We start from the raw sequence: 57671 nt of genomic DNA, 5'->3' as shown, positions 1-57671 counted from the left end.
CCCGCGGACTGGATCAATTCCGAGCCGCTCTCGGTTAGTGACCTCAAGGGTAAGGTAGTGCTTGTCGATGTTTGGACGTTTGCTTGCTGGAATTGTTATCGCTCCTTTCCATGGCTCAATACACTTGAGGAAACCTTTGCGTCTGATCCGTTTATCGTTATCGGCGTGCACAGTCCAGAATTCGAGTATGAGAAAGAGCGCGCAAACATCGAAATCAAAGTTGAGGAGTTTAAGCTTAAACACCCCATCATGATCGATAACGATTTTTCGTATTGGAAGGCCCTAGGGAATAAGTATTGGCCGTCGTTTTATCTGATCGACAAACAGGGCAAAGCACGCGGTTATTGGATTGGCGAAACTCACCAAGGTGATAAGCGAGCCGTGGCGATCGAAAAGGCCATCCGCGGGTTATTGGCAGAGTAGGGCGTAGCCTGCGACGACCCAATGTGGTGTGCGGCCGGGGGCGTAGAATGTGGATTGCGAGTCGACTGAGACTGATCGATCGCGTGGTTAGTTACCGTGCAGCACACCGTTATACGGCGTGCATGACCGATTCATCGCCACTCGCGACTTGGTTGTGACCGTTGTTCTGCGCTTCGCGTAACGCGTTTTCAGCGATACCGATGGCTATCTGCGGTTTGTGCAGTCGTACCGGAGGCAACGAGGCAAGCCCGACACTGACCGTAATACGATCGGCGATTTCTGACTGCGGAAACGGAATGGCTTCAGCGTAAATCGACTTGCGCATTTTTTCGGCAAATCGTGCGGCCGTGTCGTTGTTAGCGCCTGGCAAAAGCACCGCAAACTTAAATTCACCAATGCGAGCCACCAGGTCACCGGCTCGCCGAAAGGATTCGGAGATTGATGACGCGATTCGCTGCAACGCGAATTCCGATTTCTCTTCGCCGCTGATATCGCGAAAGTCCACAAAACTATCCACTTCCACGAGCAATAAGCTGATGTCTTTGTGCTCGCGGACGCAGCGCTTAATCTCGTCGGTCAGGCTGATATCAAACTGTTGACGGTTGGCGACGCCTGTCAGCCCGTCAACACGCGCCACCTTCTCCACCTGAGCGCGTAGCGCAGCCAGCATATTCGACACCTCCCGTCGGCGCTGGTCGTTCGCCACCGACTCGGCCTTGGCCATATTGAGGTTTTCGGTTAGCTCAGCGCGAATGGCCTGGAGTTGCGCCACGGTTTTTTCGCTCGCGGCCAGACGGGTAGACATGTCGTTGTGCTGATCCTGGCTGGTCCTAAGACGGCCATTGGCGACCAACCAACCCACGAGCGCAACAGCAGCCAAAATAAAGCCGGGGGCGGCGTAGGTGAGCAACGTGGGATCAGCGGCTGATGCCGCCGGTGACACGGCAACGGCCAAAACGAGCACGGCAGGTCGGAGGAAGGAAGCGATCACAGTTGTACGTCCGAAGCGAAAATCGAGTAGACTCATACCATAATCTGAAAACCCTCTATAAACAGAGACCTGGTTCAAGGTTTTTGCGCAATTGACGTACATTTCTGAGCCGTGGCAAGCGGCAGAAAGCCCATCGCCGAGCTCGTTCTGATCACAAGGTATATCGATGTATCAGATTCCTAATGACCTGCTTTTTCGACTGATTGACCGGCATGGCCCCACGATCATTCAGCAGGGCAAGCGTGGTGTCGAGAAGGAATCGCTACGCGTTGATGCGCTCTCGGGCGCGCTCTCTCAAACGCCGCACCCGACGGCGTTGGGCGCGGCGCTGACGCACCCCTTTATAACGACCGACTATGCCGAGAGCCTGCTTGAGTTTGTGACGCCGGCCGTGCCCACTAACGAGGAGGCAATTCGCTTTCTGTACGATCTGCATCGCTACACCTACCGTCATATACCGGGTGAAACGCTTTGGCCGTGCAGCATGCCTTGCGGGTTTTCGCGTCACAGCGATGTGCCGCTGGCGCGCTACGGGGACTCGAACGTGGGCCGCATGAAGACCATTTATCGTCGTGGGTTAGGGCACCGCTATGGACGAATTATGCAAACCATTTCCGGTGTGCATTTTAACTACTCGCTGCCTAAACCCGTTTGGGATGCGCTCTGTCCGCTAGTGGGCAGCGATATTTGCTCGAGCCAGACATCACAGAATTTTCAGTCGGCGGGCTACTTTGCGTTGATTCGGAATTTCCGACGCTTATCGTGGTTGATATTGTACTTGTTTGGCAGCTCACCAGCAGTCTGCAAGTCATTTTTTCAAGGTGCGGAAACCGGGCTGGCGGACTTTCCAGGCAACACGGCGGCCGGAGAGTACGCGACGTCGCTGCGCATGAGCGATATCGGGTACAACAACCATGCCCAGGCTAGTCTGAATATCTCCGTGAACAGTCTTGATGAATACGTGGCCGGATTGACCCGCGCCATTTCCACACCCTATCCCGATTACGAGCAACGAGGATTGTTTGATGGTGATAAGCGCATTCAGCTTTCGACCAACATCCTGCAGATTGCCAACGAATATTACAGCGTTGTGAGGCCTAAGCGCGTGGCCAAAAGTGGTGAAGAACCCACCGCTGCCTTGCGCCGGCGTGGTGTGGAGTATGTGGAGATTCGGGCGTTGGATCTCGATCCATTCAGTGCGGTGGGAGTTAATCAGATCGAGCTCGATTTTGTCGAGTGCCTATTGTTGCACTGTGTGTTTACGAGTAGTCCGGCGATCAGTGCCTCGGAGCAGGTCGATATCGCCAACAATGACAACGCGGTGGCCGCTTACGGTCGCAAACCAGGGCTCGAATTGTGTCGTGACGGCCGCAACATCGCACTGTCAGACTGGGCCAGCCAAGTATGTGATCAGCTCGTCACGTTGGCTCGAATTCTTGACGAAGGGTCTGCCGATAATCGCTATGCAAAAGCCGTTCGCCATCAGCAAGCGGTAATCGAGGACGTCAGAATGGCTCCGTCAGCCCGCGTGCTCGAGGCACTCAGTAAGGGTTCGTTGACGTATAACGAATTTGGTTTGGCGCGGGCTCAGATGGTCGCTAAGGAATTTGAAGAGGCCGAGTTCACCCACCCCGAAACGGCTGAGAATTTAGCGGAATTGGCACGCGAATCCCTCGCCAAGGCCGAAGAAGTGCGAGCGGCAGACACCCTGTCATTCGATGACTATCTGGCCGACTATTTCACCCGCGGCCTTATGTAATCTATCTGGTTGATTCGCTCGGCTTGAGTGGCGGTGTTAAGCACGCCGGGCCATCATTCCTGTGTGTCGAATGCGCGGTGCAGGTCGGCCGGTCTGACCACGGCGGTGCCGATATTATTTGACATAAATCGGCCGAATGATTCCAAACCCTTGTCGGCCGTTTGAGAACCCGATCACGCCGAAAAAGCCCATGCGCTGGTACTTTTTACTGCCTAGATTGATTTGGTTCGCATACGAATGACAACGACCAACAGCGCCCCCATACTTTTTGTGATCGAGCAGGAGAGTTTTCTTGCCCGGATCATTTGCCGTGGCCTGAAGCGCGCTGGTTTTGAAGTACACCATTTTGCTTTACCCGAACGCGCGCTCGAGCAAATAAAAGAGCAGGCGCCTGACTATGTCCTCGTCAGCACGGATTTGTATCCGATGAGCGGCGAAGAGTTTTGTCGACGACTTCAGACTGAGCATTCTGATCGGGTATTTCCGGTGCTCGTTATGACCGATTCCGCGCAGGATATGTACACACGCTGGAGTCATTGGTTTGCCAATTTTCGTATGGTCGATAAACCGATCAGTCTACGCGCAATTATTGAGTACATTGAAAAAAATCAGGAACAGGCGGCCTGATGACGTTAACCAAGAAGCAGCGTCAGTTTGGTCAGGCGCTCCGCGCCATCGACTACTCAAAATATGGGTGGCTGGTGCGTGCAGGACTAAAAGGCGCGCTGGCTGTCGTGGTGTGCGACCTGGAGGGCAACCGCGTTTGGGCTCTGGCACAAAATTCTCAAAACGCGTATGCACCGGCGCTGACAGCGCTCAATCACGCTATTCCGGACTGGACACAAACGGGTCGTGGCATTCGCCGCTGCACTGTCTCGGACGACACATCGGCCTACATCACGAGTATATGCGACGCTGCCAAGACGCCGATGGCCGGTTTGTTCGTATTGGTTGAAAACAGTAACCAGGATCTGGATTACAACTCACTGTCGACTTCGATTCATCGCATCACGAATGTGTTATCGGTTGATGTTGCGAAGCAAAACGAGCTCGACACAATGGGTGACGAGCTGCTTCAGCGCTATGAAGAACTCAACCTCATCTACAATACGCAAGACAACGTGAAGTACTTTGATGAAGGGCAGGATGCCATGCGCAATTTGGTCAGACGAACGACCGAATACTCCGAAGCTTCATTGGGTATGGTAGTAATGGCCGAACGCAAGGTCGTGATCTCCCACGTTTATCGAAGCAGTGAGCTGGATTACGAACAGGTTCTTGCTGTAGCTAAAACGGAGGTATACGACCAGGTCTCCTATCGCAAAACCCCAATGATCCATAACGGCGGCGTTGAATTTCGCCATGTTTTTGGCGGCCTTGATTGCAAAATGTTGGTGGCGCCGATCTTCGACGAGAACAATGAAACCATCGGCATTATTTTGCTGGCCAATCCGCTTGAATCCGAAGACTTCACAGGCAGCGACAACAAACTCATTGGGCTGATGGCGCACAAAGCGTCCCGAATTATCCAGGTTAATTACGACACACTGACCGGCATGATGACGCGCAACGGGTTCGAATACCATCTCGAAACGGCGCTCTATGTCGTTCGCTACAAGCAACGCGAGCACTGCGTACTCAATATCAATGTTGATCGACTACACGCCGTGAATGATTCCAGTGGCCACCAGGCGGGTGACGAACTCATCAAACGTGTGGCGAGCGTAGTCCGCGACCATCTCGGCGACGACGACGTGGTGGCCCGGCTAGGCGGCGGCGAGTTTGGCGCGTTGTTGGCCGATCGCGATATGGATGAGAGCATGGAGATTGCCGAAACGATTCGCCGCGAAGTGGCGGCCATCGAATTCAGCTGGGACAACAAGCGGTATCCGGTCACCGTGAGTATTGGTCTGGCACCGATGGAAGTGGATACAAAGAACATTATTAGCGTGTTGAGCTTTGCCGAACTGGCGTGTTCAGCCGCCAAAGATCTTGGTCGGGACCGACTGCAGGTGTATCAGGATGACAACACGATGCTCATTAAGCGTCAGGCGCAGATTCACTGGCTGGCGCGCTTGCACACAGCGCTGCGCGAAGATCAGTTCCAGTTGTTCGGTCAGCCGATTCACGCGATTGGTCAAGACAAGGGCAAAAAGCACACCGAGATTCTCATCCGGCTAGCCGATGAGGAAGAAGGGTTATTGAGTCCGGCTGAGTTTGTCGGCGCCGCTGAGCGCTATAACCTCATGCCAGCTATTGATCGTTGGGTGGTACGCAACACACTGAAAACGCTGATGTCCAATTTGCCTTCGCGACTGCTTAACGAAAGCACCTGGGCGATCAATCTGTCCGGTCAGACTATCAGCGATGGCAACTTTGTGAAGTTTATCGAAGAGGAGGTCGCTCGAACCGGGATTGACCCCAAATGTATTTGCTTTGAGATTACCGAGACTGCGGCGGTGACGAATATTCGTAAGGTCACAACCTTTATGGAGCAACTAAAGTACCAAGGCTTCCGTTTCTCGCTGGATGATTTTGGTACAGGGTTGAGTTCGTTTGCCTACCTCAAGACGTTGCCGGTCGACTATCTTAAGATCGACGGTGCGTTTGTGAAGGAAATTGAGAGCGATCGCGTGTCGGCATCGATGGTGAGTGCTATTCACCAAATTGGCAAAGAGATGGGACTGCACACGATCGCTGAGTTTGTCGAAAACGAAGCCATCGTTGAGAAACTCGAAGAAATTGGCGTGAACTACGCTCAGGGCTTTCATCTTGGGAAACCGGCTCCGCTAATGGAACAGCTGGCGACATTCACAGAGGGTCTTGCTCATCAACATCGGCATCAGGAGGGCGATACGGGCGAAAGCACGGTCGTACATCTCCAGGTGAGCAGTTAGCCGCGATACACCGAATAGCCGCTCTTCGGCTTCGTCCTCCATCATCCTTGGATTAGATCGGCGCAGGCTCAGCCGTTAAACGCAAAAAAAAAACCCCACCAGGCGTGGGGTTTGATTTGTTGCTTTTTTTCGCTTATTCGGTATTCACCGTTCCAATACGACAATACCGCGGACTATTGTTTTCGATGGACAACTTGCAATTTCCGGGCCAATACCTAAATCACTGCTATTTAACGCGTTTCGGCCTTTCATTCCGTCAACTGTAGGGCGTGAGTGTAAAGATTGTCGACGCACGTTATGTTGATTACACGATCGTCCTCCGTGGTTTTACCTCCGAGCAGTGTGCTGAATTGTGCGGCTATTCACGGACGGTTCATGAACAAACACGTACTCTGAACACATGACAGCACGATACTACGCTTCCTTTACAGTGGCACCGAACCCCACCAATCTCGCTGACGAACAGGGTCGCGTGGTAGAGGTGGATGAAAAATTTGGCGAGCTGCTCGACTTTGACGACGTCGCTGAAATTATCGCTGACAATCTCAACTTAAAGTCACAAACCGTTACTGTTTATCACTGGTCGCGCATCCACTAAGCGTTCGACGATCGGATCCGGTTTTTGGTCTGTCGGTGGTTCAGGAAAGTGCGCGATCGTGGCTCAATATGAGTGAAAATCGCTCATGATCACCCGGCTAGGCAGCCAATGTGAGTGTCGCCGGCTCGGTTGTCATCTTGGCACTTGCACCGCGGTCCGATTCGGCTACCATGCTCGTTCTTTTTCGCCTGCCTAGGCACTTTTTCTAATCCGTCGACTCGAACCAGCATGCCTCACGCTATCCTCCAGACGTTTTCTTTCCGATTTGCCGCGCCACGTGGGTCACTGTGGCGTGTTGCAGTGGCGGTGAGCGTATTCATCGCTTGGCCGATGAGTCACGCCCAGAAGCTCGAGGAAATTCAAGTGACGGCCACGCGTGGCGTGAGCGTTACGGGCGATGTTGTCAACGCCGTGAGCGTGGTTGACGATGCTCGCTTGGAAGAATTGCAGCCGGCCTTGATTACCGACGCACTGCAGGGCGCGCCGGGTGTATTTGTCCAGCAAACCACGCCCGGTCAGGGCACGGCGATTGTTCGTGGACTGAAGGGTTCGGAGATTTTGCATTTGGTTGACGGTATGCGGCTCAATAATGCGCTGTTCCGTAACGCACCGAATCAATATCTCGCGCTGGTTGATCCCTTTATCATCGGGCGCTCGGAAGTCGTTAGAGGGCCGCTATCATCGCTTTACGGGTCGGACGCAATGGGCGGTGTTGTGCAGCTTTTTTCGTCGCGGCCGGAATACGGTGGGGACGAGTGGTCGTTTGACTACCGCACGCGACTCACCTACGACAGTGCCAACCTGGGACGCTCCTTCAATGCGGGTGTCACCGGCGGTTACGACGGGCTGTCAGCCGGGGCCGCGATAACCTATCAAGCCTTTGACGATGTGCGGGCAGCCGAACGGCGCGAGCAGGTGCCAACCGCGTTTGATACGCGTGCGGCCTCGGCGTTCGTGCGAATGACCGACCGAGCCGAGCGCGAGTGGGATCTGTCTGTGCAATATCTTGAACAGGACAACACGCCTCGCTATGACGAGCTGGTGCCTGGTTTCGGGCAGACCGAAGCGGCATCGGAGGTTTTCCTGTTTTCCCCGAACGCCCGGTTGTTTGTACACGGTGTGCATCGTTCCGAAGGCCATGCGCCATGGTTAGACCAGTTTGAGGCACACATTGGTTTCCAGCAGATGACCGATGGCCGCCGCACCCGCGATTTGGGCTCGGACAGGCTGCGTGTGGAAGACAATCGCAGCGATTTGTATGGCCTCACACTTCAAGGCGTGGCACAGCCGATGGGGCGTCATCAGTTTAGCTATGGGCTCGATTTCTACTACGACGAAGTGTCGAGTACTCGCGTACAAACGACGGTCTCGACCGGCGACGAGGAAGTCATTCGAGCCCGTTTCCCAGATGGTTCGACCATGCGCAATATTGACGCCTATGTGCATGACAGTATTTTGATGAGTGATCGGGTCTTGCTGGACGCCGGCTTGCGGCTTAGCAACGCCAACGTCGAATTAACCGCCACCGATATCGGACCGGCAGCAACCGTTTCGAATACCGACGTTTCCGGGAGTTTCGGTTTTCGTTATGAATGGACCGATTCGCTGACGGGAATCGCTAACCTCGCACGTGGTTTTCGCGCGCCCAATATTTTTGATCTGGGCACGCTCGGCGCACGGCCGGGGAATCGGTTTAACATCGCCAATCCGTCGCTTGGACCGGAAACGGTATTGACGGGGGAGTTGGGTATACGAATTAAAACGGGTGGTTGGGACGTTGAGGCGGTTCTGTGGGGCAGTGATTACCAGGACAAAATAGTCTCAGTGTTCACGGGCACCGTTGACGCCAACGGGCGCGATATCGTGCAAAGTCAAAACGCGAGTACGGTACAACTGGTCGGCGGCGAAGTCGCGGTTCGCTACGCGATGGATGCCCATGATTTGAGTCTCACCGTCGCCCATACACGCGGTGAAACCGAAACGGAGGATGGGGAAGTGGAGCCATCAGACCGAATACCTCCTCTCAACGGTCGGGCTGCTTGGCGTTTCACTCAAGACAACTGGTGGACGACGGCGGAACTGATGTTTGCGGCAGAACAGAATCGGTTGAACTCCCGAGACGTTCGCGATCCGCGCATAAATCCGGAAGGAACCCCCGCGTGGGGCAGTTTGAACGTCGGATTTGGCTATTCGATGAACAAAAACTGGCAGGTTATTACGCGGTTTGAAAATATTTTGGATCGAGACTATCGCCGTCATGGGTCAGGTGTTGATGCGCCGGGTCGAAGCGTGCGCGTTTCGGTCGAAGGAAGCTTCTAAGTCGTTTAAAAACAAACAAAAATGAAACGGCGACTCGATACTCCGCGGCCGCATGCGAGCGAGTCGTGGTGGTGGGCAGAAGATTGGCGTGAACGCGTCGATTTCATATATGAAAAATTTGTCTAGACAAGTCACCCGTTGGACCCCTTCTCTGTTGCGTTACAGCAATCTTGGCATAATGTTCTTAAAGACAGAAAATAATAATCTAATCATATAGATACGTACTTTCTATCGCTGAGCAAAGTGAGTGAAGATTATGTCAACGTCGCTTTCTTTTTAGGCACGTCTAGGGGCATACTCGGGCGATCGACGGGAAGCTGTTTACAAGAAGAATTTTTGGCCCCGCCGTTACATCACTCTACATCACATTGCTAACTCTTTTATCAGGGGGAAACATGCATAACTCTGCGACTTTTAAACCGTCTGCTCAGACGTGGGTCAAGGGTCTGTTTGTAGTCCTGCTTGGTTTAGCACCCATGGTGTCGGCCGTTGCTGCCGAACTCTATGGCATGGCGCCTGCTCGCATCGAGCAGAACCGCGGTGTTGACCAGACAGTTAACTATGCAGGTCTTGGCAAATACGGCGTTTGGGACGACCGCAACTACGAACTGACGTCCGATGATCTCAAGTACTTGTCTCCGAACGAGCACGAAGTGTCGGCGCTGATTCCGGCGTTTTTCCGTGTTGAACTACGTAAAGCCTGGCCGCATCTGCAGACTAAAGGCTCTGCTCAATACCCGCGTGCCGCTTGGCCGATGTTCCGCAAAAAGTATGGCGGCATCATGCGCGACGGCAAGTTGCATGGCCCGGACTTTAACCAGAACCGCGTTGTACCGGTTAATGGCGAACTGCGTATCAGTCAGATTCGCGCTGCTAACGAGCCGACCATTGAAATCAACCGTGCTCAGCCTCAGTACGCGATTGCCGGTGCCAACAATGGCGGCGGACAGGAGATGTACTACTCGCACGATGGCGGCGACACCTGGACCGTGCAAGGCGTACTGCCGAACACGTGCTGTGACCCGACAGTGGATTGGTCCTCTGACGGTAACATCGGTTACACCGCTGCGCTGAGCGGCCCAATCGGTGTTTCGTTCTGGCGCACAGATGACTTTGGTGTGACTTGGACCAACCGTGTTGACCTTACTGCAAGCGGTAGTGACAAAGAGTGGATTCATGTTGATAAGTCGCCCTCGTCACCCTACCAGGACAATGTGTACGTGACGTACCATAATGGTAACGTCATGCAGTTTGCCCGTACGGAAGACTTGGGTCTGACCTTTGATATCACCTCGTTCAATGGTGCACCGACCGGTATCGGTAGTGATATCACCACCACATCAAATGGTGACGTATACTACGTTTGGGGTTCGACCGGCACCTCCACGATTCAGTTGCTCAAATCAACCGATGGCGGTGATACCTTTGCGGCACCTCAAACCATCACCGCGACCAACGGCAACTTCGACTTTCCGATTCCCGCGATGGAATCGCGTCGTGCATGGATTTATGCGACAGCAGACGCGGATACGTCTGGCGGTCCGCTGGACGGCAGCGTCTATGTGGCGTTCACCGACACCACAGGTCCTGAGAGTCCTACGGCTGCTCTGAACCACACGCAGGTTAAGTTGTACTACTCACGTGACGGCGGCGCGACCTGGAACTTCACCATTCCGCACGCCACCGCTGATGCAAACGACGTTGATCGTTTCAACCAGTGGATGACCGTTGACGAGCAGGGCAATGTGCACGTGGTGTTCTACGACACTCGCAATTCGGTCAACCGCACCGGTGTCGACCTCTACTACAACATTTCGACCGACGGTGGTCTGACCTGGGATACGCCAACTCGTGTCTCGGGCGAAACCTCGATTAACGTCACAACCGGTCAGGAATGGGGCGACTACAACGGTGTGTCGGTCGTCGGTGACAAGGTCATTCCAATCTGGTCTGACAACCGACCCACCGATGGTGGTACCGCTAGCCAGATCGATACGTTTGTGGCGGATGTGCTAAACGTCGGTGCTGGACCTAACTTCCAGCTTACTGCCGACAGCTCAACGTTTGAGGTCTGCGTACCCGATACGGTTGGTGTGAACCTCAATGTGGGTTCCATTTCAGGCTTCTCAGACGATGTCACGTTGTCGTCCTCTGCACCGGCTGGTTTTGGTGTCACGTTCGGCACCAACCCGGTTTCGCCAGGTGGCAGCTCAAGTGCCACGATTTCGGTTGGTGGCACAGTGACGGGCGGCGACTACAATGTTGACCTCATCGGTTCGGCAACGGGCGTCGATGATCGAGTCGTCGGCGTCAGTATTGCTGCGGCTGACGCAGTACCGGGTAGCGCGACGTTGGTCTCTCCGGCCAATGGTGAGGGCAGCCAGGCATTGATGCCGACGCTGACCTGGAACGATGCCTCACAGGCCGCCAGCTATCAGGTTCAGATCGCGACCGATCCGGGTTTCACCAATTTGGTTGACCTGGGCGTAACGGACACCACGAGCTATACGCTGGCCGCGACGCTGGAGACGAGCACCACTTACTATTGGCGTGTTCGTGCCATCAACATCTGTGGCGACGGCGCGTACAGTGCCGCCAACTCGTTCGAAACCGGTACGCTGATCTGTACGTCACCCAACGTGGCGATTCCGGATAACAGCGCCGCTGGCGTGGACAGCTCGCTGACCGTTCCTTCGGGCGGTGCTTTGACCGACCTCAACGTCAGCCTGATGGCAACCCACACTTACGTGGGTGACCTGATCTTCACGCTGACACACGATGACACCGGCACGAGCGTGATCATGGTGGACCGACCCGGTGTACCCGCATCTGGCTTTGGTTGTGGCAACAACAACGTTGACGCGACCATTGACGATGAGAGCGGCACGCCGGTTGAGACCACGTGTCTGACCGATCCGGCTCTGGCCGGCGTGTTGAGCCCCAATAACCCGCTGTCTGCCTTTGACGGTGAAGACCTGTCGGGTTCTTGGACGTTGAATGTCAGTGATAACGCTGGAATTGATACAGGAACCATGGACACATGGTGCTTGATCCCAGCCATCGAAGATGTGGCGGTGGACACGGACGGTGACGGCGTTTCAGACGACGTCGATAACTGTTCACTGGTCTCTAACCCAGATCAGCGTGATACCAACGGCGACGGCTTCGGCAACATTTGCGACCCTGATCTGGACAACAACGGTGTCGTAAACTTCCTGGACGTTAATGCTTGGACGCCCACATTCAACACCTCATGTGGTGATGTGGATGAGGACTTCAACGGAGACGGCGTGTGTAACTTCGCCGACTACGTGCTGTTCTCGCAGTTCTTCCTGCAGCCACCGGGACCGGGCGCGACGGAATAAGTCGCTACCGATACCTGCTAAGGTAGAGAAAAGCCCCGCATTATGCGGGGCTTTTTTTATGGGTCCGACTGGCGCCTTGGTCCAATATGCCGACGGTCTGATCGCGCTTCTAGATTGAGTGCGTGTCCGTGCCAGTGATGTCGATGGGGTGGGAATGCCTTCAACTGCCTTGGCCTTTGCTGTCCTTAGGCTTGGGGAATTCCGTTCATGGCACACGCGTTGATGTCTGAGTCTTCGAACGGGGCGCGTCGAGGGCAGGTTGGATCGCGAGTTGACCACGTTTGAATCACCACGTCACGCGCGTATTACTCACCGTGTTGATCCATCGAAGGCACCCAGTGCGGTGTATAGTAAAAAGATGGTTTGGCGTTTTGTTGGTGAAGCGTTTCGTCAATGGGTCCAAAACCGGCAAAAAAAAACCGCAGCCCGTAGGCTGCGGTTAGTCGAACGGTTACTCGCCGCCTGGATTAGCGCTTGCGTCGACGCAGAGCCAGGGGTACTAGGCCCAGAAAGAGTGGAGAGAGTGCGCCACCACCAGCACTGTCGGCGCTCTTAGCGGTTTCGGTCGCTTTGTCGCCACCGCATTTGCCTTCGCCGCATTTGCCTTCGCCTTCAGCTTTGTCGCCGCCGCATTTGCCTTCGCCGCACTTGCCTTCGCCTTCAGCTTTGTCGCCGCCGCATTTGCCTTCGCCACACTTGCCTTCGCCTTCAGCTTTGTCGCCGCCGCACTTGCCTTCGCCACACTTGCCTTCGCCTTCAGCTTTGTCGCCGCCACATTTGCCTTCGCCGCACTTGCCTTCGCCTTCAGCTTTGTCGCCGCCGCATTTGCCTTCGCCACACTTGCCTTCGCCTTCGGCTTTGTCGCCGCCGCATTTGCCTTCGCCGCACTTGCCTTCGCCTTCAGACTTTTCGCCGCCGCATTTGCCTTCGCCACATTTACCTTCACCTGGCGCGGCAGTCATGTAGCCGCTGGAGAGCGCTGACATGCTGAAGGGGCTCACGTCTGCCTGTGCCGGTGTTGACGCGGCAAATGAAACAGCCAGCGCCGCACCAACCGCGGCAGCAATGGGAGATTTGGATTTAACTTCGTTCATCGATATTTCCTTTCACATGTCGATTAATGGCGCTGCTGTGCATCATCGGCAACAGTCAACGTGCGTGTGCTCCAGTAGACCCAGTGGTCGCTGAGATTATTTCAGCTGAGCCCATAATGCCCTGAATTTGCGTCACGCCGAATAGTTTCAGAAGATATTAATAGGCGATCGAATGTGTAATTTTGGTATCGTGTACCCTCGATACGGTCAATTCATCGATAAACGTAAACCCATGTTAAACAGACTGCTTTCCACCAGCGTGCGCACGGCGCGACGCATCGCCATCGGCGTGATCGGCGCGACTGTGTGCCTAATCGGTGTGATCATGCTGGTTACTCCGGGGCCCGCGTTTGTGGTGATACCGGCAGGACTGGCCATTTTGAGTATTGAGTTTGCGTTTGCTCGTCGGTGGCTGACCTTGCTGCGCCGCCGCATTAGCGACACCATGCAAAATCAGCGCATTAAGAGTCGCTGATCGTCATGATTTTGCCAGCGTCACTTGTCGAGTCGCTTTACACGACGGCATTGTGCAGGCCAAATGCGGTGCTAAAAACTGCGTTAACTGATCGAAAAATAAACTATTTTTTCGATCCGGCACGGTCCTTGCTTTTATCAAGGAGAGATAGAGTTACGTAAGTAAGACGCTCTCACTCGAACGATACCAATGAGCCTGACACGGTCGATGGGGTTAGAAGGACGCGAAGACGGCGAAAGAGAGCGAAAACGGCACACACAACAACCACAATATGTGCGGGAAAAAGGCCAAATCGAGTTTGGCCTTTTTTTGTGGGTCACGATTTATTATTGGAGACTGACGAAAAAGCGATCACCGCGCGGCATAAAAAACCCTTTCGCATCGCGCAATGACAGCACAACCGTTGAGGATCGGCCGATAATGTTGTTGCGAGGCACGACGCCCCACACCCGTGAGTCGCTGCTCTGATCGCGGTTATCACCCAACATAAGATAGTGACCTTCAGGCACGGTGGCGGAAAACGAACGCAACTCCCGGTTCACATTTCGTCTTGAGTGCACCATCATGGCGTGGGGTTTGCCGGGCAGCCCCTCTTCCAAATGACGGAATCCAAGCGACAGATCGAGCAACGTGGATTCGGTTTCTTCAAGCGAGATGCCCGTGTAATCCACCTGTTCATCGTTGATGGTGAGTACGTTGTCGCGCAGTTCGACGCGATCGCCGGGTAGACCGATCAGACGTTTTACCATACGCGTTCGATTCTTATCCGGCGAGAAAAACACCACGATATCGCCGCGCTGTGGGTCCGATCGTTTTTTTAATACGATCGACGTGTACGGCACCTTAACGTCATAAGCGAGTTTGTTGACCCATATTCGATCGCCTTCGATGAGGTTCGGGCGCATGGAGCCCGACGGCACGTGATTCCAGTCGGCAATGGCCATGCGGAAGAAAATCATGATCGCCAAAAACAGAAAAAAACCGCGCCATTCCTGCCAAAAACGCTGCCCCGCCGACAGCTTGATCTCATCGATTTGTGTTGCGTCGTTCATGAAACTCCCTGGGTGCGGAAACCGAGTCGCCGGCGCCTATTTGTGCTTCTACGCCGAGGCGTCTATGTTTTGAGGCGACACTCGTTGTTCGTGCTGGGTCAGCGCAAGTCCACCCGATGCTCAAGCATTTGCCTGAGGGATTGGGCAGGACACGCCAGTGCCGCCGATGCCGCAATAGCCATTCGGGTTTTTTGCCAAATACTGCTGGTGATAATCCTCGGCATAGTAAAAAGGGGTCAGCGCCTCAACCGAAGTCGTGATGTGGCTGAGTTGGGCCTGGTTTAGCTCGCGCTGGTAGGCGGCAATCGCGCTCTGTGCCTGTTCCTTCTGATCTGAGCTGGCGTACTGTATAACAGATCGATACTGGGTTCCAAGATCGTTGCCTTGCCGCATGCCTTGGGTTGGGTCGTGCGATTCGAGAAACACCTTAAGCAAATCCAGGTAACGAATTCGGGCCGGGTCGAACACCACTAAAACCACTTCGGCGTGGCCGGTGCGCCCGCTGCACACCTCTTCATAGGTTGGGTTGGGTGTGTAACCGCCGGCATACCCCACGGCGGTGGTGACCACGCCGTCGAGTGCCCAGAAAAGACGTTCGGCACCCCAGAAGCAGCCGAGACCGAAAACGGCGGTTTCCATCTTCTCGTCGAAGGGCGGCATGAGCGGCTGGTCGTTGACAAAATGCCGATTGGTGACGGCCAATGGCGTGTCTCGGCCGGGTAGGGCGGCGTCTTTGCTTACCATAATGGATGTGGACATGGCTCTCGATTCCTTTGGACTATCAACTAAGTGGGGTCGTGCGGCGCCTCTTCAAGCCTGTTCATGTTCGACCACGAAAATTGGGATTCGCTCCCCCTAATCGATGCCCATGGCCGGTCTGCACCAGCCGACAAAAAGGGGACAATTGCCACGCCGGCGATTACACTCATGCCATGGCCGTCGATTCTGCCAATCCCGATCAGTATACCGAAAGGGCATCCCGTCTATTAGCGAATAATTACGGGCCGGCCCCACTGACGTTTGTCGGTGCCGATGGCAGTCGGCTGATTGACGCCGACGGTACGCGCTACCTCGATTTTGGTTCCGGCATCAGCGTTACCTCATTCGGTCATGGACACACCGCTGTTCGTCAGGCGGTGGAACGGCAACTTGAGGGCGTTTGGCACACGAGCAATCTGTTCTACACGCAACCGGTCATCGATTTGGCCGATGCGCTCATCGACTCTTGTTTCGCCCACCGAGTGTTCTTCGCCAACTCGGGTGCAGAAGCCAATGAGGCGGCGATCAAGCTGGTTCGCAAAGCGGTCAGTTCCGACCGTGCGCCCTCGCGTCGCACGATCATTACCTTTCAAGGCGGTTTCCATGGGCGCACATTAACCACGGTGACGGCGACCGCGCAGCCTAAATATCATGCGGGATTCGAGCCCTTACCGGACGGTTTTCGCTACTGTGACTTTAATAATGTGGCGGCACTGCGAGACGCTGTGGACGACAGTGTGTGTGCCGTGTTGTTCGAACCCATTCAAGGCGAGGGTGGTATTCATGTGGCAAGCCCAGAGTTTGTCGCAGAAATTCAGCGTCTGTCGGATCGCGGTCTGTTGGTGATGGTGGACGAAGTGCAAACCGGCATTGCGCGTACCGGCAAGCTTTGGGCGCACGAGTGGTATCCCAGCCTGGTTCCTGACGTAATGACATCGGCCAAAGCACTCGGCGGCGGCTTGCCAATCGGTGCCTTGCTCATCGGCGAGCGGCTTAGCGATGTGTTTCAGCCCGGAAGTCACGGGTCAACATTTGGCGGCAACCCAGTGTGTTGTGCGGCAGCCAACGCGGTTCTGACGCTAGCGCGTGACCCAGCGTTGCATACCCGTATTGAAGCGCTCGGCGAGGCACTGGTGGAGGGCTTGATGTTGCTCAACGAACGCTACGCGCTGTTCGATGAGGTTCGGGGCCGAGGACTCATGGTGGGTGCGCCCTTGCGAAAGGCGTATCGGCATCGTATTGGTGATTTACTTGCGGCTTGCCGGGATCAGCGCTTACTCGTACTGCAAGCCGGAGACGGCGTACTGCGTTTTCTTCCTCCGTTGGTCATCACACACGCGGATATTGCAGCGATGTTGGTGCGACTTGATGCGGCGCTACAGGACGTTTTTTTTGCAAAGGAGTCGGCATGAAGAAGATAAAGAACGAAACTGCGCTGGTCAAAGAAGCGCTTCGCGTAATCATGGCGGATGCCGAGCGACGCAAAGTGGCGGAGTTCGAGCCAACCGACTCGCAGGCGTTGAAGATTGAGTACTGCTACCGCTTGCTCGTGCATGACAAAAAGGTCATTCCGCTCGCCAATGATCAGGTCGGTTTGCCCAACTATAAGCGGGTGCTGGCGCGCTGGATTATGCGCGAACTGCCGAGCGACCACGAGCTGCTCAAATAGAACTGGCGCTGTACTCGACTCGACCGGCCAGCATTGCGGACCGGTAAGGCTATAGCGGTTCACCTAGTGACTCCAAGGAGTCGTTGATCAAATCGAGGGTCATGCCAGGATCGGAGAGCGTTACGCGCGCGCCGAACTCATTGGCGAATTTTTTCTTGAGTTTACGCGCCGAACGTTTTTCACCATGTACCAGATAGACCGGCGGCGTATTCTTAAAATGCGCATACCAGCGCGCCAAATCGGCCTCGTCGCCGTGTGCCGATAGGCCGCCAACCGTGTGGACATGTGCCGCGACTTTTATGTTGTCGCCATGGATCCGCACATACGGTCGCTTTTCTACGAGTCGACGTCCCAGCGAGCCTTTGGCTTGGTAGCCGACAAACACAACATGATGGCGCTTGCGCCACACGTTGTGTTTCAGGTGATGCAAAATGCGACCCCCGCTGCACATGCCGCTACCGGCTAGAATGATAGCACCCCCCTTCTTTTGGTTGATGCGGCGTGAGTCGTCGGCGCTTTTACTCAACGTGAGATTTTTAAGCGGTGGCATATCGTGCGTACCTTTGCGCAGGCGAGTAGCTTCTTCGTCATACAAATGCGGGTGATCCCAATAGACCTCACTGGCTTCAATTGCCATCGGACTATCAAGATAAATTTGCCAATCTTTCATGTGCCACTCGTCGTAGTGGCGTCCGAACAGATACAGTAGCTCTTGACTGCGACCCACCGCGAAAGCGGGGATAATAATATTGCCCTGTGTTGCTTTGGCCTGCTGAATGATCTGACCAAGCTCGACAATCGTCTTTTCGCGGTCGCGATGCAGTCGACCACCGTACGTACTTTCCATGAGCACGACATCCGCGTATTCGATTGGCTCAGGGTCGCGCAGTATCGGCGTGTCGTACTGCCCAAGATCACCGCTAAACACGATCGTACGCGTTTCACCGTTCTCGGTTGCCTTGATCTCCACAACACACGACCCCAAGATATGCCCGGCGTCTTTGAATGTGATCGTAATGCCAGGAAGAATCTCGGTGGTTTCGCGGTAGCGAAGACTACGAAACTGTCGAAGTGCGGCCTGTGCGTCTGCCGATGAGTAAAGGGGTTTGAGCGGCTTTTTGCCTTGACGCAGTCGCTTGCGATTTTTGCGTTCTACATCTTGTTCGCCCAGACGAGCGGAGTCCTCGAGCAGAATATGACAAAGGTCTTGCGACGCACGCTGTGCCCAAATAGGCCCCTCGAAGCCTCGCTTTACCAAAAGCGGGAGGCGGCCCGAATGATCGATATGCGCGTGGCTTAGTATAACCGCATCAATATTGGCCGCATCAAATGGAAACGATTGTCGATTTCTTGCCTCGGCTTTTTTGCCACCTTGAATCATGCCGCAATCAAGAAGCACGCGGTGTTTATTGACCGTCAAAATATGGCAAGAACCGGTTACTTCGCCGGCAGCACCAAAAAATTCAAGTTCCATGGGTTGGCTCCGTCGTTTCGTCGTGCCGCATCGCCATTCGGCGCCAGGCAGGAATGAGCAGTAAATAATACACGTGTAGCAGTAACGCGTAGTTCCACTCCACAATGTTTTCCATTTGCTTTTGTTTGATCGGATCCTCTACCAGGCTTATTGGCACGATGACGATTCCACACAGCAGTATGCCCACGCAAAACAGCGTCAACCGTTTGGCGAGTTTGTCGTGGTTTTCGTATGCGCTGTTGTGTGCCTTGAGTTGGCGAATGAGAAGTAATTGGGCAATAAATGTACAGCCGAAATACAGCAACACACCGAACTTTCGAAACAGGCGATAGACATCACCCGGTATGCCAAGTGTCGTGACGTAAACAAGCAGGCAAAATGATGCCAAGGCACCGGTAAACGCGAGCCCGCGTGATGGCACTAGCTGCTGATTGCCGGTCAGCCAGCCTTCAGACGTGAGCCAAAGCTGCATCGTCAGAATGGCGGCTGGAATCATGCCCAGTAAGAAAATACCTTTTTGCGGCATGACGCGACCGGCTGAACTGATCGACGTACAGCCGGAAAAATACGGCACGCAAAGGGGGATGTGGTCAAGCACACTGGCGGTCAGATAGGCGGCATTGATCGATACGACCGGCAGCAAAAAGACCAGTAGCGGCAAATGGGTATTGAATCGATCAATTGGGCGGTCAGGCATGGTGGTCAGGTTGTCCAGTCCGAACGCGCAAAAGTATACCGCGATGTTTGTGCTGACTGCACTGGTAAACGCCGACACACCGGTGTTTCTCGTTCTTGGCGCGCAGTGCAGTGGCCGGGTGTGTATCCACGTTTCGGCGGCGTGAACATGGACAGCAGGGCCTAGTGTGCCGACCCGCGGTCCAAGTCGCCGCGATTCGGGTGCGCTCAAACCACGCCAGCGGTCGAGCGGGCCTTGCAATAAAAAAAGGGCCCACAAGGGGCCCTTTGTTCAGAGGTAAGGAAGACGGTCAGTCTTCAGTCGTTTGTCGCCAGAACGTTCGCCGCGGAATCTCAACGGCATCGGCTAGACACGACTCCGGTCCAGCGAGACACTGCACATCCCGTTCGCCTGGCTTGGTGCTGTCCTGATCATCACTTCCATCCGGTGGGTCGATGGGATCGCTACCCGGGCCACCGGGTGTGACCACGCAATCTGGACCAAAGCAGTCATCGATGTCGCCTTCCGCGGCTTCTCCAAAAATGAAGCTCACTTCGGGCGGTATGCCAGGCTTTTCCAGTCCATCGACAATGGTCTGACCGGAACGCAGATCAATCGTGTACAGCTTACCGCTACCCACAGCCGGCGCGCACGGATTTGATGAGTCCGCTTGTCCCGGCGTATACGTTGTAAAGTACGCTTTGTTTTGGAAGATTCTTGAGCGCGCCAATGCTTTTTGTCCATTGGTGCCCAGTTCGCGATACCAGCCCAGTGCGCCTTCCGGAATCGATTGGTTCTGATTGTCGCCCACTATCTCAGACATGTTGGCAAACGTGACGTTGTATTCGTAGTCGGCGTCTGCGGTGGCAACATCTGTGCCGAGTTTGTTGAACACGTTGTAGTCTCGCACACCACTGAGTCGGTCGTTGATGGACTTGTTGAGCGGATGAGCGCGGAAGCCGGACGCCATGGTGATCGTCATGAACTGCTGGCCATTGACGGAGCTTAATGCCACATCCGGCGCATAGTAGTAGCGTCGATTGTTCGCCGCGCCGCCTTCAACGGTGCCGCCCAGCTCAGCAATAACACCGGCCGTCACGCGCTGGCTATTGCCATCGGTATGGACGTCGAAACGGAACAGACGACCGTTGATGTCATTCACGTACATGCGATCTACCAGTCCATCGAGGTTCATATCCAACACGCGCACCGAAGAAGGGATTGAGCTGGTCATTTCGGTCAGCTCAAGGAATCGCGGTGCGGTACCGTGTCCAGGCAGGTTGGCGTTCTCGCTGCTGGCGCGCCACAGTTCGTCGCCCGTGGCGGCATCGATCATGTGAATTGCGTTACCCTTAGCATTAGTCGGGTTCACAAAGCCCCCGTCCGATTCTTGAGCAGGATCATAACCACCCGTCAGCAAAACGACGCGGCGGGGGTCAGGCGAATCATCGGTACCAAAGTTAACGTTTGCCACCAGCGGGCGCGACCAACTTTGGCCCTCGGTCGTGAATTTCCACTTAATGGTGGGTAATGCATTGCGATCTGTTACGTCCAATTTGTAATAGGTGCTGCTGCCGCGACGCATACCGAAGTAAATGTAGACTTTATCATCGCCGCCACTGACATCGATTGTGCCATCACCATCGTCTTTCTTCTCGACCACGATGTGGCCATCCACGCCGTAGGGAATATCGCCGTTCACTTTCTGGTTCTCAGCGAGTTCGCCTACGATGCCCTGAAGTTCTTGAGGCATAAATGCCCATAGCTCCTCGCCAGTCGTGCCGTCGATAGCGTGCAAAAAGCCATCGTTGGTGCCCATGTAAATCACGGCCTCCGGATTGTCGTTTGAACCACCGTACACCACGACCGTTGGTTTGGAGTGTAGTGGCGCACCCAGTTGTTTGCGCGCGTCGGTTGTGCTGCCGTCTCCGTCTTCATCGTTGGCATCATAGCCCAGAGCCCAAGCGCGCCACTCGGCGGCCGTGAGATTTGGTGTCCCAGACGCGCTCATTGATGAGTGCAACGTGTCGGTGAGCGATTCGAACGAGCTTGATGCGGCGAGCGGTTCGAGCGATTCGCCGGTATTGGTGTAAATCTTTCGAAGCGTCGGATCAGCTGGCAGCACACTGGCTGCACCGCCAAGCGCAACCGAAGCGCCATCTTTGATTGGTGTGCCACCTTCATCAACCGACCAGTAGCTCTGGGCCTTAGGCAGTGCTGGGTTCGGATCACCATTGGGTTCGCGACCGTCGAAGAAAAAGCCGGTTGTTGGGTCTACGGCAGGGTCGCCATTGACGTCAATGATTACCAATCCGTCTTCATTCGCTTTCGGTCGGAACTTGTACTTCTTCAGGTTCCCGTTCCATCGTGCATCGCCCGTTGGTTTAAATACCGTAAAGAAGAGCTGATCGAGGTGGCTGGTGCGATCAAAGGCATTGACGGTCACCGCTGGCGCCGTAAACCCGTCATTGGTGTCGACCACTTCTTTTAGGATGTTGGTCAAATCTTCGCGCAGTTGCTCGGCATTGTTTGCCTGGTAGTAGTTACCGCCACCGCGTGTGGCGGCGTCAGCAAAGATAGGCAGGTCAACGTTAAAGCCAATGAAGTGACTAATGACATTCTGCCTACCTGGAATCGTATCGTCGAAATCGTTGAGGTATAGAAATTCGGCGAACTCGTCGATGCAGCGACCGACGCTCGAGCCGTTCGCTGAGTTCAGACATTCGGTGTCCGTGTGGTCATCATATTGAGGATCGCTCATTACCGCTTCGATACGGTCCTCGGCGTAGGCGTCCCAAGTTGGTGCGCCATCGCTCAGATAGACGATAAAATTGCGCTGACAAGCGCCTTTAAATGGCGAATTGTAGTTAGAGCCGTTAAAGCTGTCCGGATGCGAGCCGAGGGGTCCCAGCCAGGTATTGCCGCCATCTAGAAACGCGTGCCAAGAACCGACACCAAAGTCCACTTCCCGACCCAGAAAATACTGCCCGGCTTCGTAGTAGGTTTCCGCCAGGGGCGTGCTGCCGAAGTGATGAATATCGTTGATGCGGTTAATCAGGTCTGCGCGACCGGTCGCGATATCGGTGATCGGATGTACAACCATGCCGCCTTGGCCGACGAGGTCGAAGTCAGTGTCCCAGCCTGGGCGATTCGTAAAGGCGATGTCATATTTCATCATGCCGATGTTGACATCTTCAAGTTCGTTAATGAGGTCCGCGGACACGTCTTGAACGACCTGTAATCGATCTCGAAGCGCGGGATCGTCCCATACGGTGGACTGCATAGAGCCTGACGAGTCGATGATCAACAACACATTGGGGTTGTTGTCTGGATCGCTCTGGGGCTGGCCGAAGTAAATTTCGGTGTCGTCGGCCCAGACCGGCATACCGGCAAATAGAACCCAAACGGCTGCCGCCGTGGTGACGCCCGCATTTGACAGGTAACGTTTGATCAAATTACTCATGGCATTGTTTCCGTCTTCAGTGTCTTCTCAAATGAATGTGAGCAGATAAATAGCTCTACTCAACGATATGGAGCCATCTTAAGAGTCAACGAAATTAATGCACGAAACTTGCGACAGAGTAATCAACACAACCGATAAACGGTGCATAACTGCGGTGTAAAATGCGGTATCTGCGCGGAGCTTACATAAGGCTTTAGTCAGCCCGCGGTGGCGTTACGCTTAATGGATTTTGAAAAGTGTGATGCACATCACATTAGGAATGTGATTGCAGATAGGCTGTATAGATATAGTGCGCGCACATTAAATCAAGATGTCCGCCACCACCATTTTTTAACAGCGTAATGTCATCGGCGTGACGCGGAATCGAGGTGTGACACAGATCATAATAATCGCCTAGAACATCTTGTTTAGTGATCACACCTTCAGAGAGTGGAATGGCCAATTCGCCAATGTCGTGGAACGTCGATTTGCGTGAATCGACATAGATCTTACTGGCTAAAAGCAAATCATTGTCGGCTTCTCGCATGTGGGGCAAAAAAGCGCCGACAAGATCGAAATGACAACCAGGATTCGCCCAGGCTCCGCTTATGATCGGATCGGGGCTCATTGTTGCGCACGCGACGATGTCCGCCTTGCCCACAGCTTCAGCAAGATCCAGCACGCGAGCAACACGCGGACAACGATGCTGGTTGCTATGGACAAGTGCATCGGCCCCGTCGGCACTGCGATTCCAGATGTTGATCGTTTCAAGGGTCGGAAACAGTTCGCAGTAGGCATCAATTGCGTGGCCGCCCACCGTGCCCGCGCCAACAATCAGCAGGTGTTTTGAATCTGGTCGCGCCAGCAATCGCGCGCCCAGGATTGAGTCGCCAGTGGTTTTCCATTTTGTCACCAGTTCGCCGTCCAGTATCGCTAACAGCTCACCGCTTTGATCATCAAATAAGCACACGGCGCCCTGAATGGCGGGGCGGGGCGGCGATGCATCGCGGTTCTGTGGAAAAACGGTGACCGACTTGGTGGCTAGCCCTAGACCTGGAATGAGTGCGCAACGATTGAAAAAGCCCTTCGATTCGTGTTCAAGCCAAAGATCGTCGTGCACCGCGCGATGACCGCGATGGCCGTCCAATAGTGCGTCCGCCACGCCTTTCCACGAGAGTTGCGCATCGATTTCGGCAAAGCCGATGTGAGGAACGTGTGGGATAACGCGGCCTTTATGACTGAGTGTTTCAAGCATGGTATAAACAGCAGAAGGCTTATGGCAAGTTCTCTTCTCTCTATCCGTCTCGGTTTTCAGGACGCTGGCGTCGGCACCAACCATCGCGACGCTATCGCACAGTGGCGGCTGTGGCATTGGCGCCGGTCTGTTTGCATGGGTGCATTGGTCATTGTCTGCTTAAGTCTGTTAGGCAATGCATGCGCCGATTCGCATAAGATAAGAGGCGAAGAAGCCAATCCTGCGCTGGAGGCGTTGCTGAATGAGCTCGACGCTATTCGCACCGCGTCGGGCGTGGCCTCTGCCGGCATTGCCCTGGTAACACGCGATAAGATTGTTTACGCCGGAGGCCTTGGCAATATTCGCTGGGGCTCGCCTGAAGCGGTTACCGAAAACACATTGTTTCGAGTTGGCTCCATTACCAAGTCGTTCGTTGGTTTGACCGCGATTGCACTAAGCCGCTCTGAGCGCCATTTGTTTGATGAGCCAATCGCTAGGACACTGCCGGCCTTGCTGCGACCGTCTGCACAGGCTCAGTCGGTGCGATTGGCGGAACTTCTGGAGCATACGGCGGGACTTTCTGACCTCAGTCGCGAGGAGTTTGCCTTTCAAGGGGAACACGTGACGTTCGCCCAAGCGATCGACATCGACCCAAGCACGCGACAACTTTCCTGGCCTGCGTCGCGTCATTCGTCTTACAGTAACGCCGGGTATGGCATGGCCGGTTATGTACTTGAAGCCCGATTTGGACAACCGTTTGAGCAGTTGGTGCACGATGTGCTTCTCGACCCACTTGAGATGCGAAACGCCGGTTTCTTTGTCACGCCGCAATCACCGGTCTTGGCCGCAGGTTACGATACGGATGGCAAAACCCCTATCCCATACTGGCATATGATTTACCGCTCGTTCGGTGGTTTAAACGCCACATCACGCGATATGGGTCTGTTCGTCAACGCCTTGCTGCAACCGATTTCGAACAACGGCCTTTTCCGCTCAACCTCGGAGCGAACGCGCTTTGAGAATCCATCGACGACACTGGCATCGCGCACGGGCCTTGAGTACGGCTACGGACTCGGGAGTTATCACTGGTTTCGCGATGGTCATCGTTTCCATGGGCACGGGGGCGATGCGGATGGTTATCTGAGCCACTACGGGTATTCCAATGAAGCCGGCGTGGGCTATTTTGTGGTGATAACGGCGTTTAATAAAAAACCGCTGAATGCGATGCGCGAATCGATCGAACAATTTTTACTCGAGACGTATGCGGACGCCCCCAATGAGACTCGGCCAACCCCGACGCTGGAGTCTGGGCACTTGTCGTCATTAACCGGCGAATTTGCGGCCGTGACACGACGTTTTGGTCAGGTCAATACGCAGGAGCCCGTGCTCACGATTGCAATGCGCAACGGTCGACTTGAGACGCAATATAATGGACGTCGTCTTGCACTGCTGCCAGTGAACGAGCGCCACTTTCGACGACCATGGCAGCCAGATGCGACCTATGCGTTTATCGAGGACGGATCCGACCTATATTTTCAAGGCGATATTGGCAACTTTAAACGGCTACGACGAACCCGCTAACGGTGCATTGCGGCCCGTTCACGCACTGTTCGCGACAGCAGCAATAACGGCAAAAAGGACATCACATGATCGTAAGCAGGGGACTCTGGTCCATCGTGACACTCAGCGGCCTACTTATGCTGACAACAGGCTGCCAAAGCCCACCTCACGCCGTCACGATGTTCCCGGCATTACCGGCGCCCGTCGCGAATAATGCCGTTGCCACTATAACCACCGAGCGGGGGGACTTTCTCGTGAGTTTTAATGGCTTGCTTGAAGGTAAAGAGTGGCGTGATACGACTGCGCGGGCGTTCTTGCTCCCCCCGGGTGCAAACGCGTGGGAGTCCATCGACGATGTGCCGGGGAACCACGGTCGACTGGCATCGATCGCGGTGGGATCGGGACCCTACGCGTATGTCTTTGGCGGCTATACCGTAGCGGAGGACCACACAGAGGTTTCCTTACCCGTCGTGCATCGATTCGATCCGGTTTTGCGAACTTTTAAACGCCTTGCTGATATGCCCGTGCCCGTCGATGATGCCATGGCATTCGTTTGGCGCGACCGTTACATATTCCTCGTGTCCGGCTGGCACGATACGGCTAACGTCAATCTTGTGCAGCGCTATGACATTGACACCGACTCGTGGGTGCAAGCCACCGCCTATCCGGGTGCGCCCGTGTTCGGCCACTCCGGCGGTATGGTGGGCGATACGATGGTGATCTGCGGTGGGGTCAAAATTCGAACGCACGCCGAGCGCGCACGCGAATTTGTGATGAACACCGAGTGTTTTGCTGGAACCGTACGTGAGAACGACACGCGCCGCATCGATTGGCACGTTATTGCGCCGATGCCCGGACCGCCACGCTATCGAATGGCCGCGGCGGGCAGTGTCGCATTAGCTGGCGTCGTATTTGTCGGCGGTAGCGACAATCCGTATAACTACAATGGCATCGGTTATAACGGCTCGCCTTCTTCGCCCCGTGAAGAAATTTGGTTGTACGACACTCAGCAGTCTCGATGGCGCAGCTTAGGGCGTCAAGGCGTTCCGTCGATGGACCATCGCGGCTTGCCTGAAACCAAGGCGGGCTTTGTCACAGTTGGCGGCATGCTCGAAGGGCAGGTCGTGACCAATCGGGTCGTGCACTTTCCGATGATGAACCCGCGTTCGTCACGTCGTGAACACTGATCGCGCGAAACGCCATCGCACTGGTTTTTAGCGTGTGCTCAGGCTTAGAGTTGATGCCAATTGTTACCGGTGTATGGCGTGCGTGAGCCGTTGCTTGATCGGATCAATGCCTGACGCTGAGTCGAAATGCATGGCTGTCGCTTCGACCGAGATCATCAACGACCAAAACGTCGTGCAAGCCGGTGGAAACTGAGGCATCCGGGGACCACACAAATGCGTCATCGCGATTTACCTCAGCGATAAATCGGTCGTCGATAAACCAAAATAGCGTCGAGGCATCCGCGTCGGCAGTGGCGGTCAAAACGAGTCGATCTGACGAGGTGGACTGAGGTTTGATTGAGTAGTCGAGCGAAGCCAATGGTGAAGTGATTGTGGGTCGTGTGCCACCGGCGTTGAGTGGATTCTCGCAGGCGTGCTCGTAGGTTGGCGGTTGTCGTTTGGCGATACCCGCCTGGCGAAACACCGTCGACAAATCTGAAGGCCAGAATTCATAGATTTTCGTTACGGTCGACGCAGTGGGATAGCAGGCGCGCTGCCCGGTCCGCTGATCGATATGCACCGGCCGATGCACGTTCGACACTCGAATTGGGGACACGCCCGGGATAAACCAGCCATCTTCGGTTTGGGGGCAATAGCGATTGGGCAGGTCGCCCGTACTGGCGCACATTTTCACTTGGCGAAGATTAAGATCAGATGGAATCGCCTCATGGCCATCGGGGGAAGGCGCGATCTGAAGCGCGTCAATCAACGCAAAGAACAGCGGTGCCGCGGCTTTTCGACCGATCAAGGAGGGTGTGGCACTGCCGTCAAAGTTGCCCACCCACACGGCCAGAGTCCAGTCTCCGGTTACACCGACCGTCCAGGCATCCCGAAAGGCATAAGAGGTACCGGTCTTCCATGCAACGGCACGGTTGGATTCGGCAGGCAACGCGAGGTCGTCCGGCCGCGGATTACGTTTCAACATGTCCAGAACGAGAAAACTCGCCTCCGGGCTTAAAAGTTGAGTGAAATGACGAGGCTTATGGTGCGCGTTGCGCGTGGCCACGAGCGGCTGCCAGCGACCTTCGTTGGCCAGCATGGCATACAGCTGAACCAGTTCGGTCATTGTCAATTCGTTTCCGCCAAGCACCATGGCGAGGCCATAGTGATCGGCCTGTTTTAGGTCGCGGACATCGGCATTGAGTAGGAATGAGTGAAAAGTATTGAGACCGACTTCATTGAGAAGTGAAATCGCCGGTACATTACGACTGTATATCAGTGCATCTCGAGCAAGCACGGGCCCCATAAAGCCGCGATCAAAATTCTCTGGCGTGTATACCCCAAAGCGACGAGGTGCATCACTCATGAGTGACATGGGGTGAATGATCCCTTGGTCCAGCGCAAGCCCATAGACAAATGGTTTCAGCGTTGAGCCAGGCGATCGCTTGGCTTCCACACCGTTGACTTGGCCACTGATGGCGACATCAAAAAAGTCCGCAGAACCAATGGAAGCGGCGACCTCCAATGTCCGTGTATTGACAAGCAGTGCGCTGGCATTTCGAATACCATCGTGGCGTCGCTGTTCAAGATAGTGCGCGAGTATCCGTTCCAAACGATGTTGCACAGTCAGATCGAGTGTGCTCACCGTGTGTCGAGCATCGGGTCGTGTGTCAATCAGACGTTGCACGAAGTGCGGGGCGTGAAACGGCAACGCATTGGGGTGTCTCACCTCAGGGGGTAACCGAATTAGTGCCGCTTCACTTGCGGACACAGGATGATGATCGATCCATGTGGTTAGGAGGCGTTCGCGCGCCTCCTGCAGCGCCGGCAGTTTCGTCGAGCGAGTAGGCGCTCGTTGAGCAGGGTTTTGCGGTATGACGGCCAGCGCAAGTGCTTCGGGAAGCGTCAGCGAGGCGGCGGATTTATCGAAGTAAATGAGTGCCGCTGTACCGGCTCCCTCGATATTTCCGCCGTATGGCGCCAGGTTGAGATACGCCTCTAACAAGTCCGTTTTAGTGTAGTGTCGTTCGAGTTGCAGCGCTCTGGCCATCTGCACTATTTTGCCGGGGACCGTGCGCGTGTTCAGGTCGAAGCGCAGGCGAGCTAGCTGCATGGTGATGGTTGAGCCACCCACGCGTCGCGACCGTTTTACGTAGGTCGTCCAGGCGGCGCGTAGCGCAGCGGCCGGATTGATGCCAGGGTGGTAGTGAAAATGGCGATCCTCGTAGAGGAGCGTCGCCCGAATAAAATCGGGTGATATCGACTCGATGGGCGTATACAAGCGATAACGCTGATCGTCCGCCAGTGTTAGGCGCAGCAGTTCGTGGTGCCTGTCATAAACAGCATGTGAGAAGGTCTTGGCGCCGTATAGTGCGGGTTTAGGTAGGGCATAGTACGCCACGCTGATCATAACGATGAGTAATAACAGACTGCGCAATCGCCGGCCAAGTTGGGGTTTAGTACGCATCAGGGTCGCGTCACGCTGAAGCGGCCAACGGCGGTGTGCGCGTGTATTGTCGGGTCATACATCGCGCGCGCGTACACGGCCGGAATCGTGAAGTCACCGGCAGCGGTCACTTTGACCCGATAGCGTAGGGTCGTAAGTTGATTGTCAAAAGTGCCATAGGTGACAACGCGATCGTCACGCACTTCTTGATAATCAATGCCACGCGCCGTGCGTTGTGTCGAGTCGCTGATCACTTCGAACCCACCGGGCAGCAGATCCACCACGGCGACGTTGGAGCGGGGTTGGCCAGTAGAACGAATGCGTAATTCCACGACAAGCTCATCACCCAGTGTGGCAGAGAAGGCATCATTGCCGTTTGCATCGACAAAGCGCCGCACGAGTTCAAGACCCTCCGCCTTCGCAAGATCGGGTGGCGGTGAGAAACCCGTTTGGGTGACGGTCGTGAAGAGGGGGGTCTGGTTGTCGTGATGTTGTGCGGTAACCGTAATGGATTGGGTTGATCCTGGCAGCGTGGCTAACGCTACCGCCGCCTCGTCGAACAGCTTCCCATCCGCATCGGAGAGCTTTACAGACGACCGGGTGGCGTCGTTGATCGCGCCGTATGCCTGCAGCGCCAATATGGTGTATGCCGACGATAGAGTGTTAAAGCGATTCTGCATGATCGGTGTGGTTAGCGCGGAAAGTGAGCTTGCGTCGATCGATCGCAGGCGTGGCGGGAAATGTCGCGCTAATAAGTAAAGATGCTGAGCATTACGACCCAATCGAGAATCAAAATCACTGAACATCTCGTTGCCGTCAAGCCAGGCATAGCCAGCGATCAACTCACCGGCAAGGTCGTCGAGTTTGAGTAACGCATAACTCGCAGCCATATATGAGGCCGTAATGTCTTTTTTCCAAGCATCGTCCTGACGTTCCAAGGAGGCTTGCAAATCGGTAAGGTAGTTCGTAGTCACCACGCCATTTCGCGTCAGCACATAAATGGCGTACGCACGGAGGCGCGTCTCATTCTCGGAGCGAGCAGGCGACGCAGCGATTTCACGTAGCGCGTTGAGCGCGGCACGTGTCATGGCCTGAGGCACTGGTAAATCGGCCTCGGCGGCCTCCGTTAAAAAGTGCGTAATGTAGACCGATGGGAACGCGGCGGCCTCCGGCGAGTTTTGCCAGAATCGAAAGCCCCCTTCGGCTAACTGGCGGCGTCGGAGCTTATCAATAAGTGCCGCGAATTTCTGGCGTATGTCGCGGTCGTCTACCTCGGCGTGGGCGCCGTAAAGTCCAATCAGAGGGAATACTTTGCTCACCATTTGTTCGGCACAGGCGTGCGGGAAACCATCGAGATAATCTTGCAGTCCTTGGGTCAGTACTAGAGGACTGAATGATGCCGCCACGCGGTTGCTTCCCAACTCGGTTCGAAGGCGTCGTTCAAACTCGACAACCGTTGGACTCGAGGTGAGAGCCTGTGACATCACCGTCGTCGCATAGGGGGCGGCAGGGCGCACACTGAGCGTGGTCGTGAGTCGTGCGGCAGTATTGCCGTCAGTGGCGACAAACTGAATGGCGGCCGGCCCGATTTGTTCGGTAGCGCGAAAGCGAAACGTGCTGCTGCTTTCTCGCCCTTCGTCGATGGCGAGCGTATGCGATACATCGCCAACCAGCTTCAGCTGCGGTGTTGGCGAGGCGCTGAGTGAAATCGATGATCCAGTGCCCGAGTTTTCCACGTTATTGGCCAGACCCACACTCACCTCAAATTCGTCGCCAGGGGCGACAGTCACCGGTGCGTTAGGTGAGATAACAAACGGGCCGCGAACCGTTGTGATTGTTGCGGCATCACCCACCGCGTTGTCTGCAACCGCCACGGCCATGATCGACAGTTGGCCGTTAAAATAATCCGGCACGTCATACGACACAGACCGCGACTGCGGACTCGCCTCAATAATTCCCGACCAATAAACGACGGGCGCATCGGTTTTTCGTTGAAATGGATTGAGATTACGACCCGCCAGGCCGGCCGCTTCACCACCCCCTGGTGCCGCAGAAACCGACGCGGACAGAAATTCTGGAAGTACGAGATCGGCGAGCTGATAGGTGGCGACACGCAGAGCGCGTTTTTGTAAAAAGAAATCCAACGGCTTAGGACGCTGATAATTGGCGACTTGGAGGATGCCCTGATCGACAGCGAAAAGGGCAATCCGCGCGGCTTGATTGGTGGCGTAGTCGATGGTGAGTGTTTCGCCTGGAATCACTTTGTCTGGCGCATCAAGCGTAATGTTCACTGTGCGGGCATCGCGGTTGATGGAAAACGGAGCGAGCGCATAACTCAGGGGATTAAGATAAATTTCTTCTGAATCAAGACTGCGCATGAAGGTGACGTTGACGTAGGCATTGCCCTCGATATTGTTCGGCACTCGGATGGACTGCACAGTATTGGTTGTGCTGGCATTAAACCACTTGAAGGCCAACACGGAATCGCGCTCGATCGTAATCAGCCCAGCGCCGAGATAGGGTGCTGTGATGTGAACAGCAATATCGTCGCCCGGTGCATAGCTGCCTTTATCGAGTGACAGGTCGAGCTCGGCGCTTTGTTCCAGATTGCCAGCCACATTGCGAGCACCGGCGACTACAAATGGAATGCGACTGTACACGGTGCCGGTGGCATCACGCAGTTCAAAGGCGAAACGGCCTGCGGTTTGGGTCGGCAGCGACGCATGACTGCCTTGAATCGAGACGCTAAACGGTTGCTCGGACACGAGCGAATCCTGCGCAATGGATTGATAGGCAAACGTGCCGTCTCGCTGTTTGACGAGTGTCGACACAAAACGTGTTTCATAAATTCGCGCAGTGAGAGACGGCAGTTCAAGCGGTGCGCCATTGTCATCAAGGGCGACAAACTCGACAAGTCGTTCCGCCTCTTTTTGAATGAAAGTAAGGTTCCCGCTGGCTTTATACCCCACTAGTGCGTCGAGCGGAGACACCATCATACGCGCTCGGGCTTTCACGCTGCGTCCGCCACCGGCCTCGAACCCCTCAGTGAATACGCTCAGTTCGTAAATGCCGCCATCGTATTGCGAGAGATCGAGATCAAGTTGCGCGGCGCCCTCGCTGTCGGTCGTGGTCGCAGACAATGTGGTCTCGATAGTTTGCGTCGGTCCGCCTTCACGCCGCAACGGATCGTCAAAGCGATAGTCTGCGAAATCCGCAAATTGCATGCGCGCTGGCTTCAGTAGCGCTAAGCCGGTGACACGCCGGTCGGCGGCCGGTGTGCCAAACAGGTTGTCCAGTTGAACATTGACGGACAGGCGCTCGGGTTTGATCCAGCCTTTGGGTTTTTGACCCGAAATAGTGCTGCGAATCTTAAGTCGATCGGGTTGAAATTCTTGGACTCTAAAGGAGTGGCCGCCAATATACGTGCGCTGATGACGGTTTCGAACCGTATAAAGGGATACCGAGTAGTCGCCAGTCACCGAAGCCAAGTCAGTTTGAAAATCGTATTCGATAAAGCCATCCGAAGGGAGCTTGAGGGGTTTGCTGACCACAGTCTGTCCACGGGGATCGCGCACGTCCAGCGTTAGGGGCACCCGCGCCAGCGCTTGCCAGTCGCCGCGCTTCACGATGCCGCCAAGATGGACCACATCGCCTGGCCGAAAAAGATCACGCTCCGTGAAAAGCTGCGCGCGCAGCGTGTCGTCATTGGCTGCGCTGTACTCGCCACCCGCGTCAAAGCGCGAAAAATCGAGCTGACGTGTGTATCGGCCATAGGGCATAAAGACGGCATCCGTGCCGCGACGGACAAGATACACCGTCGGCGTTTTTGCGCGCGTATACTCTCGCGCTGAGGGCATTTCCGCGTGGCCTTGCGCATCGGTGCGAGCAGTAAACAACGGCAAGCCGTTTTTACCGAGCAATGAAATGGTCGCTCCACTAACCGGGTTTCCTGAGGCGAGCGAATGCACAAACAAATGGTGTTCGCCGAGCGCGCCGGTTTTGGCCACAAAACCCAGATCGGTGATGAGCACGAGACGGTGATCTGCACCCCCCACCTCACTGTCGCGCGCTTCGTCCCAGCCGCTGACACGAACGTAATAAAAGCCGCCCTGATCTAGGCGGTCACTCAGGTCGATATGCGCATAGCTGGGTTGTTTAGGGTGTGCCGAAGGTAAAGAAATATAGCGCGTTTCGGTGGTGGTGAGATTGTCCTGATTAAAGCGATAGTGGTTAAACTGCGGATTGGCGATGTCGCCATCCATTTGGCTGGCCAAGTGATTAACCGTGTGATCAAGCAGACGACCTATTTCCACTTTTAGTGCAGTAACGCCACGTGAAACAAAGTGCACTTTGTGGCTGCCGGTGAGCGGTAACACGGCGCCTTGTTGTGCCACGCGCACCTCTTTTGGGTAATCGGGGACATAGAGCACCGCATCGTAGGGTGTGGACAGCACAAACTTTCCATCTGAGCGAAGCCCCTGCTCAACGCGCACGTAGTAGTGGCGATTGGTTGGCACATCGAGCTTGAGGCTATGAAGCGAGGCGCTGTCGGTGTCATGAGGATTAAGCACAAAATCGATCACGCTCGATTGGCTCAGGATATCCGGTGTGACTTCTCGCGGTGAATCCCAGCGCTTACTCGTGGTTCGACCATTGACCGTGATGACGCTGGGCAGTGCGTAGAGCGTGAGTTTATTGGCCAGTGCGGCGGTGGCAACGCGGTCGGTAAAGGACAGTGTAACGGTTTGCTGGGGGGCGTCGTCTTCATCGCGGGCGAGCAGAAATCGACTGCTTTCAACCCGAAAGTAACTGCTCACATCGGGAATGCGCACGGTATTGAGCTGATCCTCTTCAAGCGCTTGGTCAGAATTTACCGAGGTCAGCGTACGGTTGACGGTGAGGGTGGCGAACGATTCTTGAGCGGGTACCTCGAGTGTCGCCGAGTGTAGGTAGGCGATTCGGCCCGATGCGTCAAGCGTACTATTGATCGACAGATTTCGCGGCGTATCGTTGATGGTCGCGCCATCATCGCGCATTGCCAAGGCGACGTGCTTATTGAATGCGTCAAGCGTCACCGGGTGTGTGAAGGACACCGTCGCGACCACTTTTCGCTCGCTTGAATCAATCGGATCCTGATAAAACTCGAGCTTGTCGATGCTGGCTGCAAACGCGGCGGTGTCAAACGTGGTGATGCTGCGCTCAAATCGTAAGCCGGGTGCGAAAATAGTCGGTTTCCACGCGACAGAATAGGTTTGTCCCGCCGGCCAGTCTTCATCGGGGCTGAACCGAAGGCGTGTGTCGCTCAGCCACTCCCACGTGCCGCGCAGTGCTGGGGTGAGCGTGATGCCGTCGGCAACCGTGTTGTTCACAAGGTCGGCACGAGCAATTGCCACAGTACCTTGTTCGGGCGTGCGTGGATCGGTTTTAACCGTGAAGTCAATGTAGAGCGGTTGGGGTCTAGGACGCTCGTTGACGATCGGCGACAGTGAGGGCGGGCTCGCAGTACCGACCACATGCGGTGGAATTGGACGCGCTTGATATGCGGTGTACGCACTGTACCCTCCGATGAGTACGAGTGTGAACAGTAATAACAGACCGATCAGCTTGATCTTGCCGAGACGCTGGAACCAGGTGGGGGGTATCCAATGCAGTTGGCCCAAAAGCCGGTTTATTACGCTCATCATCACATCCATGAAGGTTGGCTATTAGTGAAAGTCTAGCGCTTAATTCAGGGCGAGTGTGATTAAAAGTGATCAAATCTGTCCCACCGGTGAACCCATGAAAAAACGGCCCGCATGGCGGGCCGTTTGAAGATCAACCGGTTTTTCGGCGTAACGATAAGTGCGGTTACGGCGCCACACCGCTCGGGCCAGGTGGACCAAAGAACAGATTCGTCATGATGATAAAGTCGAAGAAATTGACAGCACCATTGCCGTCAAGGTCTGCGTCTTCGTTCCAGTTTGCGTCGCCTGGCACCGACAAAAAGGCTTGCTGAAGCTGCACGAGATCGAGAAAGTTGACGATCCCGTTGTTATCCAGGTCGGGATCGCAGGCGTTGCCAAAACCGTCGCCATTTGTATCCAACTGTGTGGCGTTTGGTGCCAGCGTGCAGTTGTCGAGGTTATCGGTAATGCCGTCGCCATCGGTATCAACGACAGGGGTCAAGTAGAGCACGCCACCATCGTGGTCCGTCGAGCGCAAGGCTGTATTGTCTGCGACAGGTGGGCTGCCCGGGCCCGTCAGCAGAAGCAGGCTGGCTGGCGCATCGGCATTCGCTCGGGCAAACTCAAAGCCACTCACAAACGGATTGAGCGCTGTTGATGTGAGTGTGTGATCGAGAACCTGCGCGTTGCCCGCAAAGATAAAGGAATAGCGCTCTTCAGCGGGTAAGGACAGAACGTGGTTGGTCAAATCTGGATTGACAATGTCGGTAGTGCCAATTTCGTCCCCGAGCGGGTCCAAGTTGCCACTGATCTGGCCCATGACATCCACGAATCCGTCAGTAAACTCGAACGCATTGAAGTCACCGGTCACGACCAAGTGAATATCTGGACTGGCGGTTTGCAGTCCCTGAATATACTGCGCAAGTGTTTCGGCTTGCTCAAATCGTTTGGTTTTGACACGTGTAGCGTCGTCCCCATCGATGCCGCCGAGCGAGCGCTGGTGCACGTTGATAATGGTCAGATCAAAGGGCTCGCTGCCGCCAATATACTGCGCGTCCATTTGCAGTGGCGGTCGATCATTAAGCAGGCTGCCGTCGACACTCAGCAAAAGGCCGGGGTTGATTTGCGTGACCGACGACACGGATACGGTGGCTGAGTTGGTGAGATAGCCGACGTCGATGCCACCCACATCGTTGCCTTCGATAAGGTGCGCATCGTAGGTGAGGGAGGGATCATCGGCCGTAATGCGCGCCGCGATGTCCTGCATGACCGTCAGGCTTTCGATTTCCTGCAGCGCCACAATATCTGGAGCGCGGAGATTCACCCTGATCTGATAGGCCACTTTTTCAAGGCGCGCTTGATATTCCGCGAGTGGGACAACGGTGTCGTCAACCAACGGATCGTCGATGTTGTCGAAGAGGCGCTGAAAATTCTGCGTGGCGATGGTGAACTCGCCCGCCTCAGCCGCCCGTACGGGTAATGGTAATGTCGGCGGCGTGCCGGCGCTGAGCGACGTAGGCCAGATTTGGTAGTCGCCGAACGAAAAGGCGAGAGGACCCTCGGCGGTAATCGCCTGGCCCCCGAAGAACGGCGTGTCGGGAAGGCCCAGCGCATCGGCATTCACTTCGAACACCTCCGGGTTCCCATCCCAAACGGGTAGGCCAGGCAATCCTGGAAAGGCGATGCCTGGCTCACGGAACGCACGCATCGATTGGGCCGTTACCGGGGTGTCGCCAAAACGATCAGACGGACCGGTTGTCACGGCCACCGTGCTCACGCGCATACCCTCAAAACGCTCGAGCTCGATCGGAGACTGCGGTTGCGCGGGCGACGGTAGCACCGCATCGAGAACGATCGGCGTGGGCAGCGCATTGCCGCTTGAGTCGATGCTCACCAGAGGCGCATCGGTAATCTCGGTAAAATCGAAAAACTCTTCCACGGTGCCGGTGACATCGACTTGATCGCCCACCTGCACAGTGGGCGCGGTTTCGGTATAAATCCAAAGGCCATCCGATGTGTCGGGGTCGCCGTCGCTGCGCAGTGCAGGTGTTTGAATGAAGAAACCATCCGGACCAACGCCGGTGACGATATTGTCGTTCGTGGTGACCACCTGACCGGCGAGTGGACTGGCCAAGCCATTGCCCTGAATCGCGTAGATCTCAATACCGGCTCCGCCGGCGCACGCGCTGGCGACGGATGTGTTCGCGGTGCCAGGGGTCGCGCAGCGAATCGAAAAATCACTGTTATTGCTATTGGTGTCGGCGCCATCCGGGAAGCGTGACAGGCCTGCCGTACTGGTTGCCGGATCATCAATGAGGCCGATGCCGCTGCCTTCAGTATAAGGTGCCGCTACGCTGCCCGCGTAGCTCACCGTGTCGATTAGATCGGTACCGTCAAATAGCGCCACCGCATCCGGTGATCCGTTCTCAATGAAGTCATTGCCCAGCGCGGTGTTTATATTGCACGGCGAAACGGATGCCGTGCCGCACACCACGTAGTAACTGCCGGCATCCAAGGTGCCCGACAGCGGAATCGACTGATAGGCCGCAACCGAACCGCCATCGATAAGGTCAAGGGAGTAGGTCGACAGATCGATCATTGTATTACCGGCGTTGTAGAGCTCGATAAACTCATTATCGCTAACGCCGGTTTCTTGATAGTCAATTTCATTGATGACAATGGCTTCGACACTTGGCGGTAGACAGTTGCTGGTCGTCGTCAAATTAGCGCTACCGGGGCTCATGCAGACTTGCGAGAAATCGACGTTGTTAACATCAGTATCATCGCCATCGGGAAAGCGAGCAATACTCTTGAATTCGTTCGGCCCGCCTGTGCCACCACTGCTCACATCTTCCAGACCGACGCCGGATCCTTCTACATAAGGTGCGGCGACATCGCCTTCATAACTCACGGCGTCCACCACGACGCCGCTGTTGAGCAAACCCACCGCATCCGGTGACCCGTTTTGCACCGAGCTGAAACCTTCCAGCATGCAGTTGGCGACCTCCGATGCGTCGGCGCAAATGACGAAGAACGCGCCGGCGCCAAGATCGACATTGCCAAGGGCGATGGTTTGGTAGATCGAGTCGTTGCTGCCGTTGACGAGTTCGAGTGTATAGGTGCTCAGGTTGACGACAGCCGGGCCCGAATTGTAGAGCTCGATAAACTCAGCACCATCTGAGCCAGGCTGGTCGTAATCGATTTCATTAATTTTGATCGGCTCGCCGATCGTAATCTGAGCGGCCGCGGCCGAAAGGAAAAATGGCATAACAAGTAGAACAACTCGTCGAACAATCGGCGCGCAATCGGCAAATAGCATTTGGTTCTCCCCCAAAAAAGAGTCCATGCGACCCGTCGAAGCGGGTCGCTGAAGAAAAATTGAGCGTAACCGTCCCCTGTGACATCGGTATGACGCTCTGGTTTAGGCGCCATGGTACCCGATCTGTTTGCGCTGGATGGCGCACGTTTGATGCTGGCATTGGTGTGACGCTGTATTTATAGTGCGGCCGCGTGAAGCGGCGCGATTTTACAGGTATTATTGCGCCCGGAATGTGACGCCGATGCGCCGATCTGGCAGCCGAATGTGGCATGCTGGCGTCGCCAACTCACCAACACAGGGACAGCATGTCAACAACACAAAACACGGCAGCCAACGCCCCAGTGGTGGCGTTATTTGGGCATACCGGCAATGAGAATTTGGGCGACGAAGCAATCACCGAGTCGGTCATTGCTAATCTCAAGGCGCGTCTGCCCGGCGTAACCTTCAAGCTCTTTACCATCGTGCCCGAAGATAGCCGACAGCGACATGGCTACGACAGCTTTCCTCTGCGTCCAGAGGACGATGCCTCGATCTCCAACATTTTGTATCTCAATTGGCAGTCTGTCGACGACAACAGCGCTAACGCTAAGGCGCCGCTACATGAGCGCGATGGATGGACCTACACGCAGGTGGCGTGGCGTCCCACCCTCAAGCAGCGTTTGCGACGATTGTTCGATTTGGTCACGAATCTACCGGCCATCGTGCGCAACGAGCGACGTTTCGAAAAGCGCAATATCGAGCGCATGAAGGATGTCGACCTTATGATTTTTACAGGGTCGAACCAGTTTTTGGATAACTTTGGTGGACCCTGGGCGTTTCCTTTCACGCTGAGGCGCTGGGCGCGCATCGCGCGCAAGAGCAACACGCCCATTGCCTTCGCCAGCCTAGGCGCGGGCCCCATTTATTCCCCTTTGAGCATGAAGCATTTTCGTAAGGCAGTGAAACAAGCCGCCTATGTGTCGGTGCGGGATAAGCCGTCGAAAACGTTGTTGCAGCAAGCCGGCTGCGATGTTGATATTCACGTGGCGCCCGATCTGGCCTTTAGTTTGCCTGAGCGTGTAAATCCACGGGCAACCGATTGGCAGCATCCGGTTGTGGGTATTAATCCGATGCCGGTCTACTCAAGTAACTACTGGTATGTGTCTGACGCTCGACTCTACAACAATTTTGTCGATGCGCTGGCGCAGACCGCCGTGCGCTTACATGAGCGTGGATTCCCCTTTTTCTTTTTTGCCACCCAAACCAAAGACAGTAATGTCATGAAAGATGTGTTCGAGCGTCTCCGAGAAAACGGGCATACTCAGTTTGACGAAGACCAGCTTTCCCGGCCGAGTACGACGGTGGCCGCGCTGCAGGAAACCATGGGCAGTACTGACATTATCGTGGCCACACGATTTCACGGTACGGTGATCGGGTTGCATTCGAAGAAACTTGTCATGAGCACCAGCTATTACCGCAAAGCCGCCGATTTGCTCGAGGAATTTGGACTCGGGGACTACGCGTTTCAAATCGAGGAGCTGCAGGCGGATGAGCTGATGGCTAACATTGATCGAATTATTCAAGAGCGTGAACAGCGCGCCCCCAAGATCAATGCCATGCAGGCGCAGTATGAACAAGAGCTAGCGGCTCAATACGACACGCTTTGCCAGCTGATTCGTTAGTGGGCTGATCGTCGCTTTCCGACGCGACACGCGTCTGCACGCATTCAGTCTGTGTGTTGCTCGGATTGAACAACGGTCGTCGGCGGTGAGGGTAATCCCAATTTTCGTTGTATCGCCGGGCCAAGCCGGATCTGTGGCTGGGACTGTGGTACGTCCGCCTCGGTTTCCCACTCAGCGATCAACGTTCGCGCTTTATCAAACGCCGTCACCCAGTTGTGTTCGGCGTCGAGCGAATATTTTAGGAACGCTTCGCCAAACACCGTGAGTTCTCGATCGGACGAACAGCCGAACGAGCTGCGGTCTGCGGACGCAGCCGTGATAATCAGGGTGTGGTCGCTCTCCAGCTCGTCGATAAACGAACCTGAAAAGCAAGCGGAGATAATAATGACGCGCCATTTTATGTTCGCCATATCCAGCGCCGCGCGTAGTTCGGACGCCTCGATCAGCCGAAGGTCGAGTGACTCGAGGTCGACAGAAAGCGTCGCGTCGTCGTCACCGTGCGAAGTTAACAGCAAGATGAGCACGTCGTCTCCACTCATCTTGTCACCGACACCGTTGATGGCCTGTTTAAGGTTGTAACTGTTCGCGATGGGCTGTGAATCGAGTTTCTCGGTGTTGTTAAATAAAATCAAAGAGCGATCTTTGGTGGCATAGAGCTCCTCAAAGCGCTTCTTGGCATACAGAGTTTCGGTTTCAAACACCGTTTGAAGGTCGCTGCCCCCAAAGCCGATAAAAAAATGATCGGTTGAGCCGGGCGCAGAAGGCGAGACAAACATGAGTTGATCATCGACTAAGTCCCGCTGTTGATAAAAGAGGTGCTCGGCGTCGAGGTGAGGCAATTCCTCATAATCAGCAGGGTTATAGGAATCAAATAGGTTTGGATAGAAAAATCGACCCCATCCAAAAACAGCCACGGCGACCATGAACGTAATGGCGACAAACGACGAGCGTAGCGATGGATAGTAAAACGCGATTCGAAGACACCGCACGATCACCCAGACGCAGTAGCCGAGCAGCAGTACGAGCACCCAAGGGTGCGCTGAGGCGAGCGAATACGGAAACAGCGACAACGCCACCGCAAGCCAAGGAAAACAGGCAGCAAGCAAGGTAAGCAAAACAGGTAGTTGCGGGTAGTCATTCTCGATATGGGTGCAAATGATGGCGATCAAAAGGGCGATCGCGAGATAGCAGCCCAATATCGCGCTACCGTTCACATCCCAAAAGCGCACATGCGATTGAAGCGCATAATCGAGTGCAGCCATTAGGCCGATGCCTAGCAATAGGCCCGATAATACAAACCGCAGCGACACGTGAACGTGTTGTCGCGCGACGGATCGCCCGGTCAGAATCTTGAGTCCGGCAATCAGATTTTGGGCGAAATGACTCAGGCGCATGGGTTCGAATCCGACAACAACTTGATGAGCTTATCAGGCCGTCGGGTGTCTCGCTATGGTGAGTGGCGCATAAAAAAGCGCGCGGCGAAACACCGCGCGCTTTTGGTTTCTGATCGGGGCTGAATATTGAACTACGGCTAACGTTGTTCCCAGTAGACGGTAGGCAAGTCAAATTCAGACCGAGTCGCCGAGGCAGCCAGCGCCGCACGAATGCAATGGATCAGAAAAGCGGTCGATTGTGTCACGGTATGCAGGCTCCTGCGGCGCTCGGGCCAGGCGCGGATAGGAACGCATCACGTAGGACGGTCACGTCGATAAAGTTAACCGCGCCGTCGCCATTAAAATCAAACAGCGCATTGGTGCCGAGAAACTCGGTCGAAAATGCGGATAAATCGATGAAGTTCACCACGCAGTCGTTGTTCACATCCGGATCACACGCGTTGCCAAAGCCATCTGCATCCGTGTCGGTCTGATCCGCGTTGGCGACAAGTTGACAGTTGTCGAGTGAATCACCGACACCGTCAGCGTCGGCGTCTAGATCGTCTTCGACACTCAGAAGTTCAAACGTAAACGAGCCGATGATGTCGACATCAACAGTGCGTTCATACGCGCCGTTACCCGTGTTGTACGTAAGATGTGAAATCGGCTCGATGGGTGAGGTCGGTGGGTTACTGCCACTTGGAATCAAACCTTCTTCCGTTCCAGCGTCGTACATAAACAGTGGAATCTGCAGCGAGCTTAGCCAGGCACCATTCGGAAACAAGTTCAGCGCACTAACACCGATAAACCAATCAGGACTCGGCGCCATCATTGATGTGATGGTGATGGCCGAGGCGTCGCTGTCGATTGTAAATTCAACGACCGTCGAGCCACAGGCCGGGTTGGTATGGTCGGCTCGGCAGAACCAGTAATTCCAAAGAAGGGGTGAGCCGCCTGCGCTTGTGATTTGATTGCGAAGCGGGACGGCATTACCCGCTTCGGCCATCGTCTCTATTTGAGACGACGCATTGGCACCGAGCGACCAAAATGAGAGGTTGGGATCGTGTGTGCCGCCACCGAGCATGGCGAAATGGTCATTGGCAGGAAAATTGGCCGGAAAATCGTTGACGGTCCAATTGTTGACTACCGTCAAGCGGTAGGTGGCCTCTGATGCGAAGGCGGCGACACCCATCACACACGCAACCAGTGCGAGTGCGGGGCGAAAAACAGTTTGGTTAAACATGGTGGGCTCCCTGATTATTCGTGTCCGTCATGAGGCGACCCGATGTGCCGGTTCGTCATGACTTGGTCACTTCCCAATTTGCGTGTTCTGAATCAGTAACTCGTGGATTATGACACCCAAAGCCTATCCCCAAATTGTTACAGAAGTATCACTTGATCGCCACCGACGAGGCGGGGGTGGGTAGCGCGGCCCGTTTTGTGATTGAACCGGTCTTAAGGTACTCGTTTGCGTTCCTGGTGCGCGTCGTCGGTTGTTGGCGTTGACCACAATGAATGGCGCAACGCGCGGGGCTAACGCCCGTTCCTGATCAGCAAACTGAGCACAAAGCAAGAATTCGATTCAAGACGTTACGCTCATACGCGGCGGAGATTCGATGGTACGCGCGTCGTGGCACGTGCGACCGGCGCACCGGGTTGTTACACTCGATGGGCAGGCGTCGTTGCGCCGCTTTTCATCGTGAGCAGTCTATTGGCCAAAGACCCACAAAGTAAGCCGCTCTACCAGCAAGTAAAGAATTTCATTGCGGACAAGATATTTACCGGTGAGCTAGCGCCCGATGCGCGGGTGCCGTCTGAGAACGAGCTGGTGCGGCTGTTCGGCGTGTCGCGAATGACCGCCAATCGCGCGCTGAGCGAACTCACTACCGAAGGCCTACTCAATCGTATCCATGGTGTGGGAACGTTTGTGGCTCAAACGCAGACGACAGGTCATCTCTTGCGGGTCAAAAGTATTGCCGAAGAGGTCAAGGAGCGCGGCCGTACCTACAGTTTTGAGGTCATCAAAAACGAATTGGAGGTCCCGCCGCGTGAAGTGTCATCCTGGATGGGGCTCGACGTGGATGAGCCCGCCTTTCGAACGGAGATCGTGCACATGGAGAACGACGTGCCTTTGCAGTTTGAAAAGCGTTTTGTGAGCCCGGCCAGTGTGCCGACCTATTCGGTCATCGATCTTGCGCGCACCACACCCAGCGAGTTCTTATTGGCGAACGTGCCGCTGCAGCGCGTTGAGCACAAAGTACGAGCGCTCATGCCCACGTCGGAAATTCAGGAAGCGTTGGCGATGAGCTCGGCCATTCCTTGTCTACTGCTCGAGCGCAAAACCTGGTCTCGCGACACGCCGGTATCGTATGTTGATCTTTATCATCGAGGTGATCAGTACGCGCTGTCCGATTCGTTTAATCAGTCTTGATCGGGCCGCAGGCGTCGACGAGGTGGTGATTGTTAGGATGTCGACAGGACGCTGACGCGTTCAACGCATTAAACAGGCCGCGCTACCAGGAATTGAACCGACCGTTGTAATACGCCCCCAGACACAGGTCGCCACCGATGGCGTAGCTGAGATCGGCTGGGTGGTCGGTGTCCCATAGCGCGATATTGGCACGTTTGCCCACGGCAAGCGTGCCGACCTCGTCGGCGAGTCCTAACGCTTGGGCGGCATGGCGTGTGACGCCGGTCAGTGCTTCTTCTGGTGTTAAGCCGAATAACACGCACCCCATATTGAGCACCAGCGAGAACGACAGCATCGGTGAGCTACCGGGATTATGATCGCTTGCCAGCGCAATCGGTACGCCGTTTGCCCGAAAGGCGTCGAGCGGAGGCAGCTGCGTTTCGTTAAGAAAATAGAACGCGCCGGGCGACAGTACGGCCACGGTGTTGTTCGCAGCGAGCACGGCGACGTCTTCGACTGACAAGTACTCCAGATGGTCGACTGAGAGCGCGTTATGACGTGCGGCCATCGCGGCACCGCGTTGATTGCTAAGCTGTTCGGCATGGAGTTTCACGGGCAGGTTGTGCGCTCGGGCTGCCTTAAACACACGTTCGACTTGTTCGCGCGAGAACGCGATGTTCTCGCAAAAGGCGTCAACGCAATCGGCGAGGTTGTGCCGGGCTACGGCAGGCAGCATGTCGTTGCAGACAAGCGTAATGTAGTCGTCGGAACGATCCTGATACTCCGGCGGAATGGCGTGCGCGCCTAGAAACGTGGTCACAACGTCGACTGGAAACGTATCTCCAAGTTTTCGCGCGACGCGCAGCATCTTGAGTTCCGTTCCGGTATCGAGTCCGTAACCGGACTTAATTTCGATGGTGGTCACGCCCTGGCGCATGAATTGTTTGAGGCGTGCTGCGGCCAGGTCAAACAGATGCTCATCGCTCGCTTCTCGCGTGGCATTCACGGTGGAGATGATGCCACCTCCGGCCTTTGCGATGTCGGCGTAGCTTGCGCCGTTTAGGCGTTGTTCAAACTCACGCGCGCGATTGTCGCCGTATACAAGATGCGTATGGCAATCGACCAGTCCGGGGGTGATGAGTTTGCCGCGACAGTCGATACGCAGATCGCAGTCAATTGAGTCCGGCACGGCGTCGTTGTGACCGATCCAAGCGATGCGCTCATTCTGAAAGGCAATGGCGCCATCTCGTATGAGCCCATAGGCGGAGGGCGATTGCACCATGGTGGCAATTTTCGCGTTGTAGAGCAGCATGTTTGCCCTTGGCGTGTGCGGTTTTGCCGGGGATTTCATGGCCTAACTTCCCCAGCGCTCAACGAGGGCGCGCACTTTGCGCGCGTAGTCTTCTTCTTGAAATTCCTTAAAGACCTGCCAAGAGCTGAACGACGTGGGGTCGGTTACACGATGTGGAAACAAAACGCCGTCGAGATGGTCATTTTCGTGTTGCCAGGTGCAGGCTGAATAGCCGCGAATCGTCTCGCTGATCGCATCGCCGTCACGGTTGTAATAGTTCACACGAATTTCTGCGTAGCGCTCGACATTGCCGCGTATATTTGGCACCGATAAGCAGCCTTCGTTCGACACAAATATCTCATCACTCAAAATACGGATGTCTGGATTGATCACAACCGTCAGCGGTACCCGCGGTTTATACGGGTATCGGGGGTTATCACCGATCTCAATGACAAATAAGCGATACGGAATGCCGATCTGGTTCGCCGCAATACCGGCACCGTTGGCATCGCGCATCGTATCGATCATGTCCGTAATCCATCCCTGCACTTTGGGCGATTGGATAGACGCCGGATCCACTTCCTGCGCGCGCGCGGCGAGAATAGGGTGACCGATCTGCAATATCTCGCGGATTGCCATAATCAATGCTCAAAAAAGGGTTGATGCAAATACAAATCTCAGTATGGCAAAAAGACCCGACTCATGACGTGATCATTTCATCATCTTTGAATATAGCCGTTCGCCCAATCGCCAAAGGTGTTGTTTGATATAAGATCAGCAATCGCCTCTAGATCCGGCTGAAAGTAGCGATCGTGATCCCAATACGCCGCGACTTCGCGGACTTTTTGCCAATACGTTTCCAATGTGTCGTTGGAACGCAGAGGTCGCCGAAGCTCAATGCCTTGGCAGCTCGCAAGAATTTCAACGGCCACAACATAACGTGTATTGAGGTTCATATCCGTGAGTCGCCGTGCCGCGAAGGTGGCCATACTCACATGGTCTTCTTGATTGGCCGATGTGGGTAGGCTATCGACGCTCGCCGGATGGGCAAGACTCTTGTTCTCACTCGCCAAGGCTGCGGAAGTGACCTGTGCAATCATAAACCCACTGTTAACGCCCGCATCTTTCACAAGAAATGCTGGCAAGCTGCTCATGTTGGCATCGAGTAGTAGCGCCATACGGCGCTCAGACATTGCGCCAATTTCGGCAATGGCAAGCGCGATATTGTCAGCGGCAAACGCGATGGGTTGCGCATGGAAATTGCCACCAGACAAAATGTCGCCCTCATCGGTGAAGATCAACGGGTTATCGGACACCGCATTGGCTTCGATTTCGATGGTCGTGGCTGCATGGCTCAACTGCTCCAGGCAGGCACCCATGACCTGGGGCTGACACCGTAGGGAGTAGGGGTCCTGCACCTTTGCGCACCCTTCATGACTCAATCCGATTTGGCTCTCGGCGAGCAACTGGCGATAGATGCGGGCAGCCTCAATCTGACCGGGCTGGCCGCGCACGGCCTGAATGCGCGGATCAAATGGTGTGCGGCTACCCAGCGCCGCTTCGACCGTTAAACTGCCGGCGACAAACGCCGCGTTGATGTTTTGTTCGGCTTCAAATAAGCCCTTGAGAGCGAGCGCCGTGGACACTTGCGTACCGTTTAACAGGGCCAAGCCCTCTTTGGCGGCGAGCTCGATGGGGGACAAGCCGGCGCTGGCTAGAGCTGCCTGACTGTCGACCAGCGATCCGTTTTCAAACACTTTGCCCTGGCCGATAATCGGCAGGCTCATGTGGGCGAGTGGCGCCAGGTCACCGGACGCGCCGACAGATCCTTTTTCCGGAATGGCGGGCAGCAAATTTTGGTTGTGCAGATTGAGTAACAGCTCAATCACCTTACGGCGCACACCCGACACGCCTCGAGCCAGGCCGTTGAGTTTGAGCAATAATATAAGGCGTACGGTGGCCGCATCGAGAAACTCACCGACGCCGGTCGCATGCGACAACAACAGATTATGCTGCAGCTCCGTGAGTTGATCTTTGTCGATGTGTTGTTGCGCCAGGCGACCAAAGCCGGTGTTGACGCCATAGACGATATCGCCGCCTTCCACTTTTTGATGCACGACGCGTTGCGCCCGATCGATCGCGTTCCAGGCGTCGTCAGCAAGTTGAACCGTGTGGCGACTGAAATAGGCGCGACGCAAGTCGACAAGCGTCAGTTTGCCGGGCTGTAAGATGAGCGTATTCATAGTGAGGATCGCAGTGAAGTCAGCGTGGTGCGAAATCGGTGAGCAGCGTCCTGCTCATCGCGATGATGGCCTTGGTCAATGACTTTCTGACCATCGACGTAGACGTCTGTAATCGTGTTGGTATTGCCGGAAAACACATAGCTGTCGAGCATTGCTTCTGGATCGCGCTCGACCAGCAGCGGATGCTGTGTATCGAGCACCACCATATCGGCTTGCATACCCGGTGCCAGCACGCCGGCCCGGTGGCCGCAGGCGCGAGCGCCATCCGATGCGGCGGCTTGATACAGGCGTAGCCCGGTGTGACGACTTGCCTCGGCGCACAAAAGGTTGCGACCTTGATGCCGCAACCGCTGGCCATATTCCAACCACCGAAGCTCTTCGACGGGGGATACCGAGATATGGCTGTCAGAACCAATACCAAATGCGCCTTCTTGATGGAGATAGTCGACGGCGTTAAACAATCCATCGCCTAGATTTGCTTCGGTGGTCGGACACAGTCCCGCTACCGCGCCGCTTTTGGCTAAACGCGTGGTTTCTCGATCGTCCAGGTGCGTGGCGTGAATCAAACACCAGTTGGACGTTACTGGAAAACGATCGAATAGGAATTCAACCGGGCGTGCGCCACTCCAAGCCAGGCAATCGTCGACTTCTTTTTGCTGTTCGGCGATATGAATGTGAATCGGCCGCTCGTCGAGTACATCGAGCTGCCCCGCGATACGCTCGAACGTCTGAGTATCAACGGCGCGTAGCGAATGGAGGGCGATGCCGCAGTTGGCGTTGCCCGTGCTTTGAGCGTCCACTTGGCTCACCAACTGTACGTAGTCGTCGGGTAAATTAAAAAAGCGACGCTGCTGTTCGCTCACGGGTTGTCGGTTGAAACCACCAAACTGATAGTGCACGGGCAGACTCGTGATGCCGATACCGGCATCCCGCGCCGCGTCGATGGTGTGCAAAGTCATCGTGGCCCGTTCGTCATAGGGCGTGCCGTCGGGTTGATGGTGCAGATACTGAAATTCGGCGACGCGCGTATAGCCCACTTTAAGCATCTCGATGTAAAGCTGGCGCGCGACGGCGTAAAGGTGTTCGGGTTCGAAGTGATCGAGAAAACCATACATGATTTTTCGCCACGTCCAGAAACTGTCGGTGACACCAGATTGGCCTGAGGCGTGTTCAGCGAGCCCCGCCATCGCGCGTTGGTGTGCATGCGAGTGGAGATTGGCCATGCCCGGCAGCGCCAATCCTGCGGCCCCGGTTTGTGCGCTATTTGGGGTGACGCGCGTAATCCTGCCATCGTCGATTTCGATGGCCACGTTGCGCGCCAGGCCGTCCGGCAGCAGGGCGAATTCGAACGCGTGGATTGACATAATATCAGTGTATCCCGAGGGGCGACGTTTTCCCGAGTAAATCACAGGTGTTTTAACTTGTCTATACAAGTTTGCGATGCTAGCCTGCGGACTCAGCGAGATCACGTCGAACACGGTTAATTTGGCGTTGACGCGCGCTCAACCCCACCGACGGGCAGCGCGTCGACTTGCCCTAGTGGGGCCCAACCTGTCGAGGGGCGGCCGATGTTGTGCGCCACGTTTAGCGTGCCACGCGCCGCACAAGCGAGCGTCGACGAATGGTCCGGCGCACTCTGTTCGTTAAACAAGGTAGTCATCATGTCCTCAAAAACTCGCGTCGATACCGGTCGCACCATCCGTGCTCCGCGCGGCAACGCACTCAATTGCAAAAGCTGGCTCACCGAAGCACCGTTTCGCATGTTGCAAAACAATCTGGACGCGGAGGTCGCCGAGCGCCCAGAGGAGCTTGTTGTGTATGGGGGTATCGGCAAAGCGGCGCGCAACTGGGAGGCGTTTGACCAAATCTTGTCGACCCTTAAAACGCTGGAGGACGACGAGAGTCTGTGCGTGCAGTCGGGCAAGCCGGTGGGCGTTTTCAAAACCCACGTGGACGCCCCCCGCGTGCTGATCGCCAATTCCAATCTCGTACCCGCCTGGGCGACATGGGAACATTTCAATGCGCTCGATAAAAACGACTTAATGATGTATGGCCAGATGACGGCGGGCAGTTGGATCTACATCGGCTCGCAGGGCATCGTGCAAGGCACGTATGAAACGTTCGTCGAGGCCGCCCGTCAGCATTTTAATGGCGATGCGCACGGTAAGTGGATTCTCACTGCAGGCCTGGGCGGTATGGGGGGTGCCCAACCGCTCGCCGCCACCATGGCCGGCTTCTCGTGTTTAGCGATTGAATGCGATCAAACCCGAATCGATTTTCGTTTAGGCAATCGCTATCTGGATACCCAGGCTGCAACGGTCGATGAGGCGTTGAAACGTATTGAACAGGCACACGCGGAAGGCAAAGCGATTTCGGTCGGCGTGCTGGGTAATGCGGCGGAAGTCTTGCCGCATATGGTCAAACAGGGTATTCGACCTGACCTGGTGACCGACCAAACCTCGGCGCACGATCCGGTCAATGGTTATTTACCGGTGGGCTGGTCTGTCGAGCAATGGCACCGTGAACGACGCGATCATCCAGACAAGGTGGCCGCTGCTGCGCGAGCATCGATGGCCGAGCATGTCAAAGCCATGCTGGCGTATCACCAGCAGGGTATTCCGACCGTGGATTACGGCAATAATATTCGGCAGGAGGCAAAAAACGAGGGCGTTGATAACGCGTTTGATTTCCCAGGTTTTGTGCCGGCGTACATTCGGCCACTGTTTTGCCGTGGTATCGGCCCGTTTCGCTGGGTTGCCCTGTCGGGCGATCCGGAAGATATTTATAAGACCGATGCCAAAGTGAAGGAGCTCATGCCAAACGACAAACACCTTCACAACTGGCTCGACATGGCCAGGGAGCGCATCGATTTCCAGGGATTGCCAGCGCGCATTTGTTGGGTAGGGCTCGGCGATCGCGATCGTTTGGGTCTGGCCTTTAACGACATGGTGAAGTCCGGTGAGCTCAGCGCGCCGGTTGTAATTGGTCGTGATCATCTCGATTCCGGTTCGGTCACTAGCCCAAACCGCGAGACCGAGGCGATGTTGGATGGCTCCGATGCGGTGTCCGATTGGACGATGCTCAATCTCATGTTGAGCACCGCTGGTGGCGCCACGTGGGTGTCCTTGCATCATGGTGGAGGGGTCGGCATGGGCTACTCCCAACACGCCGGGTTGGTGATCTGTTGTGACGGCACCGACGCGGCTGCATCGCGTATTAAACGAGTGCTGTGGAATGATCCCGCATCTGGCGTGATGCGTCATGCCGACGCCGGCTATGACATCGCGCGCGACTGTGCACGTGAGCATAAGCTGAATTTGCCCTCGCTCGACTGATTGCGGCTGCACCCAACGCATCGTCCGCCGACGGTCAGATGGGTGCGGCGGATAGGACCGCCCGTGCGCAGTGAACGTCAACGTCAGCGCGAAGGTTGAGTGCGGTGAGTGCGAATCGATAGGGCGTCTACAGGCGTCGGCGCATCAGCCTGTCAATTCGGAATGATCGACACTGATCGGTCGCTTTGTTGGATCGCACGCTGACTATGCGGCGTCGCATCGGGTGTGCGATAGTTTCCATGCAGGTATGAGCACAGTCTACGAACAGCATGGCTATCGGTTGCATAAGGCGTTATTCGCGCCTTCTGAACTCGCCCCCGTGCACGCGGTACTCACGCGCTTTCACGCCGCCTGGCTTGAAGACAACGCCGATTTCTATGCGTCGCGTGCCATCAACAGCGCCAACTTAACGGCGACGCGCTACCTCGATGACGAGGCACGCATGACGCTGTTTCGCTTTGTGGGTAGCCAAGCGGTTCGCGATGTCGTGCTAGATGTATTGCCTCAAGGCGCGATGTTTATCAACACGCAGCTTTTCTTTGATCCAGCCAATGCCTCGCTCGACAACTATTGGCACCGTGACAGTCAATACAACGAGACGAGCATCGACGCCCAAAAGCGGGCGCTCAAGGAGCACGATCCGCTGCATCTGCGCATCGCATTTAAACCGGAGCGCGGCATCTCTTTAGTGCCGGGGACCCACCGCCGATGGGACACCGATCACGAGTTTGACGTGCGCATGGGGCGCAACGGCTGTGCGGTGCACGACGACCTCGATGACGCTGTCGATGTGGCGCTCGAACCCGGTGACGGTCTGTTGTTTTCGGCGGCGATGATTCATCGCGGACTGTATGGAGGCGACCGCTTGGCGTTTGATCTGTTGTTTAGCAACATTGATCCAACCTTCGCGTCGTTTGTTGACCCTGATTGCTTGCCGAGCGCCGCGCAGCTCGTTGATCTAGACTGGCCGGCGCCCTTTGCCGCAACCCGAGATCTAATCGAGGGTTGTTGAGTATTGTTATTTTGTTACCAAGGTAGTATGGTAGCTCAATGAGTAAAAAAATTGAGCGCGTACAAACCGGTGTGCGCATTGAAAAACGCATGCTTAAAGTGCTGAAGGGGCTGGCCGAGCAGCTTGATCTGTCGCTGGGCGACTTGCTCGAGGGCATGACGCTGCATTGTTTTGAGGGAAAGCCACCGTTCTCGGAGGCGACGCTTGAAAAAATCGAACAGCTCAAAGCGGTCTATGATCTGGATCTGACCGCCGACGACAGCCATACGCTAAGCGAATCGTGACGCACGCTGTGACACCACCGGACCCTGCAGACGGCGCGCTGAGTGCCATGACTCAACGTTTCATGAACGGCGAGCTGGATCCGGTCACGTTCGATCATCGCGCGCATCTTCGCGTGGCGTTTGATGTTGTACGTACCCAATCGTTTATCGAGGCGTTGCGTTGCTATCTTGCCGGGATCGATGTGTTGGTCAACCGAGCCGGCGTGCCGGAAAAACGGAACGTGACCATCACGATCGCTTTTCTGAGTCTTGTGGCGGAGCGTGTACAACGCTTCCTGTGTTTAGGTCATAGTGAGACGAGCGACGAGTGTGTATTTGAGGCGTTTTTGGCGGCTAACCCCGATCTTGAGGCCGGCAACGCGTTGCGGACTTGGTACTCTCAGGAACGACTCAACAGTGACTTTGCGCGCACCCACTTTGCGCTGCCAGATCGGGTCAACGTTTAGTCGGCACGCTCGCGAGAAACGCGATGATTTTGTCGGTGTCGGTGGCCCATGAGGTGACCAGCCGGATGGCGGTTTCGGACTCGCCGGCCTGCCACGTGTGGAAGGCGAAGTGCTGGCGAAGGGTCGACACCAGGTCATTGGGCAGAATCGGAAAGACTTGATTACTTTGCGTGCCGATCAACAACCGATAACCCTTTTCAATGAGCCCTTCCGACAGTCGATGCGCGTGGGCGTTGGCGGTTGTTGCAAGCTCAATGTACAACGATTGTTCGAATAGCGTTTCAAACTGCACGCCCAATACGCGCCCTTTTGATAGGAGCCCGCCGCGTTGTTTGATGTGAAAGGCAAAGTCGGTGGCGAGCGTCGAGTTGGGGATCACGATGGCCTCCCCCAGCAACGCGCCGCATTTCGTGCCGCCAATCCAAAAGAGATCAACGTTGGCGGCAACCGCTTTAAGACTGAGGGTGGTGCTGGCCAGCGCAACGCCCAGTCGCGCGCCATCGAGCATCAACAGCAGATTGTGCTGCCGACAATACTGACTGAGCGCGCTTAATTCGTCACCGGTATAAACCGTGCCGAGCTCCGTCGCGTTCGAGAGATAGACGAGGCGGGGTTTGGCCATATGCGGAGCGAAGGTATTGCGTTCTACCGCCGTGCGCACCGCGGCGACGGTGAGTTTGCCATCGTCGGTCGGCACGCTGATGATCTTGTGCCCAGTGGCTTCGATCGCGCCGGTTTCGTGTTGAGCGATGTGCGCCGACTGCGCGGCAATCACCGCTTCGTGAGGCCGCAAGCAGCTCGCGATGCAGATGGCATTGGCCAGCGTGCCGCTGGCCACAAAGTGAATGGCCGCGTCACCATCAAGATGTTTTTGCAGCGCGCGGCGCGCGTTGTGACTATGCGCGTCGTCGCCGTACGCGGACTGTTGCGCGGCATTGCTCGCCGTGAGCGCCTCGAGAATAAGGGGGTGCGCACCTTCACTGTAATCGTCCGTAAATCGGTACACCATGCTCAGTTAACGCTCCCAACTAAAAACCATGTGTAAAAGACGCGCGTTGGTCCCAGAAACGCGAACGCCGAGAGTGTACCTCACCGGCCGAATCCGTGTGGCGATCCTCAGTCGTTGATGTCGTGTCAGCGCGCTCAACCTGCCGTATCTGAGCGGGTGTGGTCCCTCGTGCGCCATGCCAGGCCGGCCGCGAAGGACTTTGTGTTCGGTTGTTCAATCCAAGTCGAGCTTGAGCTGCGGCAGTGACACCGCCTTTGGCCGGACGTTTCGCGCGCGTCCGCGTCCGCTCTTTCGGCTCGCGTGTTTTCGCACAATCGAGTGTGCTTGATCTTTGAAGCGATCGGAGTCTCGCACGGCCCAGAGTTTTTGCCGCGCGGCTCTGGCCGCTTCCATATGATCAACAATGGGGAGCGGGTAAGTCTTTTCGAGTAGGGATGATGCCTCGGACCAGCGCCACGGTTCATGGATGAACGCATCTGGCACTCTCGCCAGAGCTGGAATCCATGTCCGCACGAATTCACCGGTTGGATCCTGGTCGTTGCCCTGTTTGATCGGATTGTAAATGCGAATGGTATTGATACCGGTAGTGCCCGACTGCATTTGTACTTGCGGCCAGTGAATACCGGGTTCGTAGTCGGTGAAGACTCGTGCGAGGTGCTCTCCGGGTTTACGCCAGTCGAGCCACAGGTGGTAGCTTGCGACCGCCATGAGCATGGCGCGCATGCGAAAATTTATCCAACCGGTGGCCTGCAGCGATCGCATGCAGGCGTCGACAAAGGGTAGCCCTGTTTCGCCGTGGCGCCATGCATGAAGCGTGGTGGCGGGCGGTTCCGCTGTGCGCATTGCATCGTAGGCTCGATGTATATGACGCCGCTCGATATTGGGTTGATCTTCAAGTTTTTGAACGAAGTGATCGCGCCAGTGTAGCCGCGATGTGTACGACTTGAGTGATGGACGCCAGCCCTTCGTGTTCATAGACTTCAGAGCTTCTCGTCGAGCTTGCACCGCGTGGTACACCTCGCGAATCGATAGCGTGCCCCAGGCAAGGTGCGGACTGATTCGCGAGCATTGCTGAGCACCGCCAAGCGGACTGGACATCGCCTGGCGATACCACTGCCCACGCTCATGCAAAAAGGAATGGAGGCAGTCAAGGCCGTGCTCGCGACCGCCGCGTTGACGCTCCGGGCAGATGTCGGGCGCCAGCTCTAAGTCCGATGGGCTGGGCAGGTCTCCCGGTTCGATGCCGGAGACCGGTGGCAGAGAATGCGGGGGATCATGTATCGGTTGTTGAATGAACGCGTCCCAACGGGACGCCCAGCCATCGCGTGATCCCAGCCTCCGTACGACGCCGTTTTGTCGGCATTCATGCCAAACAACACCGTGTGAGGTGGACCAGTGCGCCACGCGTTTGTCGCGCTCGTAGGTCCATGCGTTGCCGGTTTCCTCGTGAGACCAGAGTACGATTGCGCCAAATCGTCGGCGCGCCCGCTCCAATACCACCTCGACGGGACCCACTCGCACGATGAGTGGTTGTCCTCGCCGCGCCAGATCATTCCGCAAAGACGTCAGGCATTCACCTAAAAACGCATAGTGGCGTGCCGAGACATCGGGCAGCTGCCAGTAGTCGGGCTCAACGACAAACAGCGGCAACACCGGGCCGCGCGCGGCCGCCGCCGTCAATGCCGCATGATCGGCTGAGCGCAGATCTCGCTTAAACCACACAATTTGAACGGCGCTCATGGTGAAGGCATGTCGTAGGTATCAGTGGGCCAATCGACGAGGTTAGGTTGGCGCACGCGATTGCGATGTGAAGACAATCGCTTCTGTTTGTTTCCCCTATAAACTCGCAGACTTATTTGGTTGTAACGGGCCGCTTACCCGGTCCGTCTACGCGTCGATTTCGAGCGCATATCGCCGCCCCGTTTGCGTACGCGAGAGGCCCCTACCAGGGGATAGGGCGCCCATCGACATCGATATACTCGCCATTTCGCGTTTCCGCTGTTTTTAATGTGTCCATCATTTGCGTCACGCTTTGTTCGACCGTAATCAGCGCATTCGGACCACCCATATCGGTCTGTACCCATCCCGGGTGCATGAGCACCACGCTGATGCCGCGATCGGCCAGATCAATCGACAGACTTTTGCCAACCATATTGAGCGCGGTTTTGGAGCTTCGATACGCGTAGCCGCCGCCGCTGCTGTTGTCCGCAATGCTACCGACTTTGCTGCTGATCAGAGCGATGAGTTTCTTGTTGCTGGCGGCCACGTGGGGAGCAAACTGTTGCGCCAGTGCGAACGGCGCGAGCGTATTCACCTCCAGCACCTGACGCCACGCGTCGAGATTAACATCGTCGAGCGACACGCGTTGTCCGTATATACCGGCATTGCTCAGCAGAATATCGATCGGCGTGTCATCAAGCTGACGCGCAAGCGCGGCCATCTGTGAGTAATCCGTCACGTCCAAGGCATGCACCTCGACCGCCTCGTGCTGCGCACTCAGCGCGGATAGTTCGGACGCGCTCTGAGGGTCGCGACAACACGCGATGACGGACCACTGCTCTTGAGCAAAAGCGTTAACAAACTGCAGGCCGATGCCGCGATTGGCGCCGGTGATCAAGACGGTCGACTGCGTCATTCAATTCCCCTTTGTTGATTAGGACCTCTGTTGATTAGGACTTCGCTGTTCACGACGTGCGAGCATGGATTGGGTGACGGTGTGGTTGTCACGGAAACGCGGTACGGCGATTCGTTCACTCAGCCACCTGTTTGGAAATGGCAACGGTTCCAGTGCGTCACGCTTATCGTCAATCGCGCGTCGGCGTTGGCGACATTCACGGCCACTGCGCCTTGGTCATTGATAGCGCTACACCTGTTCGGTGCAAACGCGCCACGCTCGCGTCGTTGCCGTTGGGATGGTTGATATCAATTGGGGCCGGGACCGTAAATTGTCCGGACTTGGATACCTTAAATTGTCCGGGCATCTAAGTTATTGATTTCACATTGTTTGCGGAGTGTTCTCAAGATCGAAATTGAAGATATCCTGTCCATTATAGATTAACTAGCCCCGTGTCTCTGAGACAGTCTTATTGCACTCAAACTAAATTATTTACAAGAGCATTGGTCAATAGGGAAAATAGAGATTTGGAGTTAGTCTGTTGAAGTGATCTAACTTGCGAGTTCTTGGAGCCTTTCATCTTCAGGAGCACGCTCAAGTAGATGCCCGAAAAACTCCTTCCATTGTGCATATGCTTGGGAGAGCAATGTATCCCAATCCATTACCCGTAAATCATCTAATTGCAGTTTCTCAACTTTCTTGCGACATTGAGGTTTCGATTTTTCGATTTTGTCGGCGACCAAATATCCCGTTAATTTTTTAAACTTCCCGGCGGTGTTCGATTCGATTGCTGCCCTTATGCAATCAGCATACGCTTCGAATCTTGATAAATGGTCGTGATCAACCGTCAGGCCAGGCCTCATGAATTCTAGGAGCAGAAGCTGATCCCCACTTGAAAACATTAGGTCAATCCGTTTTTCCCAATCTGGATCAGGTTTAAGTGGTCCAGTCCATGCTTCGGCTGCGGCTTTTTGCATTACTTGCTTTGTGCCTTTTTCAACTGCAAATGTTTCCCAATGAGGTGACACCAACCACGGATTTTTTGCAATGTAGTCCCGTGTCGCATTTTCTAATTCTTTATTCTTTATTCGCTCTTCAAGACCTCGAATTGTCTCCATTTTAGCTTTTACGGCTTCAGCTGTATGCAATGCTTGAATCGTATTTGCTTCTATTAAAATCTCTAGCAATTTATTCTCATCCAAATCGGCCGAGTCAGATAATGCGCTTATCAGTTCCTTTAGGCGCCCGCCTTCCCATGCAGTGAGTATTGCGCTTCCCAAGCTCAAAAATTGATCATTATTTATTTTCTCAATTCTCGCGAGTTGTTTAATTGCCCGCTTTACAATTTTCCCTTCAAATCTCCCTAATGCCTCGATCCTTGAAGCAAAGTTTTCGATCTTGTTTTCAAGCATGTCCTCCTTATGCTCAACACGTCTAGACTTCCAGATTCCCAATAACTGCTTAATCCTAGTTTGACCCCAGGCCTCAAGCACGATGCAGGCTTCCTTCTCCCAATTTAATCTTTGCCTTTCGGTTGCGATTACATCCTCATCCAATTCATCTAAATAATCGGCAACAATTTTGCCGGAAAGATATTCAGGCCCAGTTTGAG

At 55.3% G+C, this 57671-nt stretch carries 39 protein-coding genes (1 of these 39 running past the window's edge); 18 read left to right on the top strand and 21 right to left on the bottom strand.

Going from position 1 to position 57671, the window contains the following annotated elements:
• Nucleotides 1-423, top strand: partial view of a redoxin family protein gene (locus tag AAF465_11090; protein MEM7083268.1) — the 3' portion only. The gene continues 210 nt to the left of window position 1, outside the view; 423 of the gene's 633 nt are visible here — the last part of the coding sequence; the start codon falls outside the window, past its left edge; the stop codon is at nt 421-423.
• Nucleotides 424-532: 109 nt separating this feature from the next.
• Here the strand turns inward: AAF465_11090 and AAF465_11085 are convergent, their stop codons facing one another.
• Complete coding sequence (locus tag AAF465_11085) at nt 533-1450, bottom strand: GGDEF domain-containing protein (protein ID MEM7083267.1); 918 nt, start codon at nt 1448-1450, stop codon at nt 533-535.
• Between the two features lie 130 nt (nt 1451-1580).
• On the opposite strand from AAF465_11085, the gene gshA reads away from it, so the two are divergent.
• From gshA to AAF465_11055, 6 genes are all read left to right on the top strand, one after another.
• Entirely contained in the window at nt 1581-3173 is a 1593-nt protein-coding gene (gshA, locus tag AAF465_11080; protein MEM7083266.1) for a glutamate--cysteine ligase, read from the top strand.
• A 237-nt stretch (nt 3174-3410) separates the two neighbouring features.
• The gene (locus AAF465_11075) at nt 3411-3800 is read left to right on the top strand and encodes a response regulator (protein ID MEM7083265.1); all 390 of its coding nucleotides are present in this window, start codon (nt 3411-3413) and stop codon (nt 3798-3800) included.
• On the top strand, nt 3800-6070 hold the full coding sequence (locus AAF465_11070; protein MEM7083264.1) for an EAL domain-containing protein: 2271 nt from the start codon (nt 3800-3802) through the stop codon (nt 6068-6070). Before AAF465_11075 ends, AAF465_11070 begins: the two co-directional genes overlap by 1 nt.
• A 400-nt stretch (nt 6071-6470) precedes the next feature.
• Nucleotides 6471-6668: a hypothetical protein gene (locus tag AAF465_11065; GenBank protein ID MEM7083263.1), complete on the top strand. Its 198-nt coding sequence runs from the start codon at nt 6471-6473 to the stop codon at nt 6666-6668.
• A 228-nt stretch (nt 6669-6896) separates the two neighbouring features.
• On the top strand, nt 6897-8987 hold the full coding sequence (locus tag AAF465_11060) for a TonB-dependent receptor (protein MEM7083262.1): 2091 nt from the start codon (nt 6897-6899) through the stop codon (nt 8985-8987).
• Between the two features lie 395 nt (nt 8988-9382).
• Nucleotides 9383-12352 carry a thrombospondin type 3 repeat-containing protein gene (locus tag AAF465_11055; GenBank protein ID MEM7083261.1) on the top strand — a complete coding sequence of 990 codons (2970 nt, stop codon included), beginning with the start codon at nt 9383-9385 and terminating at the stop codon, nt 12350-12352.
• 467 nt (nt 12353-12819) lie between these two features.
• On the opposite strand, the gene AAF465_11050 is transcribed toward AAF465_11055, so the two are convergent.
• Nucleotides 12820-13446, bottom strand: coding sequence for a hypothetical protein (locus AAF465_11050; protein MEM7083260.1), 627 nt, complete (start codon nt 13444-13446; stop codon nt 12820-12822).
• A 232-nt stretch (nt 13447-13678) separates the two neighbouring features.
• Here AAF465_11050 and AAF465_11045 point away from each other — a divergent pair, with 232 nt between their 5' ends.
• Entirely contained in the window at nt 13679-13921 is a 243-nt protein-coding gene (locus AAF465_11045; GenBank protein ID MEM7083259.1) for a PGPGW domain-containing protein, read from the top strand.
• A 326-nt stretch (nt 13922-14247) separates the two neighbouring features.
• On the opposite strand, the gene lepB is transcribed toward AAF465_11045, so the two are convergent.
• Nucleotides 14248-14973, bottom strand: coding sequence for a signal peptidase I (lepB, locus tag AAF465_11040; protein MEM7083258.1), 726 nt, complete (start codon nt 14971-14973; stop codon nt 14248-14250).
• A gap of 120 nt (nt 14974-15093) precedes the next feature.
• Nucleotides 15094-15732, bottom strand: a complete 639-nt coding sequence (gene msrA, locus AAF465_11035) for a peptide-methionine (S)-S-oxide reductase MsrA (GenBank protein MEM7083257.1) — start codon at nt 15730-15732, stop codon at nt 15094-15096.
• 173 nt (nt 15733-15905) lie between these two features.
• Between msrA and AAF465_11030 the strand changes: the two genes are divergently transcribed.
• Both AAF465_11030 and AAF465_11025 read left to right on the top strand, forming a co-directional pair.
• Nucleotides 15906-17144 (top strand): acetylornithine/succinylornithine family transaminase, encoded by a 1239-nt coding sequence (locus tag AAF465_11030; protein ID MEM7083256.1) that lies wholly within the window; start codon nt 15906-15908, stop codon nt 17142-17144.
• The gene (locus AAF465_11025; protein MEM7083255.1) at nt 17141-17401 is read left to right on the top strand and encodes a DUF5062 family protein; all 261 of its coding nucleotides are present in this window, start codon (nt 17141-17143) and stop codon (nt 17399-17401) included. The genes AAF465_11030 and AAF465_11025 overlap by 4 nt, the downstream gene beginning before the upstream one ends.
• A 49-nt stretch (nt 17402-17450) precedes the next feature.
• On the opposite strand, the gene AAF465_11020 is transcribed toward AAF465_11025, so the two are convergent.
• The 4 genes from AAF465_11020 to AAF465_11005 all read right to left on the bottom strand — a co-directional run bounded on the left by AAF465_11020 (nt 17451) and on the right by AAF465_11005 (nt 24248).
• On the bottom strand, nt 17451-18875 hold the full coding sequence (locus AAF465_11020) for an MBL fold metallo-hydrolase (GenBank protein ID MEM7083254.1): 1425 nt from the start codon (nt 18873-18875) through the stop codon (nt 17451-17453).
• Nucleotides 18865-19572 (bottom strand): hypothetical protein, encoded by a 708-nt coding sequence (locus tag AAF465_11015; protein MEM7083253.1) that lies wholly within the window; start codon nt 19570-19572, stop codon nt 18865-18867. The genes AAF465_11020 and AAF465_11015 overlap by 11 nt, the downstream gene beginning before the upstream one ends.
• Before the next feature lie 289 nt (nt 19573-19861).
• On the bottom strand, nt 19862-23014 hold the full coding sequence (locus AAF465_11010; GenBank protein MEM7083252.1) for a hypothetical protein: 3153 nt from the start codon (nt 23012-23014) through the stop codon (nt 19862-19864).
• 253 nt (nt 23015-23267) lie between these two features.
• On the bottom strand, nt 23268-24248 hold the full coding sequence (locus AAF465_11005; protein MEM7083251.1) for an ornithine cyclodeaminase: 981 nt from the start codon (nt 24246-24248) through the stop codon (nt 23268-23270).
• Between the two features lie 21 nt (nt 24249-24269).
• Between AAF465_11005 and AAF465_11000 the strand changes: the two genes are divergently transcribed.
• A complete protein-coding gene (locus AAF465_11000; protein ID MEM7083250.1) occupies nt 24270-25808 on the top strand; it encodes a serine hydrolase domain-containing protein in 1539 nt (512 codons plus the stop codon).
• 65 nt (nt 25809-25873) lie between these two features.
• Entirely contained in the window at nt 25874-26974 is a 1101-nt protein-coding gene (locus AAF465_10995) for a galactose oxidase (GenBank protein ID MEM7083249.1), read from the top strand.
• A 103-nt stretch (nt 26975-27077) separates the two neighbouring features.
• On the opposite strand, the gene pbpC is transcribed toward AAF465_10995, so the two are convergent.
• The 3 genes from pbpC to AAF465_10980 all read right to left on the bottom strand — a co-directional run bounded on the left by pbpC (nt 27078) and on the right by AAF465_10980 (nt 38381).
• The gene (pbpC, locus tag AAF465_10990; protein ID MEM7083248.1) at nt 27078-29420 is read right to left on the bottom strand and encodes a penicillin-binding protein 1C; all 2343 of its coding nucleotides are present in this window, start codon (nt 29418-29420) and stop codon (nt 27078-27080) included.
• Nucleotides 29420-35080 (bottom strand): alpha-2-macroglobulin, encoded by a 5661-nt coding sequence (locus AAF465_10985; GenBank protein ID MEM7083247.1) that lies wholly within the window; start codon nt 35078-35080, stop codon nt 29420-29422. Before AAF465_10985 ends, pbpC begins: the two co-directional genes overlap by 1 nt.
• Nucleotides 35081-35246: 166 nt before the next feature.
• Nucleotides 35247-38381, bottom strand: coding sequence for a lamin tail domain-containing protein (locus AAF465_10980; protein ID MEM7083246.1), 3135 nt, complete (start codon nt 38379-38381; stop codon nt 35247-35249).
• A 305-nt stretch (nt 38382-38686) separates the two neighbouring features.
• Here AAF465_10980 and AAF465_10975 point away from each other — a divergent pair, with 305 nt between their 5' ends.
• Nucleotides 38687-40042: a polysaccharide pyruvyl transferase family protein gene (locus AAF465_10975; protein ID MEM7083245.1), complete on the top strand. Its 1356-nt coding sequence runs from the start codon at nt 38687-38689 to the stop codon at nt 40040-40042.
• 44 nt (nt 40043-40086) lie between these two features.
• Here the strand turns inward: AAF465_10975 and AAF465_10970 are convergent, their stop codons facing one another.
• Together AAF465_10970 and AAF465_10965 are read right to left on the bottom strand one after the other, a co-directional pair.
• Nucleotides 40087-41436, bottom strand: a complete 1350-nt coding sequence (locus AAF465_10970) for a C13 family peptidase (protein ID MEM7083244.1) — start codon at nt 41434-41436, stop codon at nt 40087-40089.
• Nucleotides 41437-41677: 241 nt separating this feature from the next.
• A complete protein-coding gene (locus AAF465_10965) occupies nt 41678-42658 on the bottom strand; it encodes a spondin domain-containing protein (GenBank protein ID MEM7083243.1) in 981 nt (326 codons plus the stop codon).
• A gap of 387 nt (nt 42659-43045) precedes the next feature.
• Here AAF465_10965 and hutC point away from each other — a divergent pair, with 387 nt between their 5' ends.
• A complete protein-coding gene (gene hutC / locus AAF465_10960; protein ID MEM7083242.1) occupies nt 43046-43846 on the top strand; it encodes a histidine utilization repressor in 801 nt (266 codons plus the stop codon).
• Between the two features lie 82 nt (nt 43847-43928).
• Here hutC and hutI read toward each other — a convergent pair whose 3' ends face one another.
• From hutI to AAF465_10940, 4 genes are all read right to left on the bottom strand, one after another.
• The gene (gene hutI / locus AAF465_10955; protein ID MEM7083241.1) at nt 43929-45176 is read right to left on the bottom strand and encodes an imidazolonepropionase; all 1248 of its coding nucleotides are present in this window, start codon (nt 45174-45176) and stop codon (nt 43929-43931) included.
• 3 nt (nt 45177-45179) lie between these two features.
• A complete protein-coding gene (gene def / locus AAF465_10950; GenBank protein ID MEM7083240.1) occupies nt 45180-45755 on the bottom strand; it encodes a peptide deformylase in 576 nt (191 codons plus the stop codon).
• 80 nt (nt 45756-45835) lie between these two features.
• Entirely contained in the window at nt 45836-47359 is a 1524-nt protein-coding gene (hutH, locus tag AAF465_10945; protein MEM7083239.1) for a histidine ammonia-lyase, read from the bottom strand.
• On the bottom strand, nt 47356-48723 hold the full coding sequence (locus AAF465_10940; GenBank protein MEM7083238.1) for a formimidoylglutamate deiminase: 1368 nt from the start codon (nt 48721-48723) through the stop codon (nt 47356-47358). Before AAF465_10940 ends, hutH begins: the two co-directional genes overlap by 4 nt.
• 297 nt (nt 48724-49020) lie before the next feature.
• Here AAF465_10940 and hutU point away from each other — a divergent pair, with 297 nt between their 5' ends.
• The 4 genes from hutU to AAF465_10920 all read left to right on the top strand — a co-directional run bounded on the left by hutU (nt 49021) and on the right by AAF465_10920 (nt 52436).
• On the top strand, nt 49021-50694 hold the full coding sequence (gene hutU / locus AAF465_10935) for a urocanate hydratase (protein ID MEM7083237.1): 1674 nt from the start codon (nt 49021-49023) through the stop codon (nt 50692-50694).
• 247 nt (nt 50695-50941) lie between these two features.
• The gene (locus AAF465_10930; GenBank protein ID MEM7083236.1) at nt 50942-51706 is read left to right on the top strand and encodes a phytanoyl-CoA dioxygenase family protein; all 765 of its coding nucleotides are present in this window, start codon (nt 50942-50944) and stop codon (nt 51704-51706) included.
• A gap of 38 nt (nt 51707-51744) precedes the next feature.
• The gene (locus AAF465_10925; protein MEM7083235.1) at nt 51745-51990 is read left to right on the top strand and encodes a hypothetical protein; all 246 of its coding nucleotides are present in this window, start codon (nt 51745-51747) and stop codon (nt 51988-51990) included.
• 8 nt (nt 51991-51998) lie between these two features.
• Entirely contained in the window at nt 51999-52436 is a 438-nt protein-coding gene (locus AAF465_10920; GenBank protein ID MEM7083234.1) for a hypothetical protein, read from the top strand.
• Here the strand turns inward: AAF465_10920 and AAF465_10915 are convergent.
• The 4 genes from AAF465_10915 to AAF465_10900 form a co-directional block, all read right to left on the bottom strand.
• Nucleotides 52426-53445 carry an aminotransferase class I/II-fold pyridoxal phosphate-dependent enzyme gene (locus AAF465_10915; GenBank protein ID MEM7083233.1) on the bottom strand — a complete coding sequence of 340 codons (1020 nt, stop codon included), beginning with the start codon at nt 53443-53445 and terminating at the stop codon, nt 52426-52428. The two genes, AAF465_10920 and AAF465_10915, sit on opposite strands and share 11 nt — an antisense overlap.
• A 213-nt stretch (nt 53446-53658) precedes the next feature.
• Nucleotides 53659-55185, bottom strand: a complete 1527-nt coding sequence (locus AAF465_10910; GenBank protein ID MEM7083232.1) for an FAD-binding domain-containing protein — start codon at nt 55183-55185, stop codon at nt 53659-53661.
• A gap of 202 nt (nt 55186-55387) precedes the next feature.
• On the bottom strand, nt 55388-56080 hold the full coding sequence (locus AAF465_10905) for an SDR family oxidoreductase (GenBank protein MEM7083231.1): 693 nt from the start codon (nt 56078-56080) through the stop codon (nt 55388-55390).
• A gap of 530 nt (nt 56081-56610) precedes the next feature.
• Nucleotides 56611-57671: hypothetical protein (locus tag AAF465_10900; protein ID MEM7083230.1), on the bottom strand; the 1061-nt coding region annotated here is incomplete at its 5' end.

The sequence above is a fragment of the Pseudomonadota bacterium genome (genome assembly GCA_039028935.1).
Taxonomy (GTDB): domain Bacteria; phylum Pseudomonadota; class Gammaproteobacteria; order Steroidobacterales; family SZUA-146; genus SZUA-146.
The sequence above is the reverse complement of the archived record's forward strand: the minus strand, read 5'-3'. Positions and strand labels throughout refer to the sequence as shown.

Coding starts and splice junctions, on each gene's coding strand:
- AAF465_10910 (MEM7083232.1), bottom strand. CDS start 55,185: ATGAGCGCCGTTCAAATTGTGTGGTTTAAGCGAGATCTGCGCTCAGCC.
- AAF465_11000 (MEM7083250.1), top strand. CDS start 24,270: ATGGCAAGTTCTCTTCTCTCTATCCGTCTCGGTTTTCAGGACGCTGGC.
- AAF465_10970 (MEM7083244.1), bottom strand. CDS start 41,436: ATGCGCCTGAGTCATTTCGCCCAAAATCTGATTGCCGGACTCAAGATT.
- AAF465_10980 (MEM7083246.1), bottom strand. CDS start 38,381: ATGCTATTTGCCGATTGCGCGCCGATTGTTCGACGAGTTGTTCTACTT.
- AAF465_11020 (MEM7083254.1), bottom strand. CDS start 18,875: ATGGAACTTGAATTTTTTGGTGCTGCCGGCGAAGTAACCGGTTCTTGC.
- AAF465_10975 (MEM7083245.1), top strand. CDS start 38,687: ATGTCAACAACACAAAACACGGCAGCCAACGCCCCAGTGGTGGCGTTA.
- gshA (MEM7083266.1), top strand. CDS start 1,581: ATGTATCAGATTCCTAATGACCTGCTTTTTCGACTGATTGACCGGCAT.
- AAF465_11060 (MEM7083262.1), top strand. CDS start 6,897: ATGCCTCACGCTATCCTCCAGACGTTTTCTTTCCGATTTGCCGCGCCA.
- AAF465_10965 (MEM7083243.1), bottom strand. CDS start 42,658: ATGTTTAACCAAACTGTTTTTCGCCCCGCACTCGCACTGGTTGCGTGT.
- def (MEM7083240.1), bottom strand. CDS start 45,755: ATGGCAATCCGCGAGATATTGCAGATCGGTCACCCTATTCTCGCCGCG.
- AAF465_11055 (MEM7083261.1), top strand. CDS start 9,383: ATGCATAACTCTGCGACTTTTAAACCGTCTGCTCAGACGTGGGTCAAG.
- AAF465_11075 (MEM7083265.1), top strand. CDS start 3,411: ATGACAACGACCAACAGCGCCCCCATACTTTTTGTGATCGAGCAGGAG.
- AAF465_11070 (MEM7083264.1), top strand. CDS start 3,800: ATGACGTTAACCAAGAAGCAGCGTCAGTTTGGTCAGGCGCTCCGCGCC.
- lepB (MEM7083258.1), bottom strand. CDS start 14,973: ATGAACGACGCAACACAAATCGATGAGATCAAGCTGTCGGCGGGGCAG.
- pbpC (MEM7083248.1), bottom strand. CDS start 29,420: ATGCGTACTAAACCCCAACTTGGCCGGCGATTGCGCAGTCTGTTATTA.
- AAF465_11015 (MEM7083253.1), bottom strand. CDS start 19,572: ATGCCTGACCGCCCAATTGATCGATTCAATACCCATTTGCCGCTACTG.
- hutU (MEM7083237.1), top strand. CDS start 49,021: ATGTCCTCAAAAACTCGCGTCGATACCGGTCGCACCATCCGTGCTCCG.
- hutH (MEM7083239.1), bottom strand. CDS start 47,359: ATGAATACGCTCATCTTACAGCCCGGCAAACTGACGCTTGTCGACTTG.
- AAF465_11065 (MEM7083263.1), top strand. CDS start 6,471: ATGACAGCACGATACTACGCTTCCTTTACAGTGGCACCGAACCCCACC.
- AAF465_10915 (MEM7083233.1), bottom strand. CDS start 53,445: ATGGTGTACCGATTTACGGACGATTACAGTGAAGGTGCGCACCCCCTT.
- hutI (MEM7083241.1), bottom strand. CDS start 45,176: ATGAAATCCCCGGCAAAACCGCACACGCCAAGGGCAAACATGCTGCTC.
- AAF465_11030 (MEM7083256.1), top strand. CDS start 15,906: ATGGCCGTCGATTCTGCCAATCCCGATCAGTATACCGAAAGGGCATCC.
- AAF465_10930 (MEM7083236.1), top strand. CDS start 50,942: ATGAGCACAGTCTACGAACAGCATGGCTATCGGTTGCATAAGGCGTTA.
- AAF465_11010 (MEM7083252.1), bottom strand. CDS start 23,014: ATGAGTAATTTGATCAAACGTTACCTGTCAAATGCGGGCGTCACCACG.
- AAF465_10905 (MEM7083231.1), bottom strand. CDS start 56,080: ATGACGCAGTCGACCGTCTTGATCACCGGCGCCAATCGCGGCATCGGC.
- AAF465_10985 (MEM7083247.1), bottom strand. CDS start 35,080: ATGAGCGTAATAAACCGGCTTTTGGGCCAACTGCATTGGATACCCCCC.
- AAF465_10940 (MEM7083238.1), bottom strand. CDS start 48,723: ATGTCAATCCACGCGTTCGAATTCGCCCTGCTGCCGGACGGCCTGGCG.
- AAF465_10925 (MEM7083235.1), top strand. CDS start 51,745: ATGAGTAAAAAAATTGAGCGCGTACAAACCGGTGTGCGCATTGAAAAA.
- AAF465_11050 (MEM7083260.1), bottom strand. CDS start 13,446: ATGAACGAAGTTAAATCCAAATCTCCCATTGCTGCCGCGGTTGGTGCG.
- AAF465_11005 (MEM7083251.1), bottom strand. CDS start 24,248: ATGCTTGAAACACTCAGTCATAAAGGCCGCGTTATCCCACACGTTCCT.
- msrA (MEM7083257.1), bottom strand. CDS start 15,732: ATGTCCACATCCATTATGGTAAGCAAAGACGCCGCCCTACCCGGCCGA.
- AAF465_11045 (MEM7083259.1), top strand. CDS start 13,679: ATGTTAAACAGACTGCTTTCCACCAGCGTGCGCACGGCGCGACGCATC.
- AAF465_11025 (MEM7083255.1), top strand. CDS start 17,141: ATGAAGAAGATAAAGAACGAAACTGCGCTGGTCAAAGAAGCGCTTCGC.
- AAF465_10995 (MEM7083249.1), top strand. CDS start 25,874: ATGATCGTAAGCAGGGGACTCTGGTCCATCGTGACACTCAGCGGCCTA.
- AAF465_11085 (MEM7083267.1), bottom strand. CDS start 1,450: ATGAGTCTACTCGATTTTCGCTTCGGACGTACAACTGTGATCGCTTCC.